43 protein-coding genes and 4 tRNA genes (2 of these 47 only partly in view) are annotated in these 57,671 nt (G+C 35.7%); 16 read left to right on the forward strand and 31 right to left on the reverse strand.

From position 1 onward, the window contains the following. Together BZG02_RS04525 and BZG02_RS04530 are read right to left on the reverse strand one after the other, a co-directional pair. On the reverse strand, nt 1–242 hold the 5' end (the start) of the coding sequence (locus BZG02_RS04525; protein WP_101260205.1) for an ABC-F family ATP-binding cassette domain-containing protein. The gene continues 1,699 nt to the left of window position 1, outside the view; only the first 242 of its 1,941 coding nucleotides appear in the window; the start codon lies at nt 240–242; the stop codon falls past the left edge of the window. An 85-nt stretch (nt 243–327) separates the two neighbouring features. Further along, on the reverse strand, nt 328–1,074 hold the full coding sequence (locus tag BZG02_RS04530; protein WP_101260206.1) for an AAA family ATPase: 747 nt from the start codon (nt 1,072–1,074) through the stop codon (nt 328–330). A gap of 173 nt (nt 1,075–1,247) precedes the next feature. Here BZG02_RS04530 and BZG02_RS04535 point away from each other — a divergent pair, with 173 nt between their 5' ends. After that, on the forward strand, nt 1,248–1,688 hold the full coding sequence (locus BZG02_RS04535; RefSeq protein WP_101260207.1) for an STAS/SEC14 domain-containing protein: 441 nt from the start codon (nt 1,248–1,250) through the stop codon (nt 1,686–1,688). A gap of 53 nt (nt 1,689–1,741) precedes the next feature. On the opposite strand, the gene BZG02_RS04540 is transcribed toward BZG02_RS04535, so the two are convergent. Further along, nucleotides 1,742–2,857, reverse strand: a complete 1,116-nt coding sequence (locus BZG02_RS04540) for a glycoside hydrolase family protein (protein ID WP_101260208.1) — start codon at nt 2,855–2,857, stop codon at nt 1,742–1,744. Nucleotides 2,858–3,066: 209 nt separating this feature from the next. Between BZG02_RS04540 and rlmD the strand changes: the two genes are divergently transcribed. The 4 genes from rlmD to BZG02_RS04560 all read left to right on the forward strand — a co-directional run bounded on the left by rlmD (nt 3,067) and on the right by BZG02_RS04560 (nt 9,043). Further along, a complete protein-coding gene (gene rlmD / locus BZG02_RS04545; protein WP_101260209.1) occupies nt 3,067–4,476 on the forward strand; it encodes a 23S rRNA (uracil(1939)-C(5))-methyltransferase RlmD in 1,410 nt (469 codons plus the stop codon). 234 nt (nt 4,477–4,710) lie between these two features. Further along, nucleotides 4,711–7,296, forward strand: a complete 2,586-nt coding sequence (locus tag BZG02_RS04550; RefSeq protein ID WP_101260210.1) for a S9 family peptidase — start codon at nt 4,711–4,713, stop codon at nt 7,294–7,296. A gap of 164 nt (nt 7,297–7,460) precedes the next feature. Next, entirely contained in the window at nt 7,461–8,231 is a 771-nt protein-coding gene (yaaA, locus tag BZG02_RS04555; RefSeq protein ID WP_101260211.1) for a peroxide stress protein YaaA, read from the forward strand. Nucleotides 8,232–8,326: 95 nt separating this feature from the next. Further along, nucleotides 8,327–9,043, forward strand: coding sequence for a hypothetical protein (locus BZG02_RS04560; RefSeq protein ID WP_101260212.1), 717 nt, complete (start codon nt 8,327–8,329; stop codon nt 9,041–9,043). 106 nt (nt 9,044–9,149) lie between these two features. On the opposite strand, the gene BZG02_RS04565 is transcribed toward BZG02_RS04560, so the two are convergent. From BZG02_RS04565 to BZG02_RS04580, 4 genes are all read right to left on the reverse strand, one after another. Next, nucleotides 9,150–10,145: a PorP/SprF family type IX secretion system membrane protein gene (locus BZG02_RS04565; protein ID WP_101260213.1), complete on the reverse strand. Its 996-nt coding sequence runs from the start codon at nt 10,143–10,145 to the stop codon at nt 9,150–9,152. A 252-nt stretch (nt 10,146–10,397) separates the two neighbouring features. After that, entirely contained in the window at nt 10,398–20,555 is a 10,158-nt protein-coding gene (locus tag BZG02_RS04570; protein ID WP_101260214.1) for an Ig-like domain-containing protein, read from the reverse strand. A 335-nt stretch (nt 20,556–20,890) separates the two neighbouring features. Continuing rightward, a complete protein-coding gene (locus BZG02_RS04575) occupies nt 20,891–22,276 on the reverse strand; it encodes an aminopeptidase P family protein (protein ID WP_101260215.1) in 1,386 nt (461 codons plus the stop codon). Nucleotides 22,277–22,419: 143 nt separating this feature from the next. After that, complete coding sequence (locus tag BZG02_RS04580) at nt 22,420–22,875, reverse strand: Lrp/AsnC ligand binding domain-containing protein (protein WP_101260216.1); 456 nt, start codon at nt 22,873–22,875, stop codon at nt 22,420–22,422. 387 nt (nt 22,876–23,262) lie between these two features. On the opposite strand from BZG02_RS04580, the gene BZG02_RS04585 reads away from it, so the two are divergent. Both BZG02_RS04585 and BZG02_RS04590 read left to right on the forward strand, forming a co-directional pair. Next, nucleotides 23,263–24,741 carry a cobyric acid synthase gene (locus BZG02_RS04585; protein ID WP_218972139.1) on the forward strand — a complete coding sequence of 493 codons (1,479 nt, stop codon included), beginning with the start codon at nt 23,263–23,265 and terminating at the stop codon, nt 24,739–24,741. Nucleotides 24,742–24,744: 3 nt separating this feature from the next. Beyond that, nucleotides 24,745–25,293 carry an AAA family ATPase gene (locus BZG02_RS04590; RefSeq protein ID WP_101260217.1) on the forward strand — a complete coding sequence of 183 codons (549 nt, stop codon included), beginning with the start codon at nt 24,745–24,747 and terminating at the stop codon, nt 25,291–25,293. On the opposite strand, the gene BZG02_RS04595 is transcribed toward BZG02_RS04590, so the two are convergent. The 8 genes from BZG02_RS04595 to BZG02_RS04630 form a co-directional block, all read right to left on the reverse strand. Further along, nucleotides 25,266–25,934, reverse strand: a complete 669-nt coding sequence (locus tag BZG02_RS04595; protein WP_101260218.1) for an adenosylcobinamide amidohydrolase — start codon at nt 25,932–25,934, stop codon at nt 25,266–25,268. The genes BZG02_RS04590 and BZG02_RS04595 overlap by 28 nt on opposite strands. Before the next feature lie 4 nt (nt 25,935–25,938). Then, nucleotides 25,939–26,883 carry a tRNA-dihydrouridine synthase family protein gene (locus BZG02_RS04600; RefSeq protein WP_101260219.1) on the reverse strand — a complete coding sequence of 315 codons (945 nt, stop codon included), beginning with the start codon at nt 26,881–26,883 and terminating at the stop codon, nt 25,939–25,941. A gap of 1 nt (nt 26,884) precedes the next feature. Next, nucleotides 26,885–27,511, reverse strand: a complete 627-nt coding sequence (locus tag BZG02_RS04605) for a hypothetical protein (RefSeq protein WP_101260220.1) — start codon at nt 27,509–27,511, stop codon at nt 26,885–26,887. Between the two features lie 735 nt (nt 27,512–28,246). Beyond that, the gene (locus BZG02_RS04610; RefSeq protein WP_101260221.1) at nt 28,247–28,768 is read right to left on the reverse strand and encodes a TlpA family protein disulfide reductase; all 522 of its coding nucleotides are present in this window, start codon (nt 28,766–28,768) and stop codon (nt 28,247–28,249) included. 85 nt (nt 28,769–28,853) lie between these two features. Then, nucleotides 28,854–30,173 (reverse strand): sigma-54-dependent transcriptional regulator, encoded by a 1,320-nt coding sequence (locus tag BZG02_RS04615; protein ID WP_101260222.1) that lies wholly within the window; start codon nt 30,171–30,173, stop codon nt 28,854–28,856. 153 nt (nt 30,174–30,326) lie between these two features. Then, nucleotides 30,327–30,644: a hypothetical protein gene (locus tag BZG02_RS04620; protein WP_143470418.1), complete on the reverse strand. Its 318-nt coding sequence runs from the start codon at nt 30,642–30,644 to the stop codon at nt 30,327–30,329. A 235-nt stretch (nt 30,645–30,879) separates the two neighbouring features. Next, nucleotides 30,880–31,392 carry a hypothetical protein gene (locus BZG02_RS04625; protein ID WP_101260224.1) on the reverse strand — a complete coding sequence of 171 codons (513 nt, stop codon included), beginning with the start codon at nt 31,390–31,392 and terminating at the stop codon, nt 30,880–30,882. After that, on the reverse strand, nt 31,389–31,817 hold the full coding sequence (locus BZG02_RS04630) for a DoxX family protein (RefSeq protein ID WP_101260225.1): 429 nt from the start codon (nt 31,815–31,817) through the stop codon (nt 31,389–31,391). The genes BZG02_RS04625 and BZG02_RS04630 overlap by 4 nt, the downstream gene beginning before the upstream one ends. Before the next feature lie 149 nt (nt 31,818–31,966). Here BZG02_RS04630 and BZG02_RS20685 point away from each other — a divergent pair, with 149 nt between their 5' ends. Beyond that, nucleotides 31,967–32,164 (forward strand): M28 family peptidase, encoded by a 198-nt coding sequence (locus tag BZG02_RS20685; protein WP_342746946.1) that lies wholly within the window; start codon nt 31,967–31,969, stop codon nt 32,162–32,164. Between the two features lie 191 nt (nt 32,165–32,355). Here BZG02_RS20685 and BZG02_RS04635 read toward each other — a convergent pair whose 3' ends face one another. The 9 genes from BZG02_RS04635 to BZG02_RS04675 all read right to left on the reverse strand — a co-directional run bounded on the left by BZG02_RS04635 (nt 32,356) and on the right by BZG02_RS04675 (nt 38,349). Next, on the reverse strand, nt 32,356–33,561 hold the full coding sequence (locus BZG02_RS04635) for an L-serine ammonia-lyase (protein ID WP_101260226.1): 1,206 nt from the start codon (nt 33,559–33,561) through the stop codon (nt 32,356–32,358). A 119-nt stretch (nt 33,562–33,680) separates the two neighbouring features. Further along, nucleotides 33,681–33,755: transfer RNA gene (locus BZG02_RS04640), tRNA-Pro, on the reverse strand. Between the two features lie 58 nt (nt 33,756–33,813). Beyond that, a tRNA-Pro gene (locus BZG02_RS04645) sits at nt 33,814–33,888 on the reverse strand. 68 nt (nt 33,889–33,956) lie between these two features. Further along, nucleotides 33,957–34,031, reverse strand: a tRNA-Pro gene (locus BZG02_RS04650). Nucleotides 34,032–34,077: 46 nt separating this feature from the next. Continuing rightward, a tRNA-Ser gene (locus BZG02_RS04655) sits at nt 34,078–34,164 on the reverse strand. A 201-nt stretch (nt 34,165–34,365) separates the two neighbouring features. Then, nucleotides 34,366–35,343 (reverse strand): flotillin-like protein FloA, encoded by a 978-nt coding sequence (gene floA, locus BZG02_RS04660; protein WP_101260227.1) that lies wholly within the window; start codon nt 35,341–35,343, stop codon nt 34,366–34,368. Between the two features lie 10 nt (nt 35,344–35,353). After that, nucleotides 35,354–35,818: an NfeD family protein gene (locus tag BZG02_RS04665; RefSeq protein ID WP_101260228.1), complete on the reverse strand. Its 465-nt coding sequence runs from the start codon at nt 35,816–35,818 to the stop codon at nt 35,354–35,356. Between the two features lie 26 nt (nt 35,819–35,844). Beyond that, nucleotides 35,845–36,129 carry an ATP-dependent Clp protease adaptor ClpS gene (locus BZG02_RS04670; protein ID WP_101260229.1) on the reverse strand — a complete coding sequence of 95 codons (285 nt, stop codon included), beginning with the start codon at nt 36,127–36,129 and terminating at the stop codon, nt 35,845–35,847. Nucleotides 36,130–36,144: 15 nt separating this feature from the next. Continuing rightward, a complete protein-coding gene (locus BZG02_RS04675; protein ID WP_101260230.1) occupies nt 36,145–38,349 on the reverse strand; it encodes a PD40 domain-containing protein in 2,205 nt (734 codons plus the stop codon). 368 nt (nt 38,350–38,717) lie between these two features. Here BZG02_RS04675 and bcp point away from each other — a divergent pair, with 368 nt between their 5' ends. From bcp to BZG02_RS04695, 4 genes are all read left to right on the forward strand, one after another. Continuing rightward, nucleotides 38,718–39,185, forward strand: a complete 468-nt coding sequence (gene bcp, locus BZG02_RS04680) for a thioredoxin-dependent thiol peroxidase (RefSeq protein WP_101260231.1) — start codon at nt 38,718–38,720, stop codon at nt 39,183–39,185. A gap of 25 nt (nt 39,186–39,210) precedes the next feature. Continuing rightward, nucleotides 39,211–40,230, forward strand: coding sequence for a recombinase RecA (gene recA, locus BZG02_RS04685; protein WP_101260232.1), 1,020 nt, complete (start codon nt 39,211–39,213; stop codon nt 40,228–40,230). Between the two features lie 190 nt (nt 40,231–40,420). Beyond that, on the forward strand, nt 40,421–42,517 hold the full coding sequence (dpp5, locus tag BZG02_RS04690) for a dipeptidyl-peptidase Dpp5 (protein ID WP_101260233.1): 2,097 nt from the start codon (nt 40,421–40,423) through the stop codon (nt 42,515–42,517). A gap of 151 nt (nt 42,518–42,668) precedes the next feature. Then, nucleotides 42,669–43,592, forward strand: coding sequence for a DMT family transporter (locus tag BZG02_RS04695; protein ID WP_101260234.1), 924 nt, complete (start codon nt 42,669–42,671; stop codon nt 43,590–43,592). A gap of 54 nt (nt 43,593–43,646) precedes the next feature. On the opposite strand, the gene BZG02_RS04700 is transcribed toward BZG02_RS04695, so the two are convergent. The 4 genes from BZG02_RS04700 to BZG02_RS04715 form a co-directional block, all read right to left on the reverse strand. Then, a complete protein-coding gene (locus BZG02_RS04700; RefSeq protein WP_101260235.1) occupies nt 43,647–46,763 on the reverse strand; it encodes an ATP-binding cassette domain-containing protein in 3,117 nt (1,038 codons plus the stop codon). 303 nt (nt 46,764–47,066) lie between these two features. Beyond that, a complete protein-coding gene (locus BZG02_RS04705) occupies nt 47,067–47,900 on the reverse strand; it encodes a hypothetical protein (RefSeq protein ID WP_101260236.1) in 834 nt (277 codons plus the stop codon). A gap of 304 nt (nt 47,901–48,204) precedes the next feature. After that, nucleotides 48,205–48,909, reverse strand: a complete 705-nt coding sequence (locus BZG02_RS04710; RefSeq protein WP_101260237.1) for a LytR/AlgR family response regulator transcription factor — start codon at nt 48,907–48,909, stop codon at nt 48,205–48,207. A 20-nt stretch (nt 48,910–48,929) separates the two neighbouring features. Next, on the reverse strand, nt 48,930–49,856 hold the full coding sequence (locus tag BZG02_RS04715) for a sensor histidine kinase (RefSeq protein WP_180335633.1): 927 nt from the start codon (nt 49,854–49,856) through the stop codon (nt 48,930–48,932). Nucleotides 49,857–50,198: 342 nt separating this feature from the next. On the opposite strand from BZG02_RS04715, the gene BZG02_RS04720 reads away from it, so the two are divergent. Next, a complete protein-coding gene (locus BZG02_RS04720) occupies nt 50,199–50,834 on the forward strand; it encodes a cysteine hydrolase family protein (RefSeq protein WP_101260239.1) in 636 nt (211 codons plus the stop codon). On the opposite strand, the gene miaA is transcribed toward BZG02_RS04720, so the two are convergent. After that, nucleotides 50,831–51,745: a tRNA (adenosine(37)-N6)-dimethylallyltransferase MiaA gene (miaA, locus tag BZG02_RS04725; RefSeq protein WP_101260240.1), complete on the reverse strand. Its 915-nt coding sequence runs from the start codon at nt 51,743–51,745 to the stop codon at nt 50,831–50,833. The genes BZG02_RS04720 and miaA overlap by 4 nt on opposite strands. Before the next feature lie 144 nt (nt 51,746–51,889). Between miaA and BZG02_RS04730 the strand changes: the two genes are divergently transcribed. The 3 genes from BZG02_RS04730 (at nt 51,890) to smpB (ending at nt 53,634) form a co-directional block, all read left to right on the forward strand. Then, nucleotides 51,890–52,462 carry a Yip1 family protein gene (locus BZG02_RS04730; RefSeq protein ID WP_101260241.1) on the forward strand — a complete coding sequence of 191 codons (573 nt, stop codon included), beginning with the start codon at nt 51,890–51,892 and terminating at the stop codon, nt 52,460–52,462. A 101-nt stretch (nt 52,463–52,563) separates the two neighbouring features. Then, the gene (locus BZG02_RS04735) at nt 52,564–53,154 is read left to right on the forward strand and encodes a Yip1 family protein (protein ID WP_101260242.1); all 591 of its coding nucleotides are present in this window, start codon (nt 52,564–52,566) and stop codon (nt 53,152–53,154) included. Nucleotides 53,155–53,187: 33 nt separating this feature from the next. Then, entirely contained in the window at nt 53,188–53,634 is a 447-nt protein-coding gene (gene smpB / locus BZG02_RS04740) for an SsrA-binding protein (RefSeq protein ID WP_101260304.1), read from the forward strand. 293 nt (nt 53,635–53,927) lie between these two features. Here smpB and BZG02_RS04745 read toward each other — a convergent pair whose 3' ends face one another. Beyond that, entirely contained in the window at nt 53,928–55,595 is a 1,668-nt protein-coding gene (locus BZG02_RS04745; RefSeq protein WP_101260243.1) for a nucleoside kinase, read from the reverse strand. 206 nt (nt 55,596–55,801) lie between these two features. Then, on the reverse strand, nt 55,802–57,671 hold the 3' portion of the coding sequence (gene uvrA / locus BZG02_RS04750; protein ID WP_101260305.1) for an excinuclease ABC subunit UvrA. Its footprint extends 950 nt past the window's final position; only the last 1,870 of its 2,820 coding nucleotides appear in the window; its start codon lies beyond the right edge, outside the window — the gene reads right to left on this strand; the stop codon is at nt 55,802–55,804.

Below are 57,671 nucleotides of genomic sequence, written 5' to 3' on the forward strand. Positions count from 1 at the left end.
ACGGTATTGCCGTCGATATGATTTACCTGCTGTGGTAAATACCCAATTTTAATCTCATTTGGCAAAGATACAGTTCCAGCTGTAGGGGCTTGAAAACCAGCAAATATTTTTAGCAAAGTTGATTTCCCTGCACCATTCTTGCCAACCAAACCAATGCGATCGCGAGAATTTACAATAAAAGTAACTTGCTTAAAAAGGGTAAAGCCACCAAATTCAACCGTAAGATTGTTAATAGAGATCATACTTATTCTTGTTTTTCTGTTAAAGCGACAAAGATAACAACTGTTTGCACTTATCTGTAATCATTAATCAGTTTATACCAACATCCTAATTATTACAACTCATCAGTCGTTTTTCTTCCAACAAAATTGTCGCTTTTTTTACTAATTCCGCTTGAATGATATTCTCTTTTACTTCCCGCATCACAATGGTTTCAGCTTCGGCAAATGAAATATCATAAATTCGGTTTACTTTTTGATATTCCTTCGGATATTTTGAAATTAACCTATCGTACAATTGATCCAAATAAATTTTAGATGGATTATGAAATTCCAGCTTCAGTTCAAAACGTCGAACCAGCGCCTCATCAATCAGTCCAATTTGATTTGTTGCAGCAATTAGAATAGAATTTTTAGGCAAAGAATCGATCAATTGAATCATACTATTTACCACTCGTTTCATTTCACTGCTATCGGTATTATCGTAGTTTCTTTCTTTCCCTAAAGAATCAAACTCATCGAAAAACAAAACAGCCTCCTGACTTTCTACCATTTTAAAAGCTGCCGCGATATTCCTTGAAGTTTCACCAAGTTTCGAAGAAACAATATTCCCCAAATTAATTGTTTTTAATTTCTTCTCCAGCTTATTCGCAATTGCTTTTGCTGTCATGGTTTTACCACATCCCGATTTCCCAAAAAGCAAGAGTTTATTTACTACTGGCAAACCAAATTTGCTAAGTATTTCAAAATGTTCGTATTCCCGCAGAAACTGTGCTACCTGAACCGACAATTCCTGATCAAATACAATATCTTCAAAATCAACCTTTCCCATATTGGGAACAAATAAATGATTCATGCTTAAACGTATGTGTTTGTTAGTCTGTTTAAATATTCTGCAAACCTAGCATTTTTATCTTCAATCCGGAAAAAATCATTTGGCGCTTTTATAAAATTAATTGCATTTGCAGCCCCATTAAAAAACTGATCTATGAATATACAAATCAGTTAATTAACAAAATAAAGAATAAGGTGAGAAATTCTTATTACAACTATGTAGAAGAGCATAAGCTTTTAATTGAATGCTTTTGCGGTGAGACGAAGATAAAAGATGTATTTGAATTAAAATGCGAAACCGGATCTCATTTACACAATGTGCCTAAATTCAGCGTACTTGCTGATATTCGGAGAAGTAACAGTAAACCATCTTTTAAAGAGATTGATGAATTTATTGAATTATATTTACAATCGAAGCTAAGTTCAAAAATTGATAGAATTGCAATTATCACCAGCACTCCAAGGCAGGTGGCCAACGCAATGCTAATTATTGATAGTGTTGAAAATGAAATAGATATACCAATAAAAGTTTTTAGTTCTGTTGAATCTGCATTAAAATGGTTACGTTGCAACATGTGTAGCAGCAAGGTAAATACGATACTCGAAAACTTTCAAGCTACAAATGCAATAGTATAATAAAAGGGAGCTCCATTGGAACTCCCTTTCTGTTTATTTTAATAAATTCCTTCTTACTTTTTGGTGTAATCTTTATAAATCGCCTTCTGAAATTCAGTCCAATGTGCTTCGGTCATTCTATCGGGCGTAAATAAACAAATTCCTGTTGCTCCATTTACCATCGATTCCCTAATTGCTTCTCCTAATTCTTCCGGCAACAAACCATGATTTTCAGGATCAGCTTCTTTCGACTTAGAATCGGGTTTTGGACAAATAAACAAACCACTGTAAATCGGTTTTTCACCATTTACACTTTCGCTGGATTCCTTACACATTTTACCAACCCACTCGGTTCCTTCCAAGTAAAAATCGTTGTAGTTCATTGGTAAAAAAGCATCTAAATCCCATTTATTCCATTCCTGACGAACCATTTTCACAGCATGAGAATGTGGACCAGGAAATACTGCTGCAGTAATTTCTTTTCCTTGTGCATGCACATCTTCCACCAAACGATTTACCATTTTCGTAATTAAATCCTGACGAAACTGCTTCCATTCCTGTAAATCCCGCCCTTGAGCCTGATCTACAAGCTCAATTCCTGTTTTGGCTTTAAAATCAGCCTTACATTTATCACAATAACAGTAATCAAACTCGGGATATTCCTTATCCATCACCAAATTGTACTTCTCCCAAAGACCTTTAGCCAATATTACATCCGGATAACGAATATAATCCAAATGAATTCCATCCACTTCGGGCAAAGCTGCTATTTTGGTATATAAACCAGACAAATATTGATACACTTCTTCCCGATTCGGACACAAAAAGGTATAATGATCTACATAAGCTGGCTTATCGTATGCCGATTCACCATTTCCATTTACGGCATATAAATCTGCAGGAATATTTTCATTCCTTCCCTGAACCATGGTAGGTATCCAAGTATGAAATTCGAGACCTGCATCTTTTGCAATTTTCCCCACTCGTTGATAAACAGCAGCATCATGCCCTCCATTGTACATTAAGCCATCAATCCCTTTCTCCTTTAAATCGGTAAAGTTCGCTTTTAACTCTGTATCGGTAGCCTCGCCCGGGCCACCCAGCCATGCAAAACATGGAACTTTCGTTGCTTGTTTGGTTCCACACGAAACCAATAAAAATAATGCAAAAACAGCAAGTAACTTGTTCATAGTACTTTTATAAAAAATTGAAATGTGGCTTTGAAATACGAAGTAAAGATATAAAATTAAGTAGTAACCGCGATTCCTTTTTCGCTGTTTGTCTTTAGTTTAGGGGATTTCAGATAATAATAAAAATGTCTTTCTACTTTTTAAGCTTTCCTTCTTTCCAGCTTTCGACTTTTATCTATCTTTGCGCCAATATTTAAAACAATTGAATCGTGGGAAGAAATAGAAAGCAAAAACCACTTCTGGAAAAAGTAGTTATAGAGAAGTTAGCCGCCGAAGGCAAGGCAATTGGTAAAGTAGATGACAAAATTGTATTTGTTACCGGTGTAATACCAGGCGATATTGTTGATGTACAAGTCAACAAAAAACGCAAAAGTTTTATGGAAGGCTATCCGGTTGCTTTTCACCAGCATTCACCAATGAAGATAGACGCTTTTTGTGAGCATTTTGGAGTTTGTGGTGGATGTAAATGGCAAAATTTACCCTACGAAGAACAACTAAAATTTAAACAGCAGGAAGTTATTGACAATTTAGAGAGAATTGGCAAAGTAGAACTGAATGGTATCAATAACATCCTGGCATCAGAAAAAACTGAATTCTACCGAAATAAACTGGAATATACTTTTTCGAACAAGCGCTACCTAACCAACGAGGAAATTGCCCTTAATGATGATATAAAAAGAACACCTGCACTTGGTTTTCATGTTCCAAAACTATTCGATAAAGTAGTTGATATTAATAAATGTCACCTGCAACCAGAACCATCGAATGCGGTTCGTTTAGCGATTAAAGAATATGCTTTCGCAAACAATCTATCCTTTTTCGATATCCGAAATCAAGAAGGTTTCCTAAGAACATTGGTTATTAGAACCTCTTCGACAGGCGACAACATGATTATTGTAGTATTCTATCACGAAGATGTGGAGAAACGAGAGGGATTGCTGAATCATCTGTCGGAAAAATTCCCCGAAATCACTTCCCTAATGTATGTGATTAATGAGAAAGCCAACGACTCCATTACCGATCAGGAAGCAATTCTATACAAAGGTGTTGATCATATTTTTGAGCAAATGGAAGATTTACGCTTTAAAATTGGTCCTAAATCGTTCTACCAAACCAATTCGGAGCAGGCTTACAATTTGTATTGCAAAACTCGTGATTTTGCCGAATTAACTGGCGACGAAATTGTTTACGATTTGTATACCGGAACCGGAACCATTGCTAATTTTATTGCAAAACAAGCTAAAAAAGTAATTGGAATTGAATACGTTCCCGAAGCTATTGCCGATGCAAAAGTGAATTCTGAAATTAACGGAATTAACAACACGGAGTTTTTTGCTGGCGACATGAAAAATGTACTTACTAGCGAATTCATAGCTCTTCACGGTCAACCCGATACTATTATTGTTGATCCTCCACGAGCAGGAATGCACGCCGATGTTGTGGAAACAATTCTGCAAGCGGCACCAAAACGAATTGTGTACGTAAGCTGTAATTCGGCAACTCAAGCTCGCGATTTGGCCATGATGAACGAGGCCTACAAAGTAACAAAAGTGCAAGCTGTTGATATGTTCCCCCACACCCATCATGTGGAGAATATTGTGCAGTTGGAAAAAAGATAAACTCTCGCTATAAAACTAAAACCTCTTAAAAATTAACTTTAAGAGGTTTTTTTATACCCAACAAAAGGATTTCAGCTATTCCCTGAAAAAAAAGATTTAAAAAATTACGCGGAAACAATAGGGTTCCCAGTTTTAAACTTTCCTAACAAATGTTCTTTTTTATCCAACTAAAAATCCATAGTATTGATGTTTCAATGGATCGATACTTAAATACTCAAGCATAAACTATAAAAGATGAAAAAATATTTTGTACCAACAATGATGGTACTACTAACTGCAACAACATGCAGTTTTGCGCAAAAAGAAAGTAACAAAAATATTCCCATTACCAATTGGCTGCAAACTAATCCGGCATCAATTCAACTGCCTGCATTCCATTCTAGCCAAAATATAAACGGAAAAAACTACGAATTACAACACCTATTGCAGGAAAATCAGTTGGAAATAAATTCTATTCGCCCAAGCGAGCAGGAGCACTTAAAATGGAACAAAGAAAGCCTGCAATGGAGCAAAACAAGCACGAATAAAAAAGGTTTTGTAAGCAGTAAAGTCGCCGCAAATAAGTTGTTATTTTATGTCGCTTATTTCTCGACCGATGAATGGTTGCAAGCAAAATTGAATATGGAAACGTACCCCATGTTAGAGGTGTATATTAATGGAGAAAAAAAGATTTCGCATTACGAATCAGCAGTAGATAAAGCCAAAGAAATTTCGGAAACTTTAAAACTAGAACCTGGAAAACATTGCATTCTGGTAAAAGTTATTAGCGGAGAAAAAAATAATGATTTTAAATTAAGCATTACTCCTACCGAAAATTGGACAGAGAGTAATTTCACATTCTCCATATCACCCGAACAAAATACAACCATTCATAAAGTTTTAGATGGAGTAAATGTGCAGAATATCGAATTAGCTTCCGATGGAAAATTGGCCTTACTAAGCTTTAGCAGAACCCTTCCCCCGTCAGACAATACCGAAAACTGGAAAGAAATACAAGAAGTTGCAAGTGGTAAAACCTTATACACCTTCCGAGGAAGTCAACTGGCAAACATACAGTGGTTACCAACAGGAAACCGGATTTCGTACACCAAAGAATACAACGAAAAAACGAGTCTTTATATTTTTGATTTTACCATCGGAAATGAAACTGAGATAGCCACTAACATTGCTGATTTTTCGAATTACAACTGGACTCCCGATGGAAAACAAATCATTTACTCCGTATCAAAAGATTATTCTGAAGAATGGAAAATTAGAAAATTTCAGGGAATGGAAGATCGCTTACCTTGGTTTCGCACCCGAAGTTTCTTATACAAGTTAGATGTTGCTAGCGGCATAAAACAACGCTTAACCTATGGAAGTATAACAACCAGTCTGCAAGCGATCAGTCCCGATAGCAAGCACATTCTTTTTTCTCAATCGCGCCCCGATTACGAAACATATCCTTACGAGAAGCAAAATCTTTACCAAATGAACCTCGAAACCTTTCAAGTAGATACCATCTGGAGCGATAAACTATTTGGCGGACTGGCACAATACTCTCCTAATGGCTCGCAACTTTTAGTGCAAGCCGGACCTTCGTGCTTTGGTACGCTAGGCGAAAACATTGGAAAGCAAACTCTGGCAAATAATTACGACGGACAACTGTACATTTACGATATTAAAAGCCAAAAAGCCGATCCAATCACCATTAATTTTGATCCATCGGTTAGTCGGGCGATTTGGAACAAGAATGACAACAACATTTACTTGCTTGCCAATGACAAAGATTACATTCGCCTATTTCAATATCAACCAACAAGCAAAGAATTCAATACTTTACCAATAGATTCAGATGTTGTAGGTAGTTTTAGCTTGTCCGAAAATGGAAAAAACATTGCTTACACAGCATGTAGCATATCTACCCCCTACAAGGCTTTCGTATACGAATTGGCAGCTAATACCAGCTCAATTATCGCTCATCCGCAAGAAAAGAATCTAACTCATGTAAAATTTGGCAAAACCGAAGATTGGAATTTTACGAAAGAAGATGGAAAAACGATTATGGGTAGAGTTTACTATCCTCCAAACTTCGATTCCAGTAAGAAATATCCTGTAATTGTAAACTATTATGCGGGCACATCGCCTGTTGAAAGAAGTTACGGTGGCAGATATCCTCTGAATCTTTATGCTGCAATGGGATACGTTGTATACCTGCTTCAGCCAAGCGGAGCCATTGGTTTTGGGCAAGAGTTTTCTGCCGAGCATCAAAATAACTGGGGAATTACCACTGCCAACGAAATTATCGAAGGAACCAAACAATTCCTAAAATCCCATTCTTTTGCCGATGCCGATCGTGTTGGTTGCATTGGAGCATCCTACGGTGGATTTATGACCATGTTATTGCAAACCAGAACCGATATTTTTGCTGCTGCTATTTCTCATGCCGGAATTAGCGATATTACAAGCTATTGGGGCGAAGGCTATTGGGGATATTCTTACAGTGTAAATGCTTCGGGCAAATCATTCCCTTGGAACAATAGAAAACTATATATCGACCAAAGTCCTTTATTTAATGCTGATAAAATAACAACACCACTATTATTAATCCACGGAAGTGTTGATACGAATGTACCATTGGGCGAAAGTATACAAATGTATCAGGCCCTAAAACTATTGGGAAAAGATGTGGATTTTGTTCAGGTAAAAAATCAGGACCATCATATTAAAAATTACACCCAACGAATACTTTGGAACAACACCATATTTGCCTATTTCGCGAAACACTTAAAAAAACAACCACAATGGTGGAACGATTTGTATCCGGATAAAAATTTATAACAATCCGTAATGATTCATTCAAAGGGTGTTCTTAGTTAGAGCACCCTTTTGTTTTTCAGAATCAGATTATAGACAAAAACTAAGTCATTATCAATAATTATAAACACTATTGATGATTCGATCTTTTATATCTAAATTTAAAATTGAATCAAAAAAAACAAATTATGCTAATCGTTATATCGCCAGCAAAAACACTCGATTTTGAAAGTCCGGCAGTTTCAGACATCTATTCTGATGCCTCCTTTTTAAAAGAATCCAGACTTTTAATAAAAGAGCTTCGCAATTTGAAAGTGGATGACATTGCCAACTTAATGGGAATTAGTGCAAATCTTGCACAACTGAATTTTGAGCGATTCCACATGTGGAGCACACCATTTACCAAAGAAAACTCGAAACAAGCTTTATTAGCCTTTAAAGGCGATGTTTATACAGGTATTAATGCGTCTACCTTCTCGGATGGAGATTTTATCCAATCGCAATCCAATCTTCGAATTCTATCGGGTTTGTACGGAGTTCTAAAACCTATGGATCTGATACAAGCCTACCGACTGGAAATGGGAAAAAAAATAAAAACCAGCCGAGGAGAGAATCTGTATCAATTCTGGGGAGACAGCATAACCAAATCAATTAACAAAAGTTTAAAAGCATCCAATCACAAACATTTAATCAATTTAGCTTCCAACGAATATTTTAAATCTATCGATAAAAAAAAGGTTCAAGCAGAAATAATCACACCTGTTTTTAAGGATTTAAAAAATGGGGAATACAAAATAATAAGCTTTTTTGCCAAGAAAGCCAGAGGATTAATGACTCGATTCATTATTCAGAATAAAATTACGGATCCTGAAGATCTAAAAGCTTTTGATTTGGATGGATACATGTACAATTCAATGCTTTCCAAAGAAAGAGAACCTGTTTTCACAAGAGATCATTAAAGAAAAGTTACTTTATTTAAAGCCTTGTTTTTACTTCTAATTTTTACTAAGTTTAAATAAGACAATCACAATAAAAACCTGAAAACCCTTCTCTTATGACTGATAAAAACATTGTAGTTAAATTTGGAAGCTTACTAAAAGAGGAAACTCTTGAAGTAATAGACAGTAAGATATTACCTGGAACGATTGTTTTAGAAGCAACTAACCCTTTTCCTGGTTACTATGAATATTACGAAGGAATTCAAAAAGACGTAAAGCCTCATTACATTTATTTGGTAACGGCCAAAAAATGCGATTTGGAAAAGTTTACCCGAGCTACACAAAAAATCATGTCGTATTTTGAGGAAGATTTTCATGCCGCAATGGCTACCATTACTATTTATAATGATATTTACCACGCAATAAGAATTAGAAGGTTGAGTAAGTACGACCAAATTAAAGAATTACAATCGTACTATATTGAAGAAGGTCTTAGTTTAAAATTGAACACGACCATACCTCACAATTCAAAAGCAATGATTCAACTGGATAAGTTTTTTGCTTTGGATGAAATTGGAGATGGATATTTCTTTGATCATATTGAGCCAAACCATGGATATTTTACAATTCCTCAAAAACTCAGCTGGAAAGAATTTGAGCAATTAACAAAGCAAGTGCAATACAATATGGAAATGTTTCATTTTGATGCCTCTCTGGGCTTTATTTATGACAATTTTAAAGCAATTGACATGATTCGGATTTATGCAGAAAACCTTGATCTTGAAATAATGAAAAAAATTAAAACGAAATTTATGGAGAGAATTAAAGAATAAAATTAAACTTTCTATATCTAAAGTGATATTGTAGTTCCAATATATAAAGAAAGGGCTGTCGATGACAGCCCTTTCTTTATATATTTTATTCAATTTACCAGTAAATTTAAAACACTGGAGAGTGAACCGCTTTCATTTTTCTTTTTCTTTTACTTGTATCAAATGCTAATGGAAATGAGAAGGAAACCTCATGTGCACCAGTATTCGTATGAATTAGCTTTGTAATAGCATAATCGTAACTATAAGCAACTTTAAACCTTTCGGTAACAAAACCAACCATGGCAATAAAAGAATCGTAATTCAATTCGAAATTCTGATTAAACCACAATCCAAATACTATAGAACTCTTGCTAGCATACAAACCGTAATTCATTTGAGAAAAATCGCCTTGTTGTTGAAATAATAAAGCCGGAGCAATTATCCATTTATCCACATAACTTCGACTTCTTCCTCCCAACACAAATTCAGCACCTGCATGAAAAGTATATTTCGTTTCTAATTGATCTTCCATTTCATCATCAAAACTAAGATCTGGCTTTGCAAGGTGATGAGCTGCAATACCAAAATAAAAATCCTTGTAATACGCAATTGCTCCCAATGAAAAATCCCATCCGTCTTTTCTCCTATTTGCAGGATCACTATTATTATTGTGCGGATATTTATTTCCATAAATCGGTGAAATCTGATCCGGAAAAACCAAATTTGACCAATCTACTTTTTTCTGCAAAAAAGAAGCTTGAATAGCTGGTCGTATAATTAACTCATCATTAATCCTCAAGTAAAAAGAATACATCGCCGCAAAATTTGTCGTTTTAAGAGCTCCGTCTCCCTGATCATCCTGAATAACCATGATACCAATTCCACCGTTTATCGCTTCATAAAAATTATCGAATGAAACACTATAAGTAACGTATGGCAAATCTAAATTTGGCCATTGATTCCTATAGTTTAAACTTACATTGGAGTAATTGGTTGAACCTGCTAAAGCTGGATTCAAATAGAGTTTATTAGCATAAAATTGCGAAAAACGAATATCCTGAGCTTTAGTCGTAGATACAATTCCTGCAATTAATATACAAAAAGCAAATAACGCCTTTTTCATAACTATTATCGTTAAAGTTCTCGATGAGAGAATTTTCAATTAGTGGTTAATTTAGTACTATACGCATCGAATTTTATTTTGTTAACAAAATTCGACATTTTTTTATTTGTGCAATATATACTAGTGGAAACATCTACAAATACAGCCACAAGTAATAGATTCATTACGTGCGTTTTGAACATCTTAAACGACAGATCCCAAAACGCACGTAAATTAAATTCATTTTATTAAGAAAACGAAGCTTTTCACCAATTATCTTATCAACATAAAGGTTCCTTTATTGGTAAGCTCTCCATTTATAAATACGATCCACACATAAGCTCCGGCTGGACAAAGTTTCCCTTTGTAGGTTCCATCCCATCCGCCTTTGTATCCTTGTTCATTCGTTTTATATAATAACTCGCCCCAACGATCATAAACATACATCTCAAATTTTTCAATAATAGAGAATCTTGCATCAGCTTCGGAACCCATATTTAGATTACCATCACCAAGATAAAATACATCATTAATATTATCGTTAGCTAGAGGTAAAAATGCATTTGAAGACTCTATCCCAACTGGTTTCACTTCAATATCGACAGAGTCAATTGCAACACATCCCAAATTATCTTCAACCTTCAGCGTATAAGTGCCTGTTTCAGAAACTTCAAAACTCCGAAAAATACTACCATCTTGCCACTCATAAAAGTAAGGTTCATAATACGATGGAAGATTTGTTGCTAATGTCAATGTTTGTCCTTCAAAGATTATCACTGGTATCTTTACATATATCGTTTTCCCGTCAACGATCTTCGCTACGGAGTCGACAACTAATTTTTGCCCTTCATAAAACAAATTGTCTTTCAATCCTAAATTCATTTTTGGATTGATTACGAACAATTGTTCATCACCACATTTATAATCATTGGAAACTGTTAATAAATATTCCCCTGGATTTTCAATTGTTCTTATTGGAAAAGTATCATCATTATCATTCCAAACAGGATTTTCCAATCCAGTGAGATCTACCTCAAATTTATCACCATAACAGCCAAATCTATCCTCTCCTACTGTAGGATCAGCAACGATGGTAACTGTTACTTCACCAGCAGCATCACAACCGTATAAATCAGTTACACTGATGGCATAAGTATGAGTTCCCTCAGGAGCATCAATAATCTGAGGACTGCTAATGTCTGAATGATCTAAATGATCTGGATTAGTCCAACTAATCACATCCTTATCTCCAACAATATCAGTTTGTAAAACCAACTGATTACATTGACCCACAGTTGTGTCGTTTATTGTTGTTACCACAGGAAGAGGAGCAACTGAAAGGTTTAACAAATCAATTCCTTCACATCCATGCTCATCCTTAACCATTGCTAACAATACTTGAGATTTTCCAGGAGTAAATATCGGATTCATTGAATTACGATTATCCAAATTATCTGGCAATACCCTGTTGTTATCCTGAATTTTAAACCATTGAATATTATCCTCATCGGTTTTAGCAGTCAATGGTGTCGGATTACAACTACCAACAGTAATATCATCGGTAACATCAACAACAGGTAAAACATCTACGGTTAGATCTGTAATTGGCGTCACATTTGAGCAACCATACTCATCAGTATATGAATAGTGAACTGCATAAGTTCCAGCTCCACGTTCAGAAGGATTAAATACTGTTTCAGAGATTCCATTTACCCAATAAATTCCTCCGGTATGATTACCTCCAGTTAACTCAAACTCTCCTTCACAAACTCCTTTCGAATCCAAACTTGTTAAATTTACAATAGGAAGTTGATTTAAAATAACAGCCGAATCAACTCTTGACTTACATCCAGTTGCTAAATCGGTGATTTCAACAGACAGACTACCTAGAGGATCTTCCTTCCAAGTAACTCTGGTTTTCGCTCCTTCTTCAGGTCCAGCAAATATTCCACCATTTACATTCCAATTGTACACATCAGCATCAACCTGATTCAGTACATAAGTAACACGATCTTCTTTAGCACATAGTACCATTCGACCATAAATTGCAGTATTAGGAAGTGCATTTACAATTAATCTGGTTGGTTTCGTAGAACGATAATCGGTACATTCATCAGACAGAATACAAGTATAATAACCGCTGTGAGCAACTTGTGCTGAATCTATGGATAAAGAATTTGTATTGGCTCCTGTAATTACTCCAGGAACATCTACAACATCAACTCCATCCACTTTCCACTGATAACTTACATTATTACCTATCGCATCGGCCGTGAACAACACATCTTCACCCATACAAACCTCCATATCAACCATATCAGATAAGACTTGCAATTGAGGAGTTACATCTAATGTAATCTCAGGACTTAATTCATCTCCACAACCAGAATATACTCTGCAATTATAAGAGCCAATGTCTGTAAGTTGAATGTTTGTTAAGCTTAAAGTCTCACTTGTTTTTCCTGCCAGATCAATACCATCTTTTCTCCACTGATATTTTAACTGTTCTCCTTTATATTCAACGTTAAACTCAACTAGTGGAGTATTTTCACACACTACTGTATCGTTAGATATTGAAACAAATGCTGGCAATTCAATTACTTCCAGTTTAGCTTTGGTAGAAACATCTCCACAAAGACTAGTTACCTGAACCTCATAATTACCTTCATTACTTAAAGCAAGAGCATCGTAATGAAGAATTTTCTGATCGGAAACATCCACACCATTCAAAGTCCATTGATAAGTCATTACTGCTGTACCATCAATTCCAGCACTCCAATCCAAATCAACACCTTCACACAAAATACGATCCTCTATAGGAGTAACTAAAGCTGTCTGAGAATAAACTCTTACTGTAGTAGTTTCTGAAATCACAGTAACACCTTCTCCTTCTATTTCACATTTATAAATAGCAGCATCAGTTAGATCAACTGCAGAAATAAAATAATTCAAACTTGTTTCTCCTACTATCTCAACGTCATTTTTAAACCATTTAATGGATGTAATTTGACCAGAAGCAGTAATCGACAAACTTAACGGATCGCCAACACATTTTTCTTCCAAAGCAACCAAACCAGAAGTAATACTAACCGGTTCTTTAACGGTTAACTTACCAGAAGCTAATCGTTGACCACAAGTACCAATAATTTTACAAGTATAGTAACCAGCATCAGCCATTGCAATATTAGTAAGGTTAATAGTTGGTCCTGTTTCAGCAAGAGGAACTTTTGTTCCATCAGCTAATTCGTGAGTCCAAGAAAAAACCAAATCAACACCACTAACATCTACTGTCATTGTGTGATTATCGCCTACATATTTTACAACATTCTTAAGTGTTGCATGAAGAACTGTGTTAGGATTAACCAGTAATGTAGTTGCTTCTGAAGCAACACCACAACCCGTTGTACTAGTTATATTACAAACAACATTATAGGTTTGAGAAGTATTTAGATCGAAAGCTAACACCGCAGCAGCATCAATAATCAATTCCGAAGAATTAACCCCTTGATCTACTCCGTCAACCAACCACTGATAGTTCAAACCAGCTCCTGTTGCAACTGCCTTAAACACAACATCGTTTCCTGCACAAACAGTTTGTGATGCAATTGGGTCAAGCATTAAGGTTGGATTTACAACCAACTCCCCTAAAGAAGCATCCGAACCACATTTATTACTCACCGTAACTAAATAGTTACCAGCTTCTGTTAATTCAGCTGTTCCTAAGTCCAAAGAATTTACTGTAGTAGTTACTTGCGTAATATGATCATTTAATGTCCAAACAGGATCATTATAGGTTCCACTTACTACAATTGGTCCAAGCTCCAGAGCATCTCCCTCGCAAACTGCTGGTATCACTTCTATACCTGTAGTAATTTCGGGTGCACCTATAACGCTAATAACTATTGTATAAACAACAACCGCATCACAAGAACTTGATACTGTACAAGTGTATGTTCCTGCATCAGCAGCGGTTAATGCATTAAATTTAAGACTTGCTTTATTTCCAACTGGAGTTCTTGTTGCATCCGGATAGGTCCATACGTAAGTTGGATTATCTCCACTCACTTTTGCATTAAGCGTTAGGTCTGTTCCCAAGCAATAAGCTTCTGATGGTTTCCAAGAATTTATTTTAACAATAGGATCATAAACATTTACAAAGCCAGAAATACTTTGAGAAGAACAACCATCTGATACTTCCACTTTATACAAACCAGTTTCTGTCGATGACAAACCTGGGATAGTATAAGTTGCAGATGTTCCTAATACTGTAGGATCACCATCTTTCGTCCAAGAATAACCAGGAGTCCAATGTCCATCAATATTTGAAGTAGTAACAGTAAGTTCTTCTTTAGGAATTTCACCCACACAAGTTTCATTTCCATTTGTCCAAGCATTCAAAGCCAAATCTGTATAATGATCGATAGCAAACTCATCCGTTTTTACAGGACAAACACCATTACCAACACTAACTTTATAATTTGCATCGGTAGCATTTGCTGCGGTTAAAGTTAATTGAGAATTAGTTCCCAAATTAGTTGCCCCACGATCCCATGAATAACTATATGGTCCTGTACCCGCAAGATTCTGAATTTTAAAATGAGTTCCTGTCCCACTACAAAGCGTTACATCAGCAATCTCATCAAATGTTACTGGAACAAACACATTTACTTTTACAGTATTTGATACATCCGGAGTGGTTACACCAAAACTTACAATACATCTAAATTCCCAATTTTTCATTGGTTCTGTAATTGTAGGTAAATTAAGTGTTGGGTTTCCATTGGTCATACCTCCAGTAGTAACATCCACAAAGGCATCAGAACTACTTTCACGATATACCCAATTATATACAGAACTAGCTGTAGCAGATACAGTAAAACTACCACCAACTGCACCTACACAAGCATTAAAGCCTTTAGGTTGTACTAATATCTTCACATTAGCATCAATTTCTAACAACGCAGGATTACTAATCTTTGGAGTACATGCATTATCTACAACACATCTGTATTTATTTGTATCGTATGTACCTTTATCGATACCAGTCATGATTAAAGTTGCACTTGCAGCTCCCGAATAAACTCCCCCGTTAGAAATATTAGTCCATGGACCAGTACCATCAACTGACTCTTGCCATTGATAAGTAAGTGTTGGATCGCCACTAGCAACTACAGAGAATGAAGCATCACCACCATCAGCAATTTTAACATCATCAGGATGATCAGTAATTAGTACTTCCTCCTTAACTATCAAACTTGCTTTATCGGATTGCATATCATTACAATTATCACCCGAAACAATACAATAGTAGTTTTGACCATTGTTCGCCAATGGATCAGCAATTGATAAAGTAGATGAATTTCCACCAACTACATTATCATCTTTATCATACCATGTATATACCAAAACACCATCACCAGTAGCCGCTACAGTAAAAGTTGCAGGTGCTACACTAGCACAAATTTCTACATCTGCTGGTTGACTTGTAATGGCTACATGTTCTTTCACATTCACATTAAAAATACGTGTATCTCCATCACAACCGTTCAGACTATATACCTCACAAGTATATGATTTATTATCCGAAGCATCCGCTACACCCAAACTTAATGTTTTAGATGTACCAATTATTACTCCCGGAGTACCAGTCACATACCATTTATATGCCACTCCATCTCCTGTTGCATTCACAACTAATGACAATGGCGATCCCGCACAAGGTGTTGGATTTAAATTAGAGGTAGAGGTAATTTTAATTGGCTCATAAATTGTAACCAAAACATTAGTCGTAACAGCATCACAATAATCAGTTGTTACTTTAGCTACATAAGTTCCTTCGGAAGTTGGATCGGTAGCACCAGTAATAGTATAATTAATTCCATTACCATATTTTACAGTTTCATCAGCATTCCACCATTCTACTCCATTATAATCACTTCCTACAATTCCAATAGAAAGAACAATATCCCCTTCGCAGGCAACCACTGGATCTACCGGAGTAATTGTTGGTTTTTCATGTACAATTACACGATAGGTCTTAATTGGACTTTCACATTTACCAACAACTGTAGCTGAATATAAATATGATCCAGAAGAAGTATGTGCATCTAACTGAATAGAATTTCCTGATCCAATAATCACGCCCCCAGCATCTTTCCAAACAATTGAATAGTCAGTAGGCTTTCCATTAATCTCCGAATTTAGCAAACTAAGCAAAGGTTTTTCCCCTACACAAAGATCAACTATTTTATCAGTAGCATCAAATAAAGCAACATGAGCATTCACCTTCAATTCTCGTCGAATAACCACATCGGTTCCACATATCAATTCAACAGTACAATAATAAGTACCAGCTTGTGCTAAACTAACATTGGTTAAGCTTAAAGTTTCAGTAGTTCCAACAATAGGACCACTAGTCGCATCATTAAATCTCCATTCAAAAGTTGGATTACCTAAATACGAAATTGTTGTTGAAAAATTATCTCCTTCACAAATAGTTACAGCCGCTGCCGTTGTAGGAGAAGTAACCGCTTCCTTCGTTAAATTCGCATTATCAGTTTTGCTGTTTCCACACTGATCGGTAACAACAACTGTATAAGTTCCTAGATTTGAATCCTGAACATTTAAGATCTCTAATTTATCCGAATTGGTTCCAATAGGATTACCTAAATTATCTGTCCAAGCATAAGTAAGCACTGAACCAGTAGGAATAGAAGAAATATCCGCTTCGAAAGTTACATTTTCACCTATACAAGTTCCAACATCTTCCACTGAAAGTGTACCAAAATCAGAATACATTTTTAGGGTAGGTTTAAATGAAACTGGAGTATCACATGAGCTACTCACTAAAAACTCAAAATCACCTTGATTACCTGCATCTACTGTGAAGGTATAAGGATTAGTTATTGTTTTTATTGTTCCTCCCGGCTCTATAACCTGATAAACATACACAGCTCCATTATTAACAACATTGAAAGTTGCTGTTACAGCAGTTGCATTACAAAATGGACCATATTTATCTAAACTAAAACCTTTTACCTCAATTTTAGGAGTAACCATTAAATCAGCTGCCGAAAATTCAGAATTACATTGATTAGTAACATCCACTCTATAATTTCCTGCATCTGTAACTTTTACATCCGACAGATTATAAGAGGACAAGTTATTTGTAATTGGTGCTCCCTCTTTTGTCCATGAATAAGTATAAAAATCACCTGGATATTTCATGGTAACACTAAAGGAGTGATTTTTCCCTGCACAAACAGTAGCATCAGCTAAAAGCTTATCAAACTCAACTAAAGGAATAATATTTAAATCAAATACAGCCTTTCCAGAACCATTCACACACTCTATTGTTTCAGATGCAATTGTGTAAACACTTTTCACTTTCACTTTAAAAGTAGATTCACGATCTAAAATTGAAGCTGTATAATTCAAAACATTTCCTGTTTCGGATAATAAGTCAGAATCTCGCTGCCAAGTATAAACCAAGGTACCATCGCCTGTTGCCTGTGCAGTAATTATAATATTTTTACCTACACACAAGTTATCGTTAGATGTTAAACTAACTAGCTCTGGTGTTGACAATACATTTATTACCACTTCATCAAAAGCAACTCCACAACCATTTCCTGCTTCGCAACGAACAGTATAAGTTCCTGTTGGATAATTAAATAAAAATGATTTTCCTACTGAAATTGGTGACGTGTCGCCATTAATATACCACTTAACTTCGCCTGCATCGCCAGTTACTATTGCGTTTAAAGTAGTACTAGCTCCAGAACAAAAGTTAACCTTATCGGTCTCAATTCTAACCGTAGCAGCCTCATCAACAAAAACAGTTAAACTTACATCTACTGTAGCGTCTGATGTTGCACAATCCTTATATTCTGGCTTAAACCCAATAGTACATATATATATACCTTCTTGAGCATCTTGAGGATTCTTAAATGTTAATTCATGTGACTTAACACCATCAAATAATGTTCCATTCACTAAATCAACACCATCTTTTGACCAAGAATAATTGTACCAACTAGTATCTCCATTTGAAACATCTAAGGAATTGGCAACCCCTTTACAAAAATGAACTTCTCCATCTTTAACAGTGCTAAAATTGGGTATTACCCTTGCAGTGAATGTTTCAGTATCCTGAACCGCCTGAACAAAGGATATACTATCCAGAGCAAAAAATGTATCATTAGCATCAAGATTCTGATTGAGTATCTTAATTGTAGCCTTCCTTTCTGTTCCTGGTTTCCAAAGAGCTGAAAAAGATTGCCACTCTGTAAATTTATCTATTTTAAAATTTTCAATAATTACTTCATCATTAATTAACACCTTAAGTGATTGACTAGAAGATGCATTTTTTTGAGCTAAACGCCCGTACATTTTAAAAATATAACTAAAATTTTCTTCTACAGGCAATTCGTTCACCTGATAAACAACTTCTCCCTGTCTATCAGAATATCCTAAAAACATCCTTCCCCCGTCCATTGCACTATAATCAGCTAAAGCAGGATTTTCTGTTACAGGACTAGATGCTAAGGCAAAATATCCAGGATCAACAAGGTTACCAGTTACAGGCATACCGTAATCAGACTCAAACCCGTTAAAACCATCAGAAAAATCACCATTAAATAAAAGGTCCAAACTTGGATCTCTGTAATATCCTATAACATGATAGAGAGTTTCAACATCTGGCGCTGGTACAACCAAAGGTCCATTCTCAATAAAAGGTTCTGTTGAATCGTTTACGTACCATTCGTAAAAATCAGGCAATGGTTCCACAAGAGAAACACCTATGTTCTCATCATAACTTTCACAAACCAAACTTAATTCTGTGTCTATATTTAGCACCGGATGAATTGGTGATACTGCTTTTGTAAAACCAGAATAATATCCTGCGGCACCCAAAGTATTCGAGCTCGCTGTCCAAGCAACGTTTATAGCTTTACTCCCAGTAAAACGACAATCGCCACTTATACTAGGTACCTTGTAATAAACCCATTCTGTTGTTCCTGTCACATCCTGAGGATTACTTAAAGATACTCCATTACGCTGTACATCTACATTCTTTTGCGCCAAAACCGTAACCGTTGGATTTATAAGACCTCCATCCCCAGTAGTAATGTGATCAGCGTTAGGAATCACTACCTCCTTAATTCCCAAACCTGTGAGTGGGGGAATAAAATTAAGTCCAATATTGGTCCAGTCATTATTGGTACCACACATGGTTTGATAAACATATACATCTTTACCTTTAGTATCGATATAAAGTGTTGGTATTGCAGTAGGATTAACAATATCATCTAAAATGATAAAATCACCAGCTTTAGCAAGTGTTCCTTTATTACTTCCATTTGCCCAAACTTGAGTATTATCTTGAGTCGCTACAACAATCGTTCTTTCCTGCCCAGCATGATAAGCATTCGAATTTGGTTCAGCTTTACCTTCTCCTTTCATTACGATATACTTATCTCGTACCTGATCGACCGGAACAATTTGGTCAAAACCAATATCTTGAGAAGGCTTTGCCCCAGCTGTCCATGAACCGCAATTCACAACAATCTTTTGTTTGGATGTAATATGAGTTCCATTCAGTCCGTTTCGAACCATCGAAGATTCGCTATTAAACTTATTAGCATGCAAATTTACCCCAATAACGTAACTTTGCCCTTTACTCAGTGTTCTTGTTATCTTCTCAGAAGGATCTATTGATTGCAAAACCACTTTTCCTCCTTCGTATTTTGTAATATACTTGCATTTAATTCCAGAGAAACTGACTTCTGTTTGCCCATCTTCAACAGCCATTACCGAAATAAAGTGACTTCGAATAGGATAGCCTCCACTATACGAAGGATCTGAGTTGTTAATTGTGTGACTATACAAATGCCCCGAATAAAAATCTTGTCCTTTGGCATACGCTCCTTTTGCAGAAAGAGAACCTCCATGCGTTAAAGCTCCAGATTCTCCACCATTACTAAACCCATGTCTTATATTCGCAAAGAAAGGACCATCATACGAATAAATCCTTAACCCTTGCCCATCTATGGGTTTGTTAAGATCCTTAGGACCAATAATCCCATACGAATAACTACATCCATCAGGATAAGTACTCGAATTATGGGAACCATATGTATCTCCTCCTGGAGTAGTAAAAATATAAGTTTTACTTACATTACGACTAATTGTAAACGGTCCTGCAACTGTCTTTCCCTGTCCATCTTCAATAAAAATCTTAAGGTCTTTTTCAGAATTGGTTGACAAGAATACTTCTTGTTTCCCCACCTGAGCCGAGCAGTAAAACGGCGGCACATAATGTTCGTAATCGTACTGCGCCATCCCACTAAATGGCAGAACAAACAATAAACCAATTAAGGTTAACTTAAACATCTTCACTAATTGAGTAGAAATTTTACCATTCCTCATATCATTAAAATTCAAAGTTAGAACGAAATTAATTTGCAATGAAAGACACTTTACATCGAATAAACAACATAAAATGAATCAATCAAAACAACTCACAAAACTATCTAAGCAGATAGTCTTAAACAGTTTCAATTAGAACCAAGTAGAAATTAACTGATCACTTACTTAGGTTCTAAAAAAAGCTCCACAAACTATCTCCTTAAACTGATAAAAGTTAATTTTTGTTACATATTGACTATAAAAATTCAAATTTAAGTAAAATTAAACGGATTAACTATAATAAAAAAGGCGATACTCTCTAGGAATACCGCCTCTCACAATAATTTATGTGATATTTAACACATTATTTTCTCAACCTCCTCAACGCTAACAGGAATTCTTTTACCAATCAATCTATTACCATCTTTGGTCACTAATACATCATCTTCCAGACGAATTCCACCAAAATTACGATATTCATTTACCTTATCGTAATTAATAAAATCTAAGTGCAAACCTTCCTGCTTCCATTTATCCATTAATGCAGGAATAAAATAAATTCCTGGCTCATTCGTAATCACAAAACCTGGTTTCAATTCTTTTCCCAATCGAAGATAAGCGGTACCAAATTGATCAATTCGTTGTACTTTTTCATCGTATCCAACCAAATTCTCCCCAAAATCTTCCATATCGTGAACGTCCAGTCCCATCATATGACCAAGACCATGAGGCATAAATAATGCATGAGCACCAGCCTTTACAGCATCCTCAACATTTCCTTTCATTAAACCAATTTCTTTTAAGCCCGAAGCTAAAACTTTACAAACCTCTAAATGAATACTTTGATAAGTAACTCCCGGACGTATCAGTTCATTCCCTTTATTAATTCCAGCCAAAACAATTTCATATACTTCTTTTTGCTTTTGACTAAATTTACCTCCAACAGGAATGGTTCGAGTATTATCCGAAGCATAATGGGTATCCGTTTCAGCACCACTATCAACAAGTAGTAAATCTCCTTTTTTAAGCAGATTCCCATGTTCGTGGTTGTGTAATGTCTCCCCTCTTTTCGAAACAATAGCAGGAAATGAAAGAAGTCCTCCGGCCCGTAAAGCAATAGCTTCACATTCTCCGGCTATTTCTCTTTCATAAACGCCATCCTTAGCCATTTTCATTGCTGTTGTATGAATTTCGTAGCCAATTGCAGCTGCACGTTCCAATTCTTTAATTTCATACTCATCTTTTATTTCACGAAGCGAAATTACAGCCTTCACAAATTCCTCCGATGCATTCTCTTTAATAGCATTCAAAGGTGTTCCTAACATTTCATGAATCAAGATTTTATTCTCGGCACGATACACCGGCAAAAAATGAATTTTTCGACCTGCTTTAATTGCTTCCGCAAGTATAGAGTTTAAATCATTAAATGGAGCAGTATGCTCAATACCAAAACGTGCTGCTTGTTCAACAACACTTGGCTGAGGTCCCATCCAAATGATATCATCAATATCAACATCATTACCAAAAATATAATCTTTATTATTATCGATATCAAAAACTCCTGCAAAACCAGGATGATCAATACCAAAAAAATACAAAAATGTACTATCCTGACGATAATGATAAACATTACCGGCGTAATTCATTGGCGCTTCAGGATTACCTAATACCAACGCAATTCCGTCTTTCATTATTTCGCGTAATTGGTTACGTCTTTTAATATATACTTCTTTTGGAAACATGTTTAGTTATTTTTTAAGTGTTTTGTATTAATGAATTCGAAAGATACAAAAAAGAGAGGTATTTGATAAAGGATTAAGAGTATTTATACATACAAAAAAAAGGCTTCCATTACTGAAAGCCTCTCAATTTGATAATTTTATTGTTATAGTTTAATTTCTCGATCAACGGTTTGATCCAAAGAAATAAATGTTTCTGTTTTTGATATTCCAGGAATATTCTGCAAAGTATTAATTAAAATCCCCATTAAATGTTGATTATCTCGACATAACATTTTCACCAAAAAAGTGAAATTACCCGTAGTAAAATGACATTCTACAATTTCAGGTATTGCATCGATTTTCTCAACAACCATTTTGTATTGATGTGCATGATCTAGCGAAATACCTACAAAAGCACAAACCTCGTACCCTAAAGCTCTTGGCTTAACGATAAACCTAGATCCATCAATAATTCCAGCATCTTCAAGCTTTTTAACTCTTTGATGAATTGCTGCGCCAGAAATTCCGCACTCTCGCGCTATTTCCAAAAATGGAATTCTTGCATTTTTAATCAGATAAGATAAAATCTTCTGATCTACTTCATCAATATGAACTTTCATTAGTTTTATGATTTAGATATAAATAGTTGGTAAATGGTTACATGAATTATAAAAAAAACAGGATTAAAGAATAAAAATACCATACGAACCATATTTTTACACTCCGAAGAAATTCTTGAATTCGAACCATTTGTTACAAATCATTACAATATTAACAAAATTATTAATAATTCATAAGTAAATAAATACCAGAACACCATATTTACAATATTTAGAACCAATTCACTCAAGCCCAATTTTCCAATTCTAATGTAAATAAACCAACTAAAATTCAACGAAATACTGCTTTACAACAAAAACAACTCCATAAAAAAAGACTAATTTTGAAAACTAATTGAAATTTTCACTCCTATCTAATATAGTGAATTGAATTGAAAACAAGTCCTTATGATTAAATTAAGACCACTAATGTTTGTAGGAACTGGTTCTGATGTAGGAAAAAGCATTGTGAATACAGGATTTTGTAGAATCCTTAAGCAAGATGGCTACCAACCAGTTCCATTCAAGGCTCAAAACATGTCCTTAAATTCTTTTGCAACTCCAGAAGGATTTGAAATTGGAAGAGCACAAGCAGTTCAAGCAGAAGCCTGTGGTTTGCCATGTCACACAGATATGAATCCGGTTTTATTAAAACCAACCAATGATAAAAGTTCACAAGTGGTTTTAAATGGGAAACCTATTGGTACCCAAACCGCTGTTGAATATTTTATGGGAAACAATAAACTTGCATTATTCGACGAAGCTAAAGCTGCATTTCATCGTTTAAATAAAAAGTATAACCCCGTAGTTTTAGAAGGAGCTGGCAGTATATCCGAATTAAATTTAAAAAGTCGCGATATCACAAACATGCGAATGGCTGTTGAGGCCAACGCAGCTACCTATTTAATTGCTGATATTGATAAAGGTGGGGTTTTCGCAAGTGTTTATGGCAGTATTCAATTACTTGATGAAGAGGAACGCAAACAAATTAAAGGGATAATCATCAATAAATTTAGAGGAGACATAAAATTATTCGAAGATGGAAAAAAAATTATTGAAGAACTTACCGGCAAACCAGTAATAGGAGTTCTTCCTTATTTTAAGGATATTCATATTGAAGAAGAAGATTCGGTAAGTCTTGATAAAAAATTTAGAACATCCAGCAAAGAAAAGATAAACTGCGCAGTAGTTATTCTACCCAGGATGGCTAATTTTACCGACTTTAACGTACTAGAGCACGATCCAAGAGTACATCTTTTTTACACAAACAATCCATTAGAGATTGAAACTGCTGATGTCATCATTATTCCAGGAAGCAAAAATACCATTTCTGATCTTCAGGAACTAAAGCAAAATGGAGTTGCTGTATCTATTGTAAAAGCTCACAAAAACGGAAAAAAAGTAATAGGAATTTGTGGTGGCTTCCAAATGATGGGCGAAATAATAAGCGATCCGCTTCAAATTGAAGGCAATATACCTAGCATTGCCGGTCTGGGTATTCTGCCTGTAAAAACAAATATTACCAACGAAAAACTTACAGAACAATGCTCATTTAAATTTAAAGATTCGAAACAGGATTGTATTGGATATGAAATACATATGGGGGAAACCGTTGCTGTCGGAAATAACATTCCTTTATGCACCTTTCCTAACGGAAAAACAGATGGTTATTTTCTTAACCAAAACTGTTGGGGTAGTTACATTCATGGTATTCTAGATAACAAAATTGTCACTCAAGATCTACTATCCGGATTTAATCTGGAACAAGAAAGTGATTTTAACTATCAGGAATTTAAAGAAGAGCAATACGATAAACTCGCTGGATTAATAAGAGAAAACATAGACATGGACTTATTTTACAGCCACTTAAAAGAAGAAGAAGAATAAGACATGAACGAATACCATAATCGCTATATAATTACGGGTGGACCTGGATCCGGAAAATCTACCCTACTAAATAAGCTATCGGAACATGGACACCAATGTTTTAAGGAAGTATCGCGAATGGTTATACAGGAACAACACCTTATTGGTGGCGATAAAGTACCTTGGCGCAACTTATCCGAGTTTGCCGAAATTTGCTTTGAGCGCATGAGTTCTCAACTAAGTAAATGCAAATTAGAAGGAATTTGTTTTTTTGATCGAGGTTTACCTGATATTATTGCCTATGTAAGGCGAGGAAAATTGACCGTTCCTACTAAATACTTCAACAAATCGAAACAATACAACCAGACCGTATTTTTGGCTCCACCTTGGCAGGAGATTTTCATTAACGACGCCGAAAGACCCGAATCTTTTGAAGATGCTGTAGAAATAGCTGCATTTTTAAAAAACACTTACCAAGAATTAGGTTTTACGGTAATTGAACTTCCAAAATTTTCAGTGAGCAAAAGAGCTCAATTTATTACCAACTATTTAGATTCCGAAAGCGATTCCTGAAGAGCTTGATAGCTAGCTTTCGCTAACATTTCACCAAACAACACATGCTTTCCACAATAATCAACCGCAGGACCATTACCGCAAGCTATTGCTGTTGAGTCAGTTCCAGTCCCTGTCGCTACCAATCCACTTTGTGGACTTTTCACCTTTAAATCCTGCAAACATGCTGCTTTTGCCTCTGCTACCATCATAATACACTCCACCATACTTGCATCGGTGAGCGTAGCATTGGTAGCAAGAAGAATGTTTATTGTGCCAATTTTTTGACAATCCTCATTCATCAAACGATAATCGGCTTTATCACCCGCCCTACGTGCATTCGACACTCCCGATGTCACAAAAACTTCGATCCATACACCCTGCTTTTCCATTCGCACACTTCGAAAAGAACTCATTAAAGCAGCAGTCATCATTCCCACGCAATTTCCCTTCCATTTTTGAAAATCAACCAACTTTTGAAGCGTAATATTCGGCAACTCAAAATCTGATTTTTCCCCATTAAAATTGGCATCTACTTTTACATTCAAAAAATGATTGGCATATTGACAACCACCATTTAAAATTGCAGAACTTATCATCCTAACCGGATGATTAAAAGCAATATGACAGTATTGATCCGTTAATTCTACAGAGAGCTCCATTCTTCTACTCCTTTATATTTTGTTGGAAAGCAAAAGCTACTGCTTCGTGATATTTTTTTAAACCACCAGATTTTTTTATCCCTTTAAATACCTTCCGTTCCTCCTCAAAATGAGCCGAGAAGTATTCCCAAAATGGTTTTACTTTTTGCAAGATTTGGGTATCTCCGCTTAAAAATGACGCATAAGTAGAAAAAATTTCGTCGTGCATGTTACGCAATGCTTTTTTACGAATAGCTACTGTTGGAATTTCGATTCCCTTTATTTTCGCAGGTAACCAATAATCTTTCAAAACACCCCTCCCTAGCATTACATGATTTAACTTCGGGAATTGAGCATGCAAACTTTCAAAATCTTCCAATGTCGAAATATCTCCATTAAATCCCATGCTTTTATTAAAACCATTCTGTAATTCTTGAAAATAATCTCTATCCGCACTTCCCTTATACATTTGTTTTCCAATACGAGGATGAACAATAACTTCGTCAATATTAAATTGTTTAATCACATCCAAAACGGCAAGAATTTCCGACTTTTCTTCCAAACCCAATCGCATTTTTATCGATAAATCGATTTTTCCAGAATAAGCATTCTCTAAAATATCCTTTATTATTTCGGGGAAGGGCAATAAGCCAGATCCTTTCTTTTTTCGAGTAACCAATGGAAAAGGACAACCCAAATTCCAATTCATCTTTTTGTATCCTAAATCTGAAAAATAGGTTTCGAAAAATTGAAATTCCGCTACGGAACCGGCCAAAAATTGTGGCACCAAGCTTTTATTTCTCTCTACAAAAGGCTCTACCTCTCTTTTGTGCGAGGTTCTTATTTCTCCTGAATTTTGAAGAACAAGAAAAGGGGTATAGAACTCATCTATGCCCCCAATACATTTGTCGTATGCTTGTCGGAACACCCAATCAGTATATCCCTGAAGAGGTGCTAATGAAATTTTCATATTATCGTCCAAAACTTAAAACTCCTAATAATTGTTTTCGCTGACGGTAATAATTAATGCCGTCCTCGGTACCTATACTCTTTATAAACTGATCAATCATTGTATCATAAATAGTTCCAAATTTAAATCGCTCTGGCGGATATAATTCTGGATTATGCATATCTTCTAGTCGCGAAAGATACATACGTCCAACCATCTCATCACTAAGATCATTTCGATACATTCCCTGTGCCATTCCCTTCTGAATATTGATCCTGATTTTATCAAAAATAAATTCCATTCTTTCCTCCATATGTTTTTTATAAACTTCCGGAAAAAGACTTTCAAACTCCATAGTTATGGATGGGGATAAATTTTCAAAACGATCATTCATCTCCTGACTAACGATAAATAGGATATCAATAGCATTCTGACCTTCAAAATTGTACTGTGTAAAAATAGATTCGAAAGATTTTCGTTCGTACTCCAGAATTTTTTCGACCAACTCCTCCACGGAACCAACAAATTTGGAAACATCAGAAGGTGACACACCAAAATCTTGAACTTTATCAAAAGAAAAGTCTTTTAAACCATTTTTGAACAAATACGCTCTTACTTTCTCTATAATTTGAATAAAATCCTTATCCATAAACTATTAGTGCTAAAAAATAAATAAACTAAACCTAAATTTCTTTGATACTCTCAAGATAGGCATAAATTTAGGTATTTTTCAGTTGTAATAGTAAAACAAGTTACTATTTAGATGATTTAAATTCCAATTCGCCAAATTAAATTGACAGAAGCATTTCTAACTTAAAAAATAACAGACTTGCCCCCTTTTAAATAGGAGTTTCCATTTGTAGGAAAATCTATAAAATGGAACCACCAATAGGCAATTTAGCTCTTTTCGTATCCAAATATCTAAATAGATAACCATATCTTACATAAGCATTCTTTCTAACTTATTGTTCATCCTTTGTCCATGCCACAAATCGATAAGTGAACTTGAAACAAGAAAATTGAGAAGACGTTCATAATCTTCTCACACAATTGTTCATCAAAAATCAGCCATTCACTTATCAAAATGATTGATTCATAAAAAGAAACTATCTGAACAATAAGAAAAACAAATCATACACTATCTTTGAACTCGAAGGAAGTCTGTTAAGCACTTAGTCGTTTAATTGTACTAATTCATAAGTAAATTTAAGTAGTAGTTTAGGGCGGCTAGTCACCGCCCTTTTTTTCTAATTCATTCCTTTCTCACCCTATTTCCCAACTTGTAATTACAACAAAAAAAAAGCTCTTATTACATAGTAAACAGAAGGATAAAAAGAAAATAAATTATATTTTTAGTGCTTTAACAGTTGTCTTACACAACATATTATTTCTTCAATTCTTCTTCAATCACTTTTTTCATTCCTTCGAACTCTTCCGTACTAAATAAGCGCGTAAGATATATAATTTCACCTTCCTTATTAACAATCACATTACGAGTTACACCACTCTCTTTATGAGCGTATTTAGTAAATATTTTTGCCTTATCATCTAATGCAACCGGATACGTTATACCTGTTGCTACGATTAATTTCTCGGCCTTTTCAAGTGGCTCATCCAAATCTAAAGCATACAAAACAAAATCCTTCTCTTTATGCTTCTGCCAAATTTCTTTCTCGATATAAGGCATTTCCTTGCGACAAACGCCACACCAACTAGCTGTAAACTGTAGCATAACAACTTTTCCTTTTAACTGAGAAAGCTTAATTTTACTTCCATCGGTTAAATTCATCTCAAAATCAGGCGCCATATCGCCTAACTTCACAATATACCCTCTAGCATCTGGCGCTTGTGCCATTCCTGAAAAACTTAGCCCCATAAACAATACCGTTAATAATAATTTATTCATTTTATTTTCGTTTTCATTAATCGTATTTAAACAATCAAACCTAAACAAATCAAAAAGAAATTCAAACAGGCTAATCACTGCCCTATTAAATATTATAAATCTTCATTTTGCGATAAAGCGTTTTCCTATCGATATTTAATAAACGTGCTGCCTTACTTTTATTATTATTCGTAATATGCAAAGCTCTTTTAATCTTCTCATCTTCACCCTCGAAGGGAACACCACAGCAATCCTGAATATTTTCATAAAATGAGGATGGCAACTCATCCAATGTAATTACATCTTTTTTGGAGAGAAGTACTGCACGCTGAATAGTATTTTTCATTTCTCTCAAATTTCCAGGCCACGTATATCTATTAAGCACATATGTTGCACATTCGTCAAAACCTTTTATCGATTTTCCCAACTTAGTATTTGCCGAATCGAGAAAGAACGTTGCAAAATGCATTAAATCTGACTTTCGCTCTCGAAGCGCAGGAACGTTAATTTGAAATTCATTTAATCGATGATACAGATCTTCGCGAAAAGAACCAATCTGAACCGATTCTTTTAAATCCTCGTTAGTAGCAGCAAGAATTCGAACATCAACTGCCACTTCCCGATTACTTCCAACTGGTTTTATTTTTCGTTCCTGCAAAGCACGCAACAACACCACTTGGGTTGAATAATTTAAGTTTCCCACCTCATCTAAAAATAAAACACCTCCATTTGCAGCTTCAAAACATCCAACTTTATCTGACACAGCTCCCGTAAAAGCCCCTTTATCATGGCCAAAAAATTCACTCAGAGCTAATGTTTTAGAAATTGAACCACAATCAACAGCAATAAAAGGATTCTTAGCACGATCACTCTTTTCATGAATCATTTTGGCTACCATTTCCTTCCCGGTACCACTCTCTCCAACAATTAATACCGACATAAAAGTAGGAGCGGTTAATTCAATATAATTGAGCAGCTGTTGCGATAGTTTTCCTTTTCCATGATAAAACTTCGAAACAGAAATGGTTGCTGGTAGTATTTCATTCTTTTGCTTCTCATTCCCTTTTCGATGTGAAAGAGCATCTTCGATCATATCTAAAACTTCATCGGGACCAAATGGTTTCGAAATGAAATTAAAAGCACCCAATTTAATAGACTTTACTGCATTAGAAACACTAGCGTATCCAGTCATCATCAACACCTCTGTTTCTGGCACCTCCTGCTTGATATAACTTATTAATTCCATACCACAAACATCAGGCATTCGCAAATCGGTAAGAACGATATCATAAAACTTCGTACTAACCATTTTTTTTGCCTCTACTGACGAAAAACTTGTTGCTACTAAAAAACTTTTTTTTTCTAAAAATGTCTTCAGCATTAAACAGAAGGTTGCATCATCATCTACAATAAGAATACTCTCCATACTAGTTAATCAATGAAGTTGCTAATAATGAACATATAAAATATTGAAACGCTAGCAACTGAATAACCTCTATCGAAATATTACGATACTATCTCGATAGAGGTTGAACATCAAAAAAAATTGGGACTTAATTAAATAATCAACAACATACACCTAGACATCAAGATCTTCTTGTTTTACAAACTCCCCTTTTACACTGTAGAATACTGCAATGTTTTGATCTGGAGCAGACAAAATCACTTTATAAGAACCATCGTTTCCAATGTATGATTTCAAAATTGCAAAATCCGAATACGACTTGCTTAATCCTTCTTGAACCAATTTAGGAAGTTCTTCAGCTTTTATTTCTTCATACTTTACCTCTTCTTGTGCAACTGTAAATTCAGAAGTAACATTTCCATTTGCAGCAAACGCAGGAATACTCAAACTAAATAGAAGCGCTGTTGCCGACATAACTAATACTCTTTTCATAACTAATCAAATTTTATATAAATAAAAAAATATAATAACATGATCCTATTATGAAATATCTATGCCAAAATAAAAGCCACAACATTCAAATACAATAAAGTGTTGTTCCTCTAATACTTACACTTAATTGAATAATAATAATATAAAATATCCCCTTATGATAATGTGTGGACTACACAATAAAGTGTGGATTAATTCCTCTTTTTATTTACTATAAAAAAAAGATACTTGATTACTATTTTAGCAATCTAAACCTATCTAAAAAGAATTTTTTCACTTGCTTTTTCTTCTCTTTTAAATATAAAACCATTGCCTGAGAAAGTAATTTGTCGTTAACAAGAAATTTTTTTAGAAGATAAGCTGAGCCAGCATACGGCAAAGCCGCAACAAATATATCTACCAGACTTACTCTACCCTTAAGAACGGAGCCGATATAAATTAACTTTGATGAGAAATTTACGATCATAAATACAATTGGAGGAGTAAGGACTTTATAATCAATAACACCATGAAAAACAGCATAAACAATAATACCTGGGAAGAGAATAACATCAATTACTCCCACAACTAGGCTCCAAACAACTAAAACGGTACTAACATAGAGAACTCCTGACAGATTATCATTTACAATAACCTTTACCAAGTATTCTTTCTCCGAACTTGTAAAAGACTCCTCATTCTCCACATAAGTACAAAAACTACTACGAGAACAAGCACACTTCTCTTGATAGGTTAGCTTTATAATCATCGATTAGCATTTTTTTTCAAACAACTCCTATACAATTCGGGTAAATTAGCCCTAAACATTAATATCCCACTAAAAGTAAGGGCAATAACTGCCATAACAAATAATTGTCCTCCATCGGAGATACCATTGTATTCTACAACTACACCCAAGGGACTAAAAAAATGAAAACCAAGTGCTCCAAGCATTAAACCAACAGTAATAACCGTCGCCACTTTCCACCAATTAGGTAAGAAAAACAATATCCCAGCTATTAATTCAATTGCTCCAATACCAAATCGTCCCCAGGGCTCCATACCAATTGTAGAAAAAATATATACCGCCTCGGGATGTCCGGTAAATTTAAAATGCAAAGTTTGAATCAGTATAATTGCGGTTACTATTCGCAACAACATTTCAACAGCTCTATATTTTCGTTTCGATTTCATGGCAACTACTCTTTTCCCTAAATTTACAAAAATTGTAAGATGTATTCTAAGTTTCTGATTAAAATGAAAATAACTTTTATCTTCTATCTAACTTGCTAGTTCACTTATCAAAATAAAATAAACATTAATTTATACAGAATAGATATATTCTGCCTGATCCTATCCCTCAATCAGGAATGTATTATCGATCCGATCATTTCAGTTTTGCCCGTGTGGAAATGCCTGCTTTATTTGCTCGTGGCAATAATGACCCCCGAGAGAAAAGAATTAAATACATGTCGACCAAAGAAAAAAAATGGTTGGCAAATAATTACCACAAGCCTTCCGATGAATACGAAGAATGGTGAGATTTAGATGGTATTGTAGAAGATGCCCAATTACTTTTCCGTGTTGGCTGTGAACTTGCCAATCAGGATGAGTTTCCAAGATGGAAAGACGGTTCGAAATTTAAAGCAATCCGTGAAAAAGATTTAAAATAGTTGAGGCTATAACTTTTAAATAAGAGGTTAATTCACAATGAAATCAACCTCTTTATTTTTTATTTATAGTTGAACACCTTCAAAGATGCCAAACCTCCAAGCGATGTTTCTTTGTAGGTGTAAGGTAAATCAAGTCCGGTCTTCATCATTGTTTCGGTAACCTGATCAAAACTAATTCTGTGGCGACCGTCGGATAACAAAGCATAAGTATTATGATTCAGGGCTCGCGCGGCCGCAAAAACATTACGTTCAATGCACGGAATTTGCACCAAGCCTAACACAGGATCACAAGTTAAGCCCAAATGGTGTTCTAAACCCATTTCAGCAGAATATTCAATCTGAAATACAGTTCCTCCGTGCAACTGGGTTGCCGCTCCCGAAGCCATAGCACAAGCAGTACCCACCTCGCCTTGACAACCAACTTCGGCACCAGAAATTGATGCATTGGTTTTTACCAAATTTCCAATTAAACCAGCCGTAGCTAATGCTTTTAACACATCCTTTTTTCCAAACTTATAAAATTTCTTGTGATAGTAAAGCACTGCAGGTAAAACGCCACAAGCCCCACAAGTAGGAGCAGTAACAATAATCCCTCCGCTTGAATTTTCTTCTGAAACAGCCAAAGCAAATGAATATAACATAGATCGTTTTCGCATAGGACCGCTTAATGTTTTTGCCTTTAAGTAGTACGAATGCGATTTACGTTCCAGCTCTAATCCTCCAGGCAATTCGCCCTCTTTATTCATACCTCTTTTGATGGCATTTTTCATTGCGGTCCAAACCTCATCCAGATAATCCCAAATACCCTCTCCTTCCATCAGCACCACATACTCCCAAAGTTGCTTTTTATTGATCCTACACCACTTCAGAATCTCATCCATAGTAGTTAGCTCATATATTTTTTTAGCAACCAACACGCTAGCATCATCTACAATTGCTCCTCCGCCAATACTATATGCAGTCCATTCCTCAAGCAACTCATCAGTAATTGAAAAAGCCTTAAATCGTAAAGCATTAGGATGTTTTTTTAAAAACTCTTCAGGCTTCCAAATTAAATTTAGATTTTTGCCCTCAAATACTTTCTCAATAGCAACACCAGTTAAATGTCCTTTTCCAGTAGCTGCCAGACTCCCAAATAGAGTCACCTCAAATCTCTCTGCTTTAGAATGACGCAACAAAAACTGTTCTGCCGCCTTTCTTGGTCCCATGGTATGACTGCTTGAAGGGCCGTAGCCAATTCGATAAAGTTCTTTTATTGATTCCATTATGGTGTTTCGTTGTTGTGTAAGTTGGTTGCAAAAATAAGAAAGTCGTGCTATTTTCAGCAGAGCCTCTCAAAATATAATGCACAAAAAAAGAGAAACCATGTGATTTCTCTCTCTTGTCGGGGTGGCAGGATTCGAACCTGCGACCTCCTGCTCCCAAAGCAGGCGCGATAACCGGGCTACGCTACACCCCGAAACTTGATTCCGGTATTCTATTGGATAAAAAGAAGCTTTTAACTCCTCAAAGTATTGTCGGGGTGGCAGGATTCGAACCTGCGACCTCCTGCTCCCAAAGCAGGCGCGATAACCGGGCTACGCTACACCCCGAAACTTACATTCCGGTACTCTATTTAGATAAAAAAAGAGAAGTTTTTAAACTCCTCTAAAAATTTTCGTCGGGGTGGCAGGATTCGAACCTGCGACCTCCTGCTCCCAAAGCAGGCGCGATAACCGGGCTACGCTACACCCCGAAAATTTGTGGAGATAAAACTCCTTTTCAATCTAAACAAAAAAAAGCGGAGAGAGGGGGATTCGAACCCCCGGTACAGTTTCCCGTACGTCAGTTTAGCAAACTGGTGGTTTCAGCCACTCACCCACCTCTCCTGATCTTGCGGTAGCAAAAGTATGTAAAAAATTCAGATGTGCAAAATTTTTATCCCGCATTAAACAAAGATTTCGGCCCTTTGGATTATAGTAAATTATAAATCAATGAGATTCATTTTTATTTTTTTTTCAAAATACCCAAAATAAAACCGGGAAACATACAAATACTCCCCGGTTCCTATTAAAATTAGTCTGTTTTATTTATTTCTTTTTCCCTTTATCGGATGGATTTGCGATATTATCCCTCATATTAGTATCTGCTTCGATATTCTTCATTCGGTAATAATCCATTATTCCCAACTGACCATTTCGGAAAGCTTCTGCCATTGCACGAGGAACTTCTGCTTCTGCTTCAATTACCTTCGCGCGCATTTGCTGAGCCAATGCTTTATTTTCCTGTTCTAAGGCTACAGCCATTGCTCTTCTTTCCTCTGCTTTAGCCTGTGCTATTTTTAAATCGGCTTCGGCTTGATCGGTTTGTAATACCGCTCCAATATTCTTTCCTATATCAATATCTGCGATATCAATCGATAAAATTTCAAAAGCAGTACCAGCATCCAAACCTTTTTCCAACACTACACGAGAGATATAATCAGGATTTTCAAGAACTGACTTATGCGATTCATTTGAACCAATTGAAGATACAATTCCTTCTCCAACCCTTGCTAGTACAGTTTCCTCTCCTGCTCCTCCAACTAATTGTCGAATATTCGCACGTAAAGTAACCCTCGCTTTAGCGATTAACTGAATACCATCTTTAGAAACAGCTGTTACAGGTGGAGTGTTAATTACTTTAGGAATAACGCTCATTTGTACTGCTTCATACACATCTCTACCAGCCAAGTCGATTGCTGTAGCCATTTTAAAGGACAAATCGATATTCGCCTTTGATGCCGAAACCAAAGCATGTGTAACCTGAGCAACGCGCCCTCCAGCTAAATAGTGAGCTTCGAGTTCATCCCGATTCAATACTAAACCAGCTTTTGTACCTTCAATTAAAGCACTTACAATTACTTTTGGTGGAACTTTTCTCCATCTCATAAACACAAGCTGAAGTAAAGAAATTTTAACTCCTGACAAAAGAGCCGAAAACCAAAGACCAACTGGGACGAAATAGAATAATATATATATTCCAACCCCAACGGCGACAATTAACATTATTAATGCACCAATTTCCATTTGATTTATTTTAGATAGGTTTTACAATTACAACTTTATCAACAATACCAACTACTATAACTTTTGTTTTCTCGTCAACGTAGGAACCTGTAGATCTTGCCTCTACAATTTTTTGATCCAACTTCACTTTTCCCATTGGAGCCAAACGAGAGACGCAGATCCCTTGATCCCCAATATTAATATTTTCATCATCTAGCTTTTGAACTTTCGAATCCACTTCTGTATTCAACATGATTTTATTCCAAGTTTTCGACTTTAAAGCTAGAAATAAGGAAATTATACCAAAAATTACTGTCGCCAAAATAGTTAAATGTCCAATAGAACTTCCATAATGATCGTAGGACATATAAATACCACCTACTATCATTAAAACACCTCCAATAGCTGCCACTGTAATTCCAGGAATTACTAAGAATTCCAAAAGCAACAGAACAATTCCAAAAACAATAAGAAGTACAATAATTAGCGCTGTCATTTTCTACAAATCTGATTTATTTAACACTATACAATATTAACTTTTAATCCTTTCTCTGCTAATCTATCGCGCATTGGCTTAATGGTACTCATCTTGCCTTTCTTTACATCACATTTCCCTTTATAATGAGTAATGTAAGCACATTGTTCTGCCTGATCCGGTTCATGTTCACAGACATCAACCAATGCATCCACAACAAAATCAAAGGTGTGAAAATCATCATTAATAAGCATTAATGTTTTGCGATTTAAAAGATCGCTAATTACATCGCTCTCCTCTTTATCTGTGCGTATATCTCTGCTCCCAAACATAGTAGATATCTCTAATTATTGTCTTAAAATTTCGAGTGCTTGCTGAATAGTAATTTTATCATTTCCTGAAAATGCCACTGTAAAAGCATCACCCAATCCAGCTTCCCGAAGTTCCATTTTCAATTTACTCACTTTGCTGTAAGAATCAAAATCGCCAACGGTACAAATTGTATATCCCCTATAATCCTTTGAATAATCGATCGGATACTTTGAAAAACGTTTCAATTTTAACTTAACATCTTCGGGCACCTCGGTAGCATACGCTCCAACCTGAACCCGAAAAGAAACCTGCTCATTAACAACTGCAGTAGTAGTTTTTGCAGGACTAACCTGCTCGGCTGGTTTCGCTTCATATTTATAGTCCTGATCGGTAGCTTTAATTGCAGCACTTAAGCTAGCTTTCACCCCATCCTTGTAGGCAACCACGAAAGTATTGGGAAATAATTGACGAACTTCAGGAATTTCCTTCTTCGCTGCCGCAAAAGTTGGATAAGACCCTACCATATATTTATACATTTTTCCGTTATCAACAACTTCCTCTTTTACATCCTTTAAGCCTAAAAAGAAACTGGACTCGGCTCGGTTCGAGAAAACACCCACCTGTAAATGATATTCATATCCCTCCTTGGCTTTATTCGCTCTATAGGCTTCTGTTTTTGCACCACTAGCAGGAATTACCTCCGAACTCATTACTAATTGTTGTTTTGTTGCAGGAGCATGAACCTCGGCAGTAACCGTACCAATAATATTTTTATTCAAATAATCAGCTTCTTCAGACTGAGACTTTCGCAATTTATTTTGTGCCTGTTTACTCAATTCAAAAGATCGTTGCTCTAATTTTGATATTTTATTTGCAAGCACATTATGAGGCATCCCCTCCAAACCATTCAACTCGCCTCTTAAATCGTCGGTATAATCAATTAAACTATCCGAATTGAATTGGTCATTCTTTGCTTCAATAAAAACCTCCCGAGCATCGCCCGACTTAAATTCATTCAAATAATGATAAGTTAGCTCGCCAGTAATTGGAAAATTAAAATAAGGAAAATCGTTACTCCTGTATTTATTCGAATAGGTAAGTTCTTCTGTATCCGCCTGAAATAAATTTCCATCGACATTTTCCGCTCCAATACTTAAGCTAGCGATATTTGCCAGCAAATCAGGATTCATTACTACTTTTTGCTCTGAATAGTCGGACAATTTGATTTTATAAATAGTGACCTCATTTTTTCCATTATCTCTGCTAGAGGCAAAACTAGCATACTCGTCGGTTAAATCGGTAGCAAAAAACAGATCATTCGATGTTGAATTAATTGGAAAACCCATATTTTGAGGTTCCGTCCAAGTGTCTGATATTTCGTTGTATACCGATTTAAAAATATCAAAACCTCCCATACTTGTGTGTCCTTGTGAACAAAAGTAAAGCGTTCTTCCATCGTTAGACATGAATGGATATACTTCGTCGTAATCGGAATTTAGGGCTTTTAACTCTTCCCATTCACCCCAACCACCATTTTTTAAACGTTTAGCACGAAATAAATCCCGTCCTGTTTTTTTATTTTTCCCTACACTTGAGAAATAAATATACTGTCCTTTGTTCGCCAAACAAGCTACCTCTTTATCTCCCTCGCCATCATATCTGGAAGTAAGCGATTTGTCTTTTTTTGACAATCGATCTTCAAAACCGTCAATATCGTAATATCTAAAAAACTCGTTACTACTTACTACTTTCTTATTTTTAACATCTACAACATAATAAGAATTCACCAAGGGCAAACCATTCTGGCACATCTCAATTAAGCGATCGATACCAACTGATTTTTTCTTATAATATTCGCTAAATTTTCGATAGTAACGTATTGCAGAATTAAACTCATAATTCATATGAAAAGCTCGTCCTAAAAAATAGGGAACCGAGGCATTAACATTTTTTGTTGATGCAATTTTAAGGTGCTGAATAGCCTCCTTAACATCTTTATTTTCTTCCACTTGGCAAACACCTAGATAATAATTATACTCGGGGTCTTGCGGATATACATTAATTAATTCCTGATACAATGGCAAGGCATTCGTAAAATTCTCTGCATCGAAGAATGTAAAAGCTTCCTGCTCTATTTGCTGCTCCGTTTTTCCTCCATTAAAGTTTTGCGCGAAAGAAAACTGGAAAAGGAAAAAAGAAAGAAAAAATAAACCGTAGTGTAATCTCATTTTATTATTCATAGAATCAATTTCTTGAAAATGAAAATTGGGAAAACAAAGAATGCTTTCCTCCAATTAACAACAAAAAACAATAATTTGCCTGCAACTATATTATTTTAATCAACAAAACCTCTTGTATCATGCAGGTTCTAACAAAAAGTTAAGATAGTAATTATTTCATAACAAAGATAATATATAATGTGTAAGTACGAAATTACAAATTTGCAATTAAGATTAACAAAATAATGTTTTCAAAAGATAAAAAAGAAATCAGCACTTGCTATATTTAAAGGTATTTTTTTTTAACTTCCATGCTTAGTAATTTTTACACTAAAAATTCGTGCCTCTATTCTTATAAAGGTATATTTGCAATTCAAATTTCTGTATCGATGACAAACTTAAAAGAAGGAGATAACGCACCAGAATTTACTGGTTTAAATCAAGATGAAAAGGAAATTAAACTTTCCGATTTCAAAGGCAAAAAAGTTATCCTGTACTTTTATCCGAAGGACAATACCCCTGGATGCACTGCCGAATCGTGCAATTTAAATGAGAACTACGACAAACTGACTAAAAAGGGATTCGAAGTTATTGGAGTAAGTCCGGATAAAATTTCCTCGCATCAAAAATTTATTGCAAAATACAATTTAGCATTTAATTTAGTTGCCGACACCGAAAAAGAAATACTGGAGGCATATGGTGCGTGGGGAGAGAAAAAACTGTACGGAAAAACCTATATGGGAGTACTTCGCACTACTTTTATAATTTCGGAGGAAGGAATTATTGAAAAAGTATTTCCGAAAGTTAAAACAAAAGATCATACCAATCAGATTTTATCTGAAATGGGATTACTGTAGTAAATAAATAATTGATAAATATATTATGAGCGCAAAAGAAGTTTTAGAAATAAACAAAGAAAAACTAAAAGCACTCCAGTTAACCATGGAGAAAATTGATAAGACCTATGGAAAAGGTGCTATCATGAAAATGGGAGACAATGCCGTTGAAGATATTGCCACCATTTCGACAGGGTCTTTATCTTTAGATATGGCTTTAGGTGTGGGGGGACTACCAAGAGGACGAATTATTGAAATTTACGGACCAGAATCTTCTGGTAAAACAACCCTGGCCATTCATGCTATTGCTGAAGCGCAAAAAGCAGGTGGTATTGCTGCGATTATCGATGCAGAACATGCATTCGATCGTTCGTATGCCGAAAGATTAGGTGTTGACACTGAAAATCTATTAATTTCTCAACCAGATAATGGAGAGCAAGCTTTAGAGATTGCTGACCAGCTGATTCGCTCATCGGCAATTGACATTATTGTAATTGACTCGGTTGCAGCTTTAACACCGAAAGCGGAGATTGAAGGGGAAATGGGAGAATCAAAAATGGGATTACAAGCCCGTTTGATGTCTCAGGCATTACGTAAGCTTACAGCAAACATCAATAGAACCAATACTACTTGTATTTTCATTAACCAATTGCGTGAAAAAATTGGTGTAATGTTTGGAAACCCTGAAACTACAACCGGTGGTAATGCACTTAAATTTTATTCTTCGGTTCGTTTGGATATCCGAAGAATCGGACAAATTAAAGATGGCGACGAAGTAAACGGAAATCACACTCGTGTGAAAGTGGTAAAAAATAAGGTTGCTCCTCCATTCCGAAAAGCAGAATTCGATATTATTTACGGAGAAGGAATTTCCAAAACAGGTGAAATCATCGATCTTGGTGTTACTTACAACGTAATTAAAAAGAGTGGATCTTGGTTCTCATACGGAGAAACTAAATTAGGTCAGGGTCGCGAAGGAGTAAGAAAACTTCTTATTGATAACGTAGAATTGGCAGAAGAATTAGAAGCTAAAATTATTGAGGCAATCAATACCCCAGTGGCATAATTTTTCCCAAAACAATTTATATCGAAAGGCTCTCCATTTTAATTGAGAGCCTTTTTTTTATAAAAACAGCACTTCCAATTCTAAACGCAAGCTACCATCTCCTTGTATCTGCTAAACCATTATTAAATGTGTTGCGTAATTCTTACATTTACGGTGCTAATATAAATTAACACAACAAAGCTATACAATTATGACAAACAAACAACTTTTGTTAGGCTTGGCAATTGTAACAGGATTATCATCCTGCAAACAAAACGCTGAGGAATCAAAAGACGATTCGTCGTACAAAACACCGGAAATAAAACTAGAGTCGGATGTAATGACTCCTGAAGTTTTATGGTCGTTCGGACGTCTTGGAGGAGAAAATATCTCGCCCGACGAAAAAACTATTCTTTACGGAGTAAGTTATTTTAACAAGGAAGAAAATCGTTCGTACCGCGATTTATATACCCTTCCCGTTGAAGGTGGTGAACCAGTTCAATTAACCAACACAGAAAAAAAAGAATTCAACGAAATTTGGAGACCTGATGGTAAAAAGATCGCCTATATAAGTTCTGCAAGTGGAAGCACACAAATATGGGAAATGAATCCGGATGGAAGTAATCCTGTTCAGGTTTCCGACATTGAAGGAGGAATAGATGCATTTGCTTACTCTCCGGACATGAGTAAAATTTTCTACCTAAAAGAAGTTCAGGCAGAAAAGGCAGTTAAAGATCTGTATCCTGACCTACCAAAAGCAAATGCTCGGGTAATTAACGACATGAACTACCGTCATTGGGACAATTGGGTGGATACCTATACTCATATTTTTATTGCTGATTACAGAGAGAAAATTACTGCAGGTAAAGATATTATGGAAGGTGAAAAATGGTCGGCTCCGGTAAAACCTTTTGGTGGAACGGAACAAATAGCATGGTCGCCCGATTCAAAAACATTGGCTTATGTGTCGCGAAAATTACAAGGCGTAGAATATGCAAAATCGACCAATTCGGACATCTACTTTTTCGATATCGCTACTAGCGAAACCAAAAACATGACCGAAGGAATGATGGGTTACGATATGAACCCAGTATTCTCGCCTGACGGAAGCAAAATGGCTTGGGAAAGTATGGAGCGTGATGGTTACGAAGCCGATAAAAACCGTTTATTCGTGATGGATTTGGCTAGTGGCGAAAAAACATTTTACACGAAAGATTTCGATCAAAATGCGCAAGCCTTAACTTGGACTGCCGATAGTAAAGGAATTTATTTTATTTCGGGATGGCATGCCGTACAGGAAATTTACAAGCTAGACTTAGCCTCTGGAAATATCAAACAAGTTACCGAGGGCATTCACGATTACCATACCATACACATTGCTGGCGACGCGCTAATTGCAACCAAGGTTTCGATGTCGAAACCTGCTGAAATCTATAATGTAAATCCGGAAACAGGCGATGCAGAAGAGATTTCTTTCGTGAATAAAAATATTCTGGAGCAGTTAGAAATGGGAAAAGTAGAGAAAAGATGGATTACTACAACCGACAACAAACAAATGTTGGTTTGGGTAATTTACCCTCCTCATTTCGATGCAACTAAAAAATATCCTGCTTTACTTTACTGTCAGGGAGGACCACAGGGAACTGTTTCGCAATTTTGGAGCTACCGTTGGAATTTTCAGATGATGGCCGCGAACGATTATATAGTTGTTGCACCAAACCGTAGAGGATTGCCTGGTTTCGGTCAAGAATGGTTGGAACAAATTTCGGGCGATTATGGTGGACAAAACATGAAAGATTATTTAAGTGCAATTGATGCCGTTAAAGAAGAACCATTTGTTGACGAAAACCGTTTGGGTTGCGTTGGCGCATCTTACGGAGGATTTTCTGCATTTTGGTTGGCCGGACATCACGAGAAACGCTTTAAAGCTTTTATTGCTCACGATGGAATGTTCAATTTAGAAGCTCAGTATTTAGAAACCGAAGAAATGTGGTTCGTAAACTGGGATTTAGGCGGTGCTTTCTGGGAAAAAGACAATAAAATTGCACAGCGTTCCTATGCAAATTCTCCACATAAATTTGTCCAAAATTGGGACACTCCTATTTTAGTGGTGCACGGTGGAAAAGATTACCGTATTGTTGAATCGCAGGGAATGCAGGCATTTAACGCTGCACGCCTACGCGGAATTCCTGCTCAACTGCTACATTTACCTGAAGAAAACCATTGGGTACTTGGCGTTCAGAACGGAATTTTGTGGCAACGTACTTTCGCCAACTGGTTGGATAAGTATGTGAAAGAAGCAAAATAATATTTAAAGAAAATTACCCTATAGAATCCTCATCAAACAAAAGTATGATGAGGATTTTTTTTATTCAAAACACAATCCTATATAATATATAAGTCACCTTCCATATCTATGCAAATAAAATCCCTAAGTTTGCAGTAAATTATTCATTCCTATGAAAAAGTTTCTATTCTCTACAACCGCACTTGCAATTTTTGCATGTTTACTTTGGGCAACACCATTTACGGCAATTAAAATTGGCTTAAAATACACTACTCCTCTTCAATTTGCAGGCATTCGATTTTTCCTTTCGGGATTAATTATTCTTCCTTTTATAAAAGATTTAAAATTCAAACTACGAGAATCGAAAAAAAGATGGCGATTTATACTTTGGGTTGCCCTTTTACAAACTACTTTTCTTTACGGATTATTCTATACGGGAATAAGTTATGTGCCTGGAGCTTTGGCAGCAATGCTAATTGGTGCGCAGCCTTTATTTGCAGCATTCTTTGCTCACTTTATGCTAAAAAATGACAAAATGAGCTGGCAAAAGATTTTTGCGATCCTACTGGGAATCATCGGAGTGTGCATTATTAGTTTGGGCAGAGCCGATTTTGTATTAAGCACTACTATTCCGCTAGGTGTAGGAATTTTGATCCTGAATAATATTGTGGGAAGTACTGGGAATGTAATTGTATCGCGCGATGCAAAAGACATGCCCCCAAGAGTTTTAGCCTCCTTCTCGATGATTATTGGTGGCGCGGTATTGATGCTTATTTCTATTCCCGTAGAGCATCCTTCGTGGAACACAATTTACCCTGGCGAATATTACATTTCCTTAGCTTGGCTAGCCATGGTTTCGGCATTTGCCATTACTATTTGGTTTGGTTTGCTACAACGCCCTGGAGTAAAAGTTTCCAATTTAAATACTTGGAAATTTATTGTGCCAATTTTTGGTGCTTCCTTAAGCTGGTTAATTCTTCCCAACGAATATCCCGATCTACTTTCCATTACCGGAATGATGGTAATTGCCTGCAGTTTACTTCTGGTTAATTATTTAAACCGAAGAGCGGTAAAATTAGAAATTGCCAACAGATAACCAACAAAGTTCTTTATAGGCAACAATTTGCTTTTAGGAGAAAAGGGGCTCTTTTTACCCTCTATTCTTCTCGCGTCGCACCAGCTTAATACTTTCGATGTAATTCATTGCTTTTCTTAAAACATCAGACCATAGCGTTAAGAACAAGAAGCATGTTCCTAACCATATTACAGCAATATTAAACCAAAAAGTATCGATATAAAAAGAAGCAATTCGTTTTACCGGAGCATAAAAATGAGCACGCCCAAATTCAGAATCCGGATACATTAAAATAGGATCTTTCTTTTGAATTAACTGGTAATCGACCTCAATCATTTTATTAATTTCGGTTTTATTGAGTACCAAATCGGCTAAACCAGCATTGTAATATTTCTGCTGAAATTCATAAACCCCATCTCGTCCCAAAGAATCGACCAAACGAGAATATTCGAAATCTTTTTTGTAGCCCGATTCACTTCCTAAACCCAAAAAGGAGAGCTTCACCCTATCTAAGAAACTTCTGGTTTGCTCGGCAACGTTCAAATTAAAGTCATGAACATTCAATTCCTTTACCTCCGAATAGAGCGTAAAGCCAACCTCATCCGCTAATTGCGAAATCTCTTTTCTAAGCATCTCAAACTGAGCTTCGGTTTCCTCCGAATCTTTTTCGAATTCGATATTCCGCTCACAATCCAACAATACCGATTCTATTTTAGGAATTAAAAAGGAGCTCTTAAAAGAAGCATCGCTAATTCCTTTCTCAAATTCGAAAAAGTGTTTCTCGAAAGCATTGTCCTTAAACTGAGTCACCGCTAAAGCTTCGTACGCCCAACGAGTAGTCATCAAATCCCCAACAATTGGCACATACACCTTATCGGTAATTCCGGAATGTAGGTCGTCAAATTTAATCATAGCGCCACCTAACAAAAGCTGAGGAACCAGAATTAAAGGAATTAGGATATAAATGGTTATCACCGAATTTAATCCCGATGAGATATTTAACCCAATCATGTTCGAAAAACAGGAAGTAGAGAACAGCACTAACCAATAAGCAAAAGTCATTCCTTCCACTTCCAATACATAGTTCCCCACTATTACAAAAGAGATGGATTGAATTGCAGAAAGAACAAATAAGAAAATGATTTTAGAGGCCAAATAACTAATTCTGCAGAGGTTCAAAAATTTCTCCCGTTGTAAAATCCTTTTGTCTCGAATAATTTCCTCGGCACTTACGGTTAATCCTAAAAACATCGAAACCACTACTGCCATAAACAGGAAAACAGGAAAATTTTTATTGTCGCCGAATACATAACCCGCATCGGTAGTATATTTGGTAAAGTACCCTAATATTACGGCAAGCAAAGGAGCTTCGAACAAATTAATAATTAGGTACTGCTTATTGGTTAATTTCGAAAGCACATTCCGAATCCAGAAAATAGAAAATTGCTTTAATTTTCCTGGAATTTTGAAATCACTTTGTGGCAATTTTTTATCGGGTCGCAATAACAAACGATTCGATTCGATATTGTCTTTGTATTTTTGGTACCACTCAATAGGTAAAATTCGTCGCTCGCGAGTAGGTTTGCCCTGATCATCAATCAATTTAGTTTCAACAATCTGTAATATCTGCTCTGGATTTACATTTCCACAAGTAACGCACTCACTTTCGGAAGCATTTACCTGCGAATTTTGAGTCTTAAAGTACACAATAGCATCAATTGGATTGCCATTGTAAATGGGATAACCTCCTCGATCGAGAATCCAAAGTTTATCCAGCATCTTAAAAATTCCCGAAGAAGGCTGATGAATATTCACTACCACCAATTTCCCCTTTAAAGTTTGACTCTTTAGCAAATTCATCACCATTTCCGAATCGGTTGAAGATAAGCCAGATGTAGGTTCATCCACCAACAAAATAGCTGGCTCGCGCATCAGCTCCAAACCAATATTTATTCTTTTTCGCTGTCCTCCACTAATAAATTTATTTAATGGGTTACCTACTTTAAGATCGCGAACTTCATACAAGTCCAAATCCTGAAGTATTTTCAATACTTTTTTTAGAATTTGAATTTCGCTGTAATCTTTAAAACACAATTTGGCGTTATAATACAGATTCTGAAATACACTCAACTCTTCAATCAACAAATCATCTTGTGGCACAAAACCAATTAATCCCCTTACTGCCAATTTATTTCGATGAATATCGTAATCGTTAATACGAATTTCGCCATGATTTAAACTTAAATTTCCATTCAAAACATTCAACAAAGTGGACTTTCCAACACCACTTCCGCCCATTATTCCTATCAGCTGTCCGCTCTCCTCCGAAATAGTGAATTTATGAATCCCATTGTTCGAATTCCGAAACTTAAATTCAATCTCTTTGGCCGAAAAAATTATTTTTTGCTGCGATTCCTCCTTTAAAAATTTCCCAGCAATATCCGAGTAGTAAATCGAACGAATATTAGGACCTTTAATAATGGAGCCATTGCTTAACTGGTAAGTTTTATCGGGCTTTATTTTATTTCCTTCCAGATAAAGGTTTAATTCTCCTTCGTATTTAAACACCAATAAGTTCACACTCTCGGCAAACATCACCACAATTCGGCCATACAAATTATCGCAAAATAAGTGCTTCTGATCATTCTCTGTCTTTTTATCTTTCTTCATGAACCAGGACAGATTTTCAGACCACTCGGTTACCTTATTATCGATAATCAAAAACTTACTCTTATCGTATTCATCGAGCGTATCGCCCCACACAAATGCCAAACAATTAATAAATTCGGAACGTGGAATTTTAAAGTTTTCCGCGACAATACTTATAAACTCGAATTCATTTTCGCTTACCACCTTATCCTCGTAAACAAATTCCAATAAACGCAATAGCACAATCAAGCGCTCCTCCTGAACCAACTCTGCCTTAATTTTGGTGCAAACCTTAGATGCCTCTGATAAGGATAAAATATTAGCTTGCTGAGAATGCACACTATTCTGGTACTCCATCTCACGCCGATAGAATTCCGAATAGTTTTCGAACAATCGCAGGTATTCCATTTGGAGTTCTAAATTCACATAGCGATTTAAAAAACCTTCCACGATCACTTTCCCTTCCCGCGAAATTCCTTCTTCCTTAGCATTGGCAACAATGGCAAAAAGATGCATTAGTGCATTTAAAATCGATTCCCCCATTTATTTTCTCCGAATTTATGGTATGCCTTTATTGGATTAATATCAAAACTCATCTTACAGCACCTTTCTTTTCCGTTACATTATCATTAAAAAGGCAAATTTGCTCGGCTATCGTTTCTGTTTTAGCCTTTATATAGCAGCAAACAATCTTATTTCATGAAAAATGATTTTGAAATTATATTGGTACAATTTTAAAAATACAACTTATTTCGTAAACAAAAGGAGGATTGCAGCTCTGATATCGACATAAAAAAACTGCCTTTCGTTTCGAAAGGCAGTTACATATCTTGTTATAACTTGTAATTACTGAACTATAGCATCTCTAAGTTTAGCAACACTAGCAGTAATTTCTTTTAATTGTGCTTCATTCATACTTCCATCAACCACTTTATCGTAGCTAAGTTTTAATCCATTTAGCTCAATTAATAAAGAATCGATATTAGGATCATTAGCTTCAGGCTCTAAAACCGATACCAATTTCTCCAAAACTTCTTTCTGATCGAAAATTACTTTCACCATTTCAGGATTAGAGTAAGTATTCTCAGAAATATGAGTTGCAATATACAATCCCTCAACAAAACTACCCGAAACAACCATTAATGAAAGATTACCTTTGGCATTCTTGTTCAAAAACTCATAGGTATCGTAAAAAGAGTTTGTAATTATTTTCACTAGCTGATCTTTATCATCCAAGTTCTTTTCTACCTCTGCTACAAGTGTTTCATTGTAAGCACTAGTAATTTCCAAATTATCGATTAAAGCTTTTGATGCTTTTAGGAACAACATGGTTTCCTGCTTGCGCTGATAGGTACTTGCATAACTTAAATCGGCACTATATACACCAAGATTTAAAGCTCTGGCTTTTTCGGTAAAATATTTATCTGCATTCTCTGGAGAATTAGAAAGTCCTAATATATAATCAGCACCAATACGATTCAACATCGAAGTTAACTCAAAAGTTGTTGGTAGAGGGTAAACTACATCTTTCACCTCTTTTTCAATCGCTTTCTTTAATAAAGGCTTCACAGTTTGTCCTTCATTATTCTTTTTATCAACTGGTTTACAACCAACAAAGTTAAAAGCAAAGACAATTACTACAAGAAAAGCAATATAACGGCAATTAGTCAGTTTTTTCATGGATATTCAATTTTTATAAACCTAAAATTCAATTTTTTCAGCTCTAAATTTAACAAAAAGGGAGCGAAATACAAGCATGAAATCCTCAATATATTTCCACTACTTAATTCCATCTCTTCGTCCTCTAAACATAGTTGCTATTATCCGATTAAAGTCGACACTATCTCTTAAAGAACGCATTCTCTTTTCTTATTGCCTATCAAATAGATATAAAAACAATCGGCAATATAAAATCTTCAAAAAGAAAAAAGGTTCGATGAAAACATTCATCGAACCTAAAAAAAAACAGAACTTGATTATGATATTATGCCGGATGTATTCTTTGGAAAAAACTCTGCTTGTAGTTATTTCCAATAGGAATAGTTCCTTTTTCCATATGCACCATATTGCCTTCTATCGATTTAATTTTCGCTAAGGCAACGATGTAAGATTTGTGAATTCGGTAAAATTTCTGGGATGGCAATAAACGTTCAATTCCTTTCAACGATTGATAGGTTACAATGTGACCTTCCTTTGTAAAAATCTTTACGTAATCGCCTAAAGCTTCCACATATAAAATAGAATCGAGACTAATATTTACCGTTTTCTTATTTGCTTTCACAAAAATAAATTCCCGCTCGTCCTTTTCAATCTCTTGTGGCTCCACATTCCCTTTCAACTTATCCTCTGCCTTTTGAACCGCTTGTAAAAAACGCTCAAAAGAAAAAGGTTTTTTTAGGTAATCCAACACATTTAGCTCATAACTTTCCAAAGCATATTCTGTGTAGGCCGTTGTAATAACAACCATTGGTGGATTTTTATATGTTTTCAAAAAATTAATTCCGCTTAAACGAGGCATATTAATATCCAAAAATATAAGATCGACATCCTGCTCTTGTAAAACTTCCATTGCCTCAATAGCATCGCTACATTTCCCTTTCAATTCAAGACCAGGCAATTCCGAGACATATTTTTCCAAAACCCGTTGTGCCAAAGGCTCATCATCAACTATCAAACATTTTAACTTCATAAAATATAAACTTAACTTGGTTAAGACAAATCAATTTGCAAGCTAACCTTAAACAGATTATCCTCGTCTTTAATCTCTAAACGATGTTTTTCGGGATATAATAATTCCAATCGTCGAATTACATTTTTTATTCCGATACCACTATTCTTTTCATCCTCTTTATCCCAGACGTGTTGCGACCGATTTTCTATTAATAATTCAATATGGTTCTCGTCTTCAAAATTCAAAAGGATATTTACGAACCCCCCATTATTCTTTCCATACGCTCCATGCTTAAAGGCATTTTCGATTAATGGTTCGAACAACAAAGGAGCAATTTTACTTCTTGCCACATTTCCTTTCACTTCCATTTTTACAGGAATACTATCGTCCAATCTAATTTTCTGTAAGTCCAGATAATTCTTTATAAATTCCAACTCCTTCTCCATTAAAACGTAACGATCGTTGCAATCGTATAAAATATATCGCATTAAATCGGATAGTTTCAGCACTAAGCTAGGTGCTTTATCCGACTTGTCAAGTGTAAGAGAATAAATATTATTCAACGTATTAAACAAAAAATGAGGATTTATTTGAGCCTTCAATGCCTTTAACTCTGCTTCTAATTTTTCCCGTTCAATATCTTTTAACTGAAAAGATATTTTTTGTAGAATGAACCACTCTCTCATCAGCGATAAAAAGCTAGTAAGCCCAACGTAAATAAATGTAAAAAAAGCAAAGTTAAACCAAACCACAAAGGTTAATTCTTCGAAATACTTTTCTCCCTGTACAAATCGTCCAAGCGGATAAACCAGCAAAAAATCAATAAAAAAGGCGGCTAGCGATATTAATCCCAATAAGAAGAGAATATATAAGAAAAACTTCTGCTTTTTGAAGAAAAATGGAATTAATACCAATAAGTTAAAATACACAGCAACCGCAAAACAAAGATTAAAGACAAATGTCATTAAGACCGGTTCTAATCGCAATATATTTTTGAAATTACTTGCCACAAACATGGTAAAAAGCCAAAATGTAAAGGCAAGAACCCAGAACAATATATGGTAAGCAATCCGACTACGGGATATCTTTCTTATGTTAGTCATAAATAGTATTCGCTGTAATTTTCTAAAGTAAATTAGAAAAGAAATAATGAGCAGTGAAAATTATTCGTTGTCACTTACAATTATCCGGTTAAAAGGGCTTAATTTTCCGATGTCTTAAAGCTAAAAAACACCCTTTTAGTTTTGATCTTTTTTAATGCTGTTGTAATATTGCTGTAAATACCAATCTAAATTAAGAATCACGATATGTTTGTAAAAGATATTTTATTTTGGAATGTGGACACTCAATTTGATTTTATGAGCGCCTTCGGAAAATTATATGCCCAGGGAGCAGAACAAATTCAACCTGTACTTGGTCAACTAACCACTTTTGCCGAAAAAAATAATATCCAAGTAGTTAATACTGCTGATTTTCACTATTCTAATTCCAAAGAATTATCCGACACCCCTAATTTTATAACAACATTTCCAGCCCATTGCATGGCAAACACTTCCGGGGCTGCTTACGTGAAAGAGACGAATCCTAAAGCTCCTTTTTCAGAAGTATTTTGGAACATCAACTATTCTGAAAAAGAAATTCGCAATTTGATTACGAATCGAAATATTGTGATTCGAAAAGATGCATTTGATGTATTCCAAGGAAACAAAAATACCCATGCAATACTCAAATTAATTGCTCCTAAAAAAGTTTTTGTTTATGGTGTTACCACCAATGTTTGCGTAGATTGTGCAGTTGTTGGCTTGGCACAGCGAGGTATTAGCGTTTACGTAATTGAGGATGCAATTAAAGAATTACCAAACATTCCCCTTCCCTTTTCGAACTGGAATACACTAAAGGTAAAACGAATTCGCTTCGAGGACATTGAAAAATACATAAATTAAAGCGACGCAAGCTCTTTTACCTTTTGCACTTTCTCGTTCAATGGCATAAAACCATCCAACCAATGGATGCTTGAGCCACTACGTTCCATTTTTCGAAACCAGGTCATTTGGCGCTTGGCAAACTGATGAATAGCTATTTCGAGACCAGTAAACATTTCGTTGTAAGTAAGTTCACCAACCACATACTGCGTTAGAAATTTATATTCTAAGCCGTAATAAATCAAATCTTCGGCCGATACTCCAGACTGCATTAAAGCCTGAACCTCTTCCACCATTCCTGATTTTAGCCGCTCTTTTAAACGTTGTGAAATTCTCTCTCGTCTAATTTCACGATCGAACTTAATTCCTATCAACAAAGGATTTAATTCTGGATAATCCATTTCAATTTCGGGATGCGATGCATAGTATCGTTCAATTTCAATCGCTCGAATAGCTCTCTTTTTAGTTTCTAAGTCTGAATTATTGTGAACCTCTTTATACGAGCGAAGAATAACAGCTAACTCGTCTAAGGATTTATCCAATAACTCATCGCGAAAGGGCTGATCTTTTGGCACTGCAATTAATTTATATCCTTTCAAAGCCGCTTCTAAATACATTCCTGTACCACCACAAACCACCGGCATTTTCTTTTTAGCGGTAATCTGCTCAAAAGCTTTTACAAAATCTTGCTGAAATTCATATACATTGTACTTATAACCAGCGTCGGCAATATCAATTAAATGATAAGGAATTGCAGTCCCATCCAAAACGTACTCATCCAGGTCTTTACCGGTACCCAAATCCATTCCACGATAAATCTGACGAGAATCGGCACTAATAATTTCTCCATCAAATTCTTTCGCCAATTTTACTGCCAGGCTTGTTTTTCCTGTGGCAGTTGCTCCAAGTACTACTAATAAGTTATTCTGCATTTCAACTATTTTTCCCAAACGAATAAAACGATCTATTTTTGTTTTTGCCGATATTGCTTATCTTACAATAAAACAAACTACTGCTTAAAACGATGCAGTAAAATTACTTTAAGTTTTTTGAATTCACCAATATCTACATTCAATATGACCGTTAGAAGCATTTACAAACACAGTTTGCAGCTATTCATTCAACCCACACCAGCCTGGGAATCCATTGCTATTCAAAAAAACGATCCTAAAAAATTATTCCTGATTCTTATTTTACCCTTACTTGTAATAATGGCCGTCTGCAATTTTTCGGGTTATCAGCTCTTCGAGCCTCATCCATTGCAGCACATAAACATGCATCTATTTTCAGCAATCGCCACTTTTTTATTTTCCATTCTATCCATTTATATTTCCACGTTACTAGTTAGCAAATTTGCTCACTTCGAAAACAAGGCAGAAAGATTTAACCGAGCCTTCACGCTTGTTGCTTTCTCTTTTATTCCTGGTATCCTTTTTAATTCATTGGCATTTTTAATTCCCACCATAAACTACCTTACTATTCTTGGTCTTTTCAGCTTTTACATCCTATACAAAGGAATTACTCCAATGCTTTCTATTCCTAATGATAAAAAATCGGGATACTTTACCTTTATATTGATTGGATTACTCTCGATATATGCGGTTTTAGGAGCATTTTTTATTGGCATTGCAAGCCTTTTGGGATTTTAATTAAAGAGACAAAACTAAAGCATACAATTTTGCAAAAAAACACAGCAAATTAAAAAAGCTTGCTTAATTTTGATGTCCATCAATTTTAAGAAATTACAGCAATGAATTTTCGCATCGAATACCTACTAAACTCTTTCTCCAGGTGGCAGCATCTACTTCTAGACCCTAAAAAGGAATGGAAAGCAATTGCACAGGAGAAGACAAACATGAAATCCATTTTTATTCAATTTGCGTTTCCTGTAGTTGCCATTTGCTCCTTACTTTCTTTTATTGGTGTTTTAATTCACACTGGGAGTATTAGCAACAGCATTTCTCAACTTGTGGTTTCGTTCATTTCTTTAAACCTGGGATTTTACACGGTTGGAAAAATGATTGAACTATTAGCTCCTAATTTTCAATTGCAAATTAAACTCTCCACCATTTACCAACTAATTATTTATAGTGGGGCAGTTTTTTGTTTATTTCATGGTTTGGCAAAATTATTTTCGCCCTATTCATTTCTGAATCAGATCTGTTTAGTGTTCGAATTATATTTTATACGTGTTTTATGGTTGGGAATATCGCAACTACTAAACATTTCTGAAAATAAGAAACCAGGCTTCACCATTGTAGTAAGTTTGCTTATTTTAGTTCTTCCTTTAATCTTCGAACGAATGTTTTCCGTTATATTCAAGCTTCCGGTTACAATTTAAATCGTAAATTTGTTGGGCAATAAAGAATTTACAATGCAGAAAATCAACATCAGAAATAAAAAAGCAAGCTTCGAATACGAATTCATAGAGACCTTTGTGGCAGGAATTCAGCTATTTGGAACTGAAATCAAGTCTATTCGTGCAGGGAAAGCAAATATTGGAGACTCCTTTTGCTATTTTAGTGCAAATGAGCTTTACGTGAAAGAAATGCACATTTCCGAATATAAATTTGGCTCCTACTATAATCACGAAGAAAAAAGAGAACGTAAACTCCTTCTTAACCGAAAAGAACTAGACAAATTAGATCGTAAAACGAAAGAAAGCGGTTTAACAATTGTGCCATTAAGAATTTTCTTGAACGAAAAAGGCTTTGCCAAAATGGAAATTGCACTCTGTCGAGGGAAAAAACACTACGATAAAAGAGAGAGCTTAAAACAACGCGATCATAAAATAGAGATAGACCGCATGATGAAGAGATAGTTAGCTCGAACCGCTCCTTTTTATTGAAAAAAACCAAGTATTTCCTTTCAAAACTCCCACTTTTTGTTCTATATTTGCACCCCGGTTCTGAAAAACCAGTCCCAATATATTTTTCTACTTTTAAACAGAGTATTAACAAGTTATCAACAGTGTTGATTAATTGTTAATAACTTCTAAACACCCCTATTTAAGATCATCTCAATTGTTAATAACTAAAAATCCCTGTTTTAATTGATAAGGTTATTAACAAGTAAAACAGGGATGAATATGAACAGGTGAAAAGTTATCAACAGCTAATACTCAAAAGTACTTCCTCCTAAAAACTCTCTCATTAATGAGGTTGGTGGTATTTCGGCATCGCTAATTGGAACAAAGTAGCTGAAAAACTTCAACAATCGATTTGCTTCGGAATATTCTGCCTGATTAGGCTGAATCTCCTTTAATATAGGCTCTGCGTATCGTTTTAAAACCCCCAACTCATACTGAAGCGCTGAATTAAACATGACATCCGCCTCTTCCTGATACGGAAAAATATTTTTTTCCTCGCCACGACGAACGCTTGGCCAACGACTAATTGTATCTAATGCACTGTAATTTCTATATTTATGATCACGAACAATTCTTCTAATCAAGCGATTATCGGTCGATGGAATTCTATTGTGTCCATCAATAGAAATAGAAGTTAGAGCCGAAATATAAATTCTAAATTTAGAATCATCAGCAATAAGTGGCGTTAACTTTGGATTTAGCGCATGAATTCCTTCCACAACTAAAACCTGCTTGCCATTAATTTTTAATTTTTCGCCATCGTAATAACGCGTTCCTGTTTCGAATGAAAACTTTGGTAACTCGACCTCATTACCATTTAAAAGATCAACCAAATTCTCATTAAACAATCTAATATCTAAAGATTCCAAGGCTTCAAAATCGTATTCTCCATTTTCATCTCTTGGAGTTTTATCTCGATTCACGAAATAATTATCCAACGATAAATTTACTGGATGCAAACCAGCAACTTTCAGCTGAATAGCTAATCGTTTGCCGAAGGTTGTTTTCCCCGATGATGAAGGTCCAGAGATAAGAATTAATTTGGTATGCTTTTTTTTCTTGCGAATTTTATCGGCTATTTGAGAAATTTTCTTCTCGTGCAAGGCCTCGGATATTTTAATTAGCTCTGAAATATTATTATTCTCGACATAGCCATTCAAATCTCCAACATTGGAAATATTCAGCACATTTCCCCAGCGTTTGTACTCACTAAAAATTTTCAGCATTTTTTCCTGAGGAATAAAAGGTTCTGTTACCGAAGTATCTCTTCTTCCAGGAGCCATAAGTAACATTCCCTGAGCAAAAGGTAACAAATCGAACACTTTTAGTTTGCCCGTAGATGGCACTAAAAATCCATAAAAATAATCTACACTATCCCCCAAATGGTATACCGATGTAAATAAGTTGCCTCGGGTTTTAAATAAACTTGTTTTCTCTTTCAAGCCATTCGCTTCGAATAATTCAATTGCTTTCTCTGTTTCAATTTCTTCTCGAATAAAAGGAAGATCCTCCTCTACAATCGCCTGCATTCTCTTTTTTATATTCTCAACATCTTCAGGCGTAAGCAATATATTCTTATCTGTTACTCGACAATATAAACCATTGGAAATAGAATGTTCAACCCTAAAGCTAGCTTTGGGATACAAATCATGAACCGCCTTGTAAAGCAAAAAACACAGCGAGCGAACATACATTCTTCGTCCATCGGGATGTGTTCCATCCACAAAAAGAACTTTTTTAGGCTTGTAAATTTCGTAGGTAAGCTCCTTCAGTTTATTATTCACCATTGCTCCTAGCACCTCGCCATTATATTGTGGTTTGTGATCTGCTAGTATGGTTTGAAGATCGGTGCCAATAGCATAAGATCTTTTCTCTTTTAAATCTTCAAAATAAATATCAATTAATTTTCCCATAAAATTCTAAATTTACTAGTTGCCCGCTTATGATTATATTGTTTTTAAAGATAACAATAAGGAGGTCACATTTAAAAGCTAACCCGTTAAATTTTGTTAAGTTCCTATATAGAAATTGAAAGTAAGGCAAGTATATTTCCTCTGATCTGATTCAAAAAAAAAGATTCCCAAATTGAGAATCTTATTCATAGAACTTTACGTGTTAATTATTTCATTTCCTCTTTTAAAAATTGAGCGGTAAATGACTTCTTACATTTAATAAGATCTTCAGGCGTACCCTCGAATAATATTTCACCACCATTGCGACCGCCTTCCATTCCAATGTCAATTATATGATCGGCAACTTTAATCACATCCATATTGTGTTCTATCACGATCACCGTATTTCCTTTGTTAACAAGACGATTCAACACATCAAGCAAAACTCTCACATCCTCGAAATGCAAACCCGTAGTTGGTTCGTCGAGAATATACATGGTTTGTCCGGTATCTCTTTTAGCCAGTTCGGTTGCCAATTTCACCCGTTGCGATTCCCCTCCCGAAAGGGTTGTAGATGGCTGACCAAGTGTTATATATCCCAAACCAACATCCTTAAGCACCTTTAACTTCATTTGAATAGAAGGAATGTTTTCAAAAAATTCTACCGATTGATTAATGGTCATATCCAAAACATCCCCTATCGACTTTCCTTTGTAACGAACCTCCAGAGTCTCTCTGTTGTAACGCTTTCCATTGCATTCATCGCAATGCACATACACATCAGGAAGAAAATTCATTTCGATAGATCGCACCCCAGCGCCCTGACAGGTTTCACATCGCCCTCCTTTCACATTGAATGAGAATCGACCTGCTTTATATCCACGAATCTGCGACTCGGGCAATTTCTCGTATAGCTTTCTAATATCACCAAATAGATTTGTGTAGGTAGCCGGATTAGATCTTGGTGTGCGACCCAATGGAGATTGATTCACCTCTACTACTTTATCGATATTCTTTATGCCGCTAATTTTTTCGTAAGGCAAAGGATCTGCAACCGACCGATAGAAGTGTTGAGATAAAATTGGCTGTAAGGTTCCATTAATCAAGCTTGACTTGCCACTTCCCGAAACCCCTGTAACACAAATAAATTTCCCCAAAGGTAAAGTAACAGTTACATTTTTTAGGTTATTTCCGGTGCAACCTTTTAAGCTGATTGTTTTCCCGTTCCCTTCTCTTCTACTTTCAGGGATCGCAATTTTTTTAACGCCATTTAAGTAATGAGCCGTTAAACTATTCCCTTTCAGGATAAGTTCAGGCGTTCCGGCCGCTACCACCTCTCCTCCATGTTTTCCTGCAAATGGTCCCATATCTACCACATAATCAGCCGATAGAATCATATCTTTATCGTGCTCAACAACAATTACCGAATTGCCTGAATCTCGCAACTGCTGCAAAGAATAAATCAGTCGCTGATTGTCTCTTTGGTGCAAACCGATACTTGGCTCATCGAGAATATAAAGCACATTCACCAACTGAGAACCTATTTGTGTTGCTAATCGAATACGTTGCGATTCTCCTCCCGAAAGGGTTACAGAACTTCTGTTGAGCGATAAGTATTCCAAACCAACATCAAGCAGGAAGCCCAATCGAGATCGTATTTCCTTTAATATCTCCTGTGCGATTATTTGTTGCTTCTCGTTTAAATGTTGTTCTAAATCCTGAAACCATTCACTCAACAAACCCAAATCCATCATCGATACATCGGAGATATTTTTGTCGTGAATTTTAAAATGAAGAGATTCTTTTTTTAAACGATTTCCATTACAAGAATCGCAAACTTTAGTAATAATGAATTGTTCGGCCCATTTCTTCGCCTTTTTCGAGGTTACATTACTTTCCTGATTAGAAATGTACTTAATCACCCCATCGAAACTAAGAAAGTAATTGGAAGATGCTCCCAAGGGTGTATTATCCAACTTGAATGTTTCGCTGGATCCATCCAAAATAATACTTAATGCTTCCTCGGGAATTTCATTTATAGGCGTATCCATCACGAAATTATACTTTCGTCCGATAGCCTCCAGCTGCCAAAATATC

This window comes from Labilibaculum filiforme, from assembly GCF_002843315.1.
Taxonomy (GTDB): domain Bacteria; phylum Bacteroidota; class Bacteroidia; order Bacteroidales; family Marinifilaceae; genus Labilibaculum; species Labilibaculum filiforme.

Coding starts and splice junctions, on each gene's coding strand:
- BZG02_RS04530 (WP_101260206.1), bottom strand. CDS start 1,074: ATGAATCATTTATTTGTTCCCAATATGGGAAAGGTTGATTTTGAAGAT.
- BZG02_RS04540 (WP_101260208.1), bottom strand. CDS start 2,857: ATGAACAAGTTACTTGCTGTTTTTGCATTATTTTTATTGGTTTCGTGT.
- BZG02_RS04550 (WP_101260210.1), top strand. CDS start 4,711: ATGAAAAAATATTTTGTACCAACAATGATGGTACTACTAACTGCAACA.
- yaaA (WP_101260211.1), top strand. CDS start 7,461: ATGCTAATCGTTATATCGCCAGCAAAAACACTCGATTTTGAAAGTCCG.
- BZG02_RS04560 (WP_101260212.1), top strand. CDS start 8,327: ATGACTGATAAAAACATTGTAGTTAAATTTGGAAGCTTACTAAAAGAG.
- BZG02_RS04565 (WP_101260213.1), bottom strand. CDS start 10,145: ATGAAAAAGGCGTTATTTGCTTTTTGTATATTAATTGCAGGAATTGTA.
- BZG02_RS04570 (WP_101260214.1), bottom strand. CDS start 20,555: ATGAGGAATGGTAAAATTTCTACTCAATTAGTGAAGATGTTTAAGTTA.
- BZG02_RS04575 (WP_101260215.1), bottom strand. CDS start 22,276: ATGTTTCCAAAAGAAGTATATATTAAAAGACGTAACCAATTACGCGAA.
- BZG02_RS04580 (WP_101260216.1), bottom strand. CDS start 22,875: ATGAAAGTTCATATTGATGAAGTAGATCAGAAGATTTTATCTTATCTG.
- BZG02_RS04585 (WP_218972139.1), top strand. CDS start 23,263: ATGATTAAATTAAGACCACTAATGTTTGTAGGAACTGGTTCTGATGTA.
- BZG02_RS04590 (WP_101260217.1), top strand. CDS start 24,745: ATGAACGAATACCATAATCGCTATATAATTACGGGTGGACCTGGATCC.
- BZG02_RS04595 (WP_101260218.1), bottom strand. CDS start 25,934: ATGGAGCTCTCTGTAGAATTAACGGATCAATACTGTCATATTGCTTTT.
- BZG02_RS04600 (WP_101260219.1), bottom strand. CDS start 26,883: ATGAAAATTTCATTAGCACCTCTTCAGGGATATACTGATTGGGTGTTC.
- BZG02_RS04605 (WP_101260220.1), bottom strand. CDS start 27,511: ATGGATAAGGATTTTATTCAAATTATAGAGAAAGTAAGAGCGTATTTG.
- BZG02_RS04610 (WP_101260221.1), bottom strand. CDS start 28,768: ATGAATAAATTATTATTAACGGTATTGTTTATGGGGCTAAGTTTTTCA.
- BZG02_RS04615 (WP_101260222.1), bottom strand. CDS start 30,173: ATGGAGAGTATTCTTATTGTAGATGATGATGCAACCTTCTGTTTAATG.
- BZG02_RS04620 (WP_143470418.1), bottom strand. CDS start 30,644: ATGAAAAGAGTATTAGTTATGTCGGCAACAGCGCTTCTATTTAGTTTG.
- BZG02_RS04625 (WP_101260224.1), bottom strand. CDS start 31,392: ATGATTATAAAGCTAACCTATCAAGAGAAGTGTGCTTGTTCTCGTAGT.
- BZG02_RS04630 (WP_101260225.1), bottom strand. CDS start 31,817: ATGAAATCGAAACGAAAATATAGAGCTGTTGAAATGTTGTTGCGAATA.
- BZG02_RS04635 (WP_101260226.1), bottom strand. CDS start 33,561: ATGGAATCAATAAAAGAACTTTATCGAATTGGCTACGGCCCTTCAAGC.
- floA (WP_101260227.1), bottom strand. CDS start 35,343: ATGGAAATTGGTGCATTAATAATGTTAATTGTCGCCGTTGGGGTTGGA.
- BZG02_RS04665 (WP_101260228.1), bottom strand. CDS start 35,818: ATGACAGCGCTAATTATTGTACTTCTTATTGTTTTTGGAATTGTTCTG.
- BZG02_RS04670 (WP_101260229.1), bottom strand. CDS start 36,129: ATGTTTGGGAGCAGAGATATACGCACAGATAAAGAGGAGAGCGATGTA.
- BZG02_RS04675 (WP_101260230.1), bottom strand. CDS start 38,349: ATGAATAATAAAATGAGATTACACTACGGTTTATTTTTTCTTTCTTTT.
- bcp (WP_101260231.1), top strand. CDS start 38,718: ATGACAAACTTAAAAGAAGGAGATAACGCACCAGAATTTACTGGTTTA.
- recA (WP_101260232.1), top strand. CDS start 39,211: ATGAGCGCAAAAGAAGTTTTAGAAATAAACAAAGAAAAACTAAAAGCA.
- dpp5 (WP_101260233.1), top strand. CDS start 40,421: ATGACAAACAAACAACTTTTGTTAGGCTTGGCAATTGTAACAGGATTA.
- BZG02_RS04695 (WP_101260234.1), top strand. CDS start 42,669: ATGAAAAAGTTTCTATTCTCTACAACCGCACTTGCAATTTTTGCATGT.
- BZG02_RS04700 (WP_101260235.1), bottom strand. CDS start 46,763: ATGGGGGAATCGATTTTAAATGCACTAATGCATCTTTTTGCCATTGTT.
- BZG02_RS04705 (WP_101260236.1), bottom strand. CDS start 47,900: ATGAAAAAACTGACTAATTGCCGTTATATTGCTTTTCTTGTAGTAATT.
- BZG02_RS04710 (WP_101260237.1), bottom strand. CDS start 48,909: ATGAAGTTAAAATGTTTGATAGTTGATGATGAGCCTTTGGCACAACGG.
- BZG02_RS04715 (WP_180335633.1), bottom strand. CDS start 49,856: ATGACATTTGTCTTTAATCTTTGTTTTGCGGTTGCTGTGTATTTTAAC.
- BZG02_RS04720 (WP_101260239.1), top strand. CDS start 50,199: ATGTTTGTAAAAGATATTTTATTTTGGAATGTGGACACTCAATTTGAT.
- miaA (WP_101260240.1), bottom strand. CDS start 51,745: ATGCAGAATAACTTATTAGTAGTACTTGGAGCAACTGCCACAGGAAAA.
- BZG02_RS04730 (WP_101260241.1), top strand. CDS start 51,890: ATGACCGTTAGAAGCATTTACAAACACAGTTTGCAGCTATTCATTCAA.
- BZG02_RS04735 (WP_101260242.1), top strand. CDS start 52,564: ATGAATTTTCGCATCGAATACCTACTAAACTCTTTCTCCAGGTGGCAG.
- smpB (WP_101260304.1), top strand. CDS start 53,188: ATGCAGAAAATCAACATCAGAAATAAAAAAGCAAGCTTCGAATACGAA.
- BZG02_RS04745 (WP_101260243.1), bottom strand. CDS start 55,595: ATGGGAAAATTAATTGATATTTATTTTGAAGATTTAAAAGAGAAAAGA.